Annotated in this window: 38 protein-coding genes and 1 tRNA gene; 22 read left to right on the top strand and 17 right to left on the bottom strand. The window is 59.0% G+C overall.

Features of this window, described 5'->3' with window-relative positions:
• Nucleotides 1-78: 78 nt before the first annotated feature.
• The 3 genes from J3353_RS11425 to J3353_RS11435 all read left to right on the top strand — a co-directional run bounded on the left by J3353_RS11425 (nucleotide 79) and on the right by J3353_RS11435 (nucleotide 1,273).
• Complete coding sequence (locus J3353_RS11425; protein ID WP_207684880.1) at nucleotides 79-318, top strand: GTP-binding protein; 240 nt, start codon at nucleotides 79-81, stop codon at nucleotides 316-318.
• Between the two features lie 102 nt (nucleotides 319-420).
• The gene (locus J3353_RS11430) at nucleotides 421-1,059 is read left to right on the top strand and encodes a YitT family protein (RefSeq protein WP_097771470.1); all 639 of its coding nucleotides are present in this window, start codon (nucleotides 421-423) and stop codon (nucleotides 1,057-1,059) included.
• A gap of 64 nt (nucleotides 1,060-1,123) precedes the next feature.
• Nucleotides 1,124-1,273 carry a hypothetical protein gene (locus tag J3353_RS11435; RefSeq protein ID WP_156073391.1) on the top strand — a complete coding sequence of 50 codons (150 nt, stop codon included), beginning with the start codon at nucleotides 1,124-1,126 and terminating at the stop codon, nucleotides 1,271-1,273.
• Nucleotides 1,274-1,419: 146 nt separating this feature from the next.
• On the opposite strand, the gene treC is transcribed toward J3353_RS11435, so the two are convergent.
• On the bottom strand, nucleotides 1,420-3,045 hold the full coding sequence (treC, locus tag J3353_RS11440) for an alpha,alpha-phosphotrehalase (protein ID WP_207684881.1): 1,626 nt from the start codon (nucleotides 3,043-3,045) through the stop codon (nucleotides 1,420-1,422).
• Between the two features lie 18 nt (nucleotides 3,046-3,063).
• Nucleotides 3,064-4,479 (bottom strand): PTS system trehalose-specific EIIBC component, encoded by a 1,416-nt coding sequence (gene treP / locus J3353_RS11445; RefSeq protein WP_207684882.1) that lies wholly within the window; start codon nucleotides 4,477-4,479, stop codon nucleotides 3,064-3,066.
• 224 nt (nucleotides 4,480-4,703) lie between these two features.
• Here treP and treR point away from each other — a divergent pair, with 224 nt between their 5' ends.
• The 6 genes from treR (at nucleotide 4,704) to J3353_RS11470 (ending at nucleotide 10,251) form a co-directional block, all read left to right on the top strand.
• Nucleotides 4,704-5,426, top strand: a complete 723-nt coding sequence (gene treR / locus J3353_RS11450; protein WP_207684883.1) for a trehalose operon repressor — start codon at nucleotides 4,704-4,706, stop codon at nucleotides 5,424-5,426.
• A gap of 353 nt (nucleotides 5,427-5,779) precedes the next feature.
• Entirely contained in the window at nucleotides 5,780-5,911 is a 132-nt protein-coding gene (locus J3353_RS16480) for a hypothetical protein (protein WP_255536604.1), read from the top strand.
• A gap of 205 nt (nucleotides 5,912-6,116) precedes the next feature.
• A complete protein-coding gene (metG, locus tag J3353_RS11455) occupies nucleotides 6,117-8,117 on the top strand; it encodes a methionine--tRNA ligase (RefSeq protein ID WP_207684884.1) in 2,001 nt (666 codons plus the stop codon).
• A 3-nt stretch (nucleotides 8,118-8,120) separates the two neighbouring features.
• Nucleotides 8,121-9,080, top strand: a complete 960-nt coding sequence (locus J3353_RS11460; RefSeq protein ID WP_207684885.1) for a DMT family transporter — start codon at nucleotides 8,121-8,123, stop codon at nucleotides 9,078-9,080.
• Between the two features lies 1 nt (nucleotide 9,081).
• Nucleotides 9,082-9,903, top strand: coding sequence for a TatD family hydrolase (locus J3353_RS11465; RefSeq protein ID WP_207684886.1), 822 nt, complete (start codon nucleotides 9,082-9,084; stop codon nucleotides 9,901-9,903).
• A gap of 114 nt (nucleotides 9,904-10,017) precedes the next feature.
• On the top strand, nucleotides 10,018-10,251 hold the full coding sequence (locus J3353_RS11470) for a hypothetical protein (RefSeq protein WP_005933001.1): 234 nt from the start codon (nucleotides 10,018-10,020) through the stop codon (nucleotides 10,249-10,251).
• A gap of 77 nt (nucleotides 10,252-10,328) precedes the next feature.
• Here J3353_RS11470 and J3353_RS11475 read toward each other — a convergent pair whose 3' ends face one another.
• From J3353_RS11475 to J3353_RS11500, 6 genes are all read right to left on the bottom strand, one after another.
• Nucleotides 10,329-10,625 carry a type II toxin-antitoxin system RelE/ParE family toxin gene (locus J3353_RS11475; RefSeq protein ID WP_097770883.1) on the bottom strand — a complete coding sequence of 99 codons (297 nt, stop codon included), beginning with the start codon at nucleotides 10,623-10,625 and terminating at the stop codon, nucleotides 10,329-10,331.
• A complete protein-coding gene (locus J3353_RS11480) occupies nucleotides 10,615-10,896 on the bottom strand; it encodes a type II toxin-antitoxin system prevent-host-death family antitoxin (RefSeq protein WP_097770882.1) in 282 nt (93 codons plus the stop codon). The genes J3353_RS11475 and J3353_RS11480 overlap by 11 nt, the downstream gene beginning before the upstream one ends.
• A 69-nt stretch (nucleotides 10,897-10,965) precedes the next feature.
• The gene (locus J3353_RS11485) at nucleotides 10,966-11,427 is read right to left on the bottom strand and encodes a GNAT family N-acetyltransferase (RefSeq protein ID WP_207684887.1); all 462 of its coding nucleotides are present in this window, start codon (nucleotides 11,425-11,427) and stop codon (nucleotides 10,966-10,968) included.
• A 78-nt stretch (nucleotides 11,428-11,505) separates the two neighbouring features.
• Nucleotides 11,506-12,324 (bottom strand): ABC transporter ATP-binding protein, encoded by an 819-nt coding sequence (locus J3353_RS11490; protein WP_035394259.1) that lies wholly within the window; start codon nucleotides 12,322-12,324, stop codon nucleotides 11,506-11,508.
• A gap of 7 nt (nucleotides 12,325-12,331) precedes the next feature.
• Nucleotides 12,332-13,255, bottom strand: a complete 924-nt coding sequence (locus J3353_RS11495) for an ABC transporter permease (protein WP_005932996.1) — start codon at nucleotides 13,253-13,255, stop codon at nucleotides 12,332-12,334.
• Nucleotides 13,256-13,272: 17 nt separating this feature from the next.
• A complete protein-coding gene (locus J3353_RS11500; RefSeq protein WP_207684888.1) occupies nucleotides 13,273-14,370 on the bottom strand; it encodes an ABC transporter substrate-binding protein in 1,098 nt (365 codons plus the stop codon).
• Between the two features lie 755 nt (nucleotides 14,371-15,125).
• Between J3353_RS11500 and J3353_RS11505 the strand changes: the two genes are divergently transcribed.
• A complete protein-coding gene (locus tag J3353_RS11505; protein ID WP_207684889.1) occupies nucleotides 15,126-17,897 on the top strand; it encodes a Helicase associated domain protein in 2,772 nt (923 codons plus the stop codon).
• Between the two features lie 45 nt (nucleotides 17,898-17,942).
• Here the strand turns inward: J3353_RS11505 and J3353_RS11510 are convergent, their stop codons facing one another.
• Nucleotides 17,943-19,094 carry an aldo/keto reductase gene (locus J3353_RS11510; RefSeq protein ID WP_207684890.1) on the bottom strand — a complete coding sequence of 384 codons (1,152 nt, stop codon included), beginning with the start codon at nucleotides 19,092-19,094 and terminating at the stop codon, nucleotides 17,943-17,945.
• Between the two features lie 181 nt (nucleotides 19,095-19,275).
• Between J3353_RS11510 and dusB the strand changes: the two genes are divergently transcribed.
• The 3 genes from dusB to J3353_RS11525 all read left to right on the top strand — a co-directional run bounded on the left by dusB (nucleotide 19,276) and on the right by J3353_RS11525 (nucleotide 22,957).
• Nucleotides 19,276-20,307 (top strand): tRNA dihydrouridine synthase DusB, encoded by a 1,032-nt coding sequence (dusB, locus tag J3353_RS11515; protein ID WP_097770875.1) that lies wholly within the window; start codon nucleotides 19,276-19,278, stop codon nucleotides 20,305-20,307.
• Between the two features lie 36 nt (nucleotides 20,308-20,343).
• A complete protein-coding gene (locus J3353_RS11520) occupies nucleotides 20,344-22,722 on the top strand; it encodes a YfhO family protein (RefSeq protein ID WP_242700939.1) in 2,379 nt (792 codons plus the stop codon).
• Between the two features lie 61 nt (nucleotides 22,723-22,783).
• On the top strand, nucleotides 22,784-22,957 hold the full coding sequence (locus tag J3353_RS11525) for a chorismate--pyruvate lyase (protein ID WP_097770869.1): 174 nt from the start codon (nucleotides 22,784-22,786) through the stop codon (nucleotides 22,955-22,957).
• A gap of 61 nt (nucleotides 22,958-23,018) precedes the next feature.
• On the opposite strand, the gene J3353_RS11530 is transcribed toward J3353_RS11525, so the two are convergent.
• Entirely contained in the window at nucleotides 23,019-24,338 is a 1,320-nt protein-coding gene (locus J3353_RS11530) for an MATE family efflux transporter (protein ID WP_207684891.1), read from the bottom strand.
• 76 nt (nucleotides 24,339-24,414) lie between these two features.
• Nucleotides 24,415-24,485 (bottom strand) — tRNA-Gln (locus J3353_RS11535).
• A 598-nt stretch (nucleotides 24,486-25,083) separates the two neighbouring features.
• Here J3353_RS11535 and J3353_RS11540 point away from each other — a divergent pair.
• The 5 genes from J3353_RS11540 to J3353_RS11560 are packed head-to-tail and all read left to right on the top strand — an operon-like array spanning nucleotide 25,084 to nucleotide 30,819.
• On the top strand, nucleotides 25,084-26,550 hold the full coding sequence (locus tag J3353_RS11540; protein WP_207684892.1) for an aminotransferase class I/II-fold pyridoxal phosphate-dependent enzyme: 1,467 nt from the start codon (nucleotides 25,084-25,086) through the stop codon (nucleotides 26,548-26,550).
• A 13-nt stretch (nucleotides 26,551-26,563) separates the two neighbouring features.
• Nucleotides 26,564-27,421, top strand: a complete 858-nt coding sequence (speE, locus tag J3353_RS11545; protein WP_117476268.1) for a polyamine aminopropyltransferase — start codon at nucleotides 26,564-26,566, stop codon at nucleotides 27,419-27,421.
• Nucleotides 27,421-28,299, top strand: a complete 879-nt coding sequence (gene speB, locus J3353_RS11550) for an agmatinase (RefSeq protein WP_207684893.1) — start codon at nucleotides 27,421-27,423, stop codon at nucleotides 28,297-28,299. The genes speE and speB overlap by 1 nt, the downstream gene beginning before the upstream one ends.
• A gap of 46 nt (nucleotides 28,300-28,345) precedes the next feature.
• The gene (locus J3353_RS11555; RefSeq protein WP_097772566.1) at nucleotides 28,346-29,605 is read left to right on the top strand and encodes a saccharopine dehydrogenase family protein; all 1,260 of its coding nucleotides are present in this window, start codon (nucleotides 28,346-28,348) and stop codon (nucleotides 29,603-29,605) included.
• Nucleotides 29,605-30,819 (top strand): carboxynorspermidine decarboxylase, encoded by a 1,215-nt coding sequence (locus tag J3353_RS11560; protein ID WP_207684894.1) that lies wholly within the window; start codon nucleotides 29,605-29,607, stop codon nucleotides 30,817-30,819. Before J3353_RS11555 ends, J3353_RS11560 begins: the two co-directional genes overlap by 1 nt.
• Before the next feature lie 75 nt (nucleotides 30,820-30,894).
• On the opposite strand, the gene gnpA is transcribed toward J3353_RS11560, so the two are convergent.
• From gnpA to J3353_RS11590, 6 genes are all read right to left on the bottom strand, one after another.
• Nucleotides 30,895-33,054: a 1,3-beta-galactosyl-N-acetylhexosamine phosphorylase gene (gene gnpA, locus J3353_RS11565; protein WP_207684895.1), complete on the bottom strand. Its 2,160-nt coding sequence runs from the start codon at nucleotides 33,052-33,054 to the stop codon at nucleotides 30,895-30,897.
• Nucleotides 33,055-33,081: 27 nt separating this feature from the next.
• A complete protein-coding gene (locus J3353_RS11570) occupies nucleotides 33,082-33,273 on the bottom strand; it encodes a hypothetical protein (protein ID WP_005932965.1) in 192 nt (63 codons plus the stop codon).
• Between the two features lie 11 nt (nucleotides 33,274-33,284).
• Entirely contained in the window at nucleotides 33,285-34,181 is an 897-nt protein-coding gene (locus J3353_RS11575; RefSeq protein ID WP_005932964.1) for a carbohydrate ABC transporter permease, read from the bottom strand.
• Nucleotides 34,182-34,193: 12 nt separating this feature from the next.
• Nucleotides 34,194-35,078 (bottom strand): carbohydrate ABC transporter permease, encoded by an 885-nt coding sequence (locus tag J3353_RS11580; RefSeq protein ID WP_005932963.1) that lies wholly within the window; start codon nucleotides 35,076-35,078, stop codon nucleotides 34,194-34,196.
• Between the two features lie 83 nt (nucleotides 35,079-35,161).
• Nucleotides 35,162-36,532: a carbohydrate ABC transporter substrate-binding protein gene (locus J3353_RS11585; RefSeq protein ID WP_156059684.1), complete on the bottom strand. Its 1,371-nt coding sequence runs from the start codon at nucleotides 36,530-36,532 to the stop codon at nucleotides 35,162-35,164.
• 27 nt (nucleotides 36,533-36,559) lie between these two features.
• Nucleotides 36,560-36,763 (bottom strand): hypothetical protein, encoded by a 204-nt coding sequence (locus tag J3353_RS11590; RefSeq protein ID WP_207684896.1) that lies wholly within the window; start codon nucleotides 36,761-36,763, stop codon nucleotides 36,560-36,562.
• Between the two features lie 182 nt (nucleotides 36,764-36,945).
• On the opposite strand from J3353_RS11590, the gene J3353_RS11595 reads away from it, so the two are divergent.
• The 4 genes from J3353_RS11595 to J3353_RS11610 all read left to right on the top strand — a co-directional run bounded on the left by J3353_RS11595 (nucleotide 36,946) and on the right by J3353_RS11610 (nucleotide 41,143).
• A complete protein-coding gene (locus J3353_RS11595; protein WP_097770858.1) occupies nucleotides 36,946-37,812 on the top strand; it encodes an AraC family transcriptional regulator in 867 nt (288 codons plus the stop codon).
• Between the two features lie 17 nt (nucleotides 37,813-37,829).
• Nucleotides 37,830-38,927: a phosphotransferase enzyme family protein gene (locus J3353_RS11600; RefSeq protein WP_207684897.1), complete on the top strand. Its 1,098-nt coding sequence runs from the start codon at nucleotides 37,830-37,832 to the stop codon at nucleotides 38,925-38,927.
• A 558-nt stretch (nucleotides 38,928-39,485) separates the two neighbouring features.
• Nucleotides 39,486-40,355 (top strand): DUF6017 domain-containing protein, encoded by an 870-nt coding sequence (locus tag J3353_RS11605; RefSeq protein ID WP_207684898.1) that lies wholly within the window; start codon nucleotides 39,486-39,488, stop codon nucleotides 40,353-40,355.
• Nucleotides 40,355-41,143 carry a ParA family protein gene (locus tag J3353_RS11610; RefSeq protein ID WP_207684900.1) on the top strand — a complete coding sequence of 263 codons (789 nt, stop codon included), beginning with the start codon at nucleotides 40,355-40,357 and terminating at the stop codon, nucleotides 41,141-41,143. Before J3353_RS11605 ends, J3353_RS11610 begins: the two co-directional genes overlap by 1 nt.
• The last annotated feature ends 31 nt before the right edge of the window (nucleotides 41,144-41,174 follow it).

Genomic DNA, 41,174 nt, shown 5'->3' on the forward strand with positions numbered 1-41,174 from the left:
GTAGAAAAAGAACCTCCTTTTGCTATAATTAGAAGCGGGTAACGCCAACCGCATAGGGCCTTTGGTTCGGCCTACTTTTTGGAGCTGGACCTCTCGTGCCAGCAGCTCGAACAGAATATCCCGGCCCTCTTCACCGAGCCCGCGTGCGGCCATGTGCTGCGGGCGAAAGGCTTCGTACAGTACGAGAACGGCTGGGTGGAGCTGAACGCCACCGCCGACGGCCTGACGGCAAACGCTATCCCCAAGGGGCAGGAAGTGCTCATCGTGATCGGGGAGGGGCTGGAGAAAGAACGGATTGAGGTGAGATTAAAGGGGTAAGGCGGATCCCCCGTATATCGTTGTATCTTTCCATAAATAGTTTGTCTCCCGCCCAAAGTAGGCGTATAATAGGGGAAAAGAAACGCTAAAGGAGAATCTCCTATGAACGGCACCGCATTGCGCAAACCGACTGCCCGGCGGGTGGTGGGCATGGTGGCGGGCATCGTCATCATCGCCCTTGGCATTGCGCTTTTCAAGCAGTCCCACCTCGGCAACGACTCCATCAGCGCCCTGAACATGCGGCTGGCGGAGCTGCTCGGCATCTCGCTGGGCACCCAGAACCTGTGCACGAACATCCTGTTTTTCCTGCTGGAATTCTGGTTCGGGCGCAAGTACATCGGCCTTGGCACCTTCGTCAACGGCATCTGCATCGGGTACATCGTCACGGCGTTCTATGACCCCATTCACGCCCACTTCGGCGATGCGCCGTCGCTGGCGGTGCAGTTGGCGTGGGTCATCGCGGCGGTGCTGGTCACGGCGCTGGGCGCTTCGCTCTACCAGACCGCCGACCTCGGCATCGCGCCCTACGATTACCTTTCCCTCGGTCTGCGGGACTACACACCCTGCCCGTACTTCGGGTGCCGCATCTTCACCGATGCGCTCAGCGCCCTGCTGTGCTGGCTGCTGGGTGGCCTTGTGGGCCTTGGCACCTTGATCTGTGCGTTCTGCCTTGGGCCCTTCATCCAGTTCTTCGATCGGACGTTCTCCCAGAAGGTGCTGCAATACAAACCGAACAATTGAGAAACCCCGCGGCGTCAAATCATACGCTGCGGGGGTCTTTTTTATTGCTGCCGTTAAGCAGAAAATGAAGGAGATTTATCTTTCAAAACCGCCTGTGGACAGCTGCAAGCCCCTGCACACAGCTCCAAGCTCCGCACCCTTCTGCGGTGAGATCGTCTGTGCCGACATCGGCATCCGGGACGAATGGCACCCGGCAGGTCTTGCACAGCTTTAAACGCGGAATTTTGCCCTTACAAAAAAGCACTTTCCCTTATATTTGCATTGCAAATAAGGGAAAGTGCTTTTGTCTTGCTCACTATGAGGTTACTATCGCAAAGGATACGGTCAACTCCCAATAGCGAAAAGATAATACGGCAGCCTTCACTTTTTCAGCACTACGCACTCATAGGGGCGCAGCGTGTCGGCGGTGTCGGGGTAGTTACCCAGCAGTTTCTCGGCATCGGTCCAGCCTACGGGCAGGGGCTTGGCAATTTCCCGCTCCCGCAGGTTGCAGAGAACCAGCAGCTCCGTCTCGCCGTCGTACCGGTGATAGGCTAACAAATCCGCGTTGTCGGGGTACAAGAACTCGATTTTTCCCGCACTGATGACCGGCATTTTCTTGCGCAGGGCCACCAGCGTTTTGTAAAAGCTGCGGATGGAATCCGGGGCGTCCATTTGGGCAGCGGCGTTGATGGCCTTGTAGTTGTCGGCAATGCCGATCCACGGCGTACCGGTGGTAAACCCGGCGTTCTCGCTCGCGTCCCACTGCATCGGGGTGCGGCTGTCGTCGCGGCTGCGCTGGGCGATAATGTCCAGCGTCTCGGCCTCGGACTTGTCCTGCTGGCGCAGAATCTTATAGTAGTTGAGGCTCTCGACGTCGCGGTATTGCTCGATTTTCGTGAAGTGCGGGTTCGTCATGCCCAGCTCCTCACCCTGATAAATGTACGGTGTGCCGCGCATAAAGTGGATGGCCACCGCCAGCATCTCGGCGCTTTCCTTCCAGTAGGTCGTGTCGCTGCCAAAGCGGCTGACCGCACGGGGCTGGTCGTGGTTGCACCAGAACAGCGCATTCCAGCCGCCGTGGGCCTGCATCCCCTCCTGCCATGTCTGGAACAGTTTCTTCATGGCGAGGTAATCAGGCTCCCTCAATTCCCACTTTTGCCCGTCCTTGTAGTCGACCTTCAGGTGGTGGAAATTAAAGCACATCGTCAGCTCGTGGTTACCCTCAGCGGTGTAGCCGATGCAGTTTTCCAGCGTGGTGGAGGACATCTCCCCCACCGTGATCATGCCATCGATGCCGCCCGCGGCGACCAGCTCCTTCAGGTACTTGTGGACGTTGCGGCCATCGGTGTAGAAGCGGCGGCCGTCGCCCTCAAAATCGTCCTCATAGACCTCCGGCTTGGAAATGACGTTGATGACGTCGAAACGGAACCCCTTGATGCCCTTCGCCTTCCAGAATCGCAGGATGTCGGCCATTTCCTCCCGCACGGCGGGGTTCTCCCAGTTCAGGTCGGCTTGCATCACATCGTACAGGTGCAGATACCACTTGCCGAGCCGTGGTACATATTCCCACGCAGGGCCGCCGAATTTCGACACCCAGTTCGTCGGGCAGCAGTCGGGCGTGCCGTCCTTGAAGATGTAATAGTCCTGGTACTTTTTGTCGCCCGCCAGTGCTTTTTTGAACCACTCATGCTCGGTGGAGGTGTGGTTGAACACCATGTCCAGCATCAGGCCGATGCCGCGCCTGTCCGCCTCGCGGATAAGCTCCTCCAGATCCTCCATCGTGCCGTAGCGCGGGTCAACGGCACGGTAGTCGGCCACATCATAGCCGTTGTCGCGCTGGGGCGAGGGGAAGAACGGCGTCAGCCAGAGATAGTCAACGCCCAGGTCGGCGAGGTAGTCCAGTTTCGCGGTGACGCCCTTCAAATCGCCGAAGCCGTCACCGTTCGAGTCCATGAAGGATTTCGGGTAAATTTGGTAGACAACTTTATCTTTAAAATCATTCATGGTACACACCTCACAAAATCAGGCAACGCCTTTTTTCTTGCCGACGATGACGGTCAGCACAAAGGGGACGACGATGGCAATGGCCATGCACAGCGCAAAGCTGAGCATATAGGCGGGCTGGATTGACAAAATACCAGGGATGCCGCCGACACCGATGGCGTTGGCCGTGGTGGAAGTTGCCACACAGACGACCGCTGCGATGGCAGATCCAATCATGCCGCAGATAAACGGGAAGTGGAATTTCAGGTTGACGCCGAACATAGCGGGCTCGGTAACGCCCAGATAGCAGGAGATGCAGGAGGGAACGTTGACTTCCTGTTCGGCAGCATTCTTGCGCTGCAGGTAGATCATGCCCAGCACAGCGGAGCCCTGTGCAATATTGGAAAGGGCGATCATCGGCCACAGCATGGTGCCGCCAAAATCGGCGATCAGCTGCATATCAATGGCATTGGACATGTGATGCAGGCCGGTGATGACCAGCGGGGCATAAACAAAACCGAAGATTGCGCCAAAGACCACGCGGAAGGAGCCGGAAATGCCGGCGTAGACGATGTCAGAAATGAAGGTGCCGATCTTCCAGCCGATGGGGCCAAGGACAGTGTGGGCGATGATGACGGACAGCACCAGCGAGCAGAAGGGCACAACGATCATCGAGATGACCGGCGGGCAGATCTTGCGGAAGAATTTTTCTAGATAGACCAGCGTGAACGCGGCCAGCATGGCGGGAATGACCTGCGCCTGATAGCCGATCATGTTGATGGTGAAGAAGCCAAAATCCCATTTCGGGATGTCCGCCGCCGCAGTAGAAGCCACGGCGTAAGCGTTGAGCAGCTGCCCGGAAACCAGCGTCAGGCCGAGGACGATGCCCAGGCTTTGGGTCGTGCCCATTTTCTTTGTGACAGACCAGCAGATGCAGACCGGCAGCATATGGAAGATGGCTTCGCCAATCAGCCACAGGAAGCTGTCAACGCCGGACCAGAACTGGCTGATGTTGCACAGCGTCTGGGTGCCGTTATTAAAAAAGTAGATGCTGTCAATGCAGTTGCGGAAGCCGAGAATCAAACCGCCGGTGATGATGGCGGGAATCAATGGGGCAAAAATCTCCGCAAGCACGCTCATGACCTTCTGCAATGCGTTCTGGTTCTGCTTGGCTGCGCTCTTGACGGCCTCCTTCGAGACACCGTCGATGCCGGAGACGGCAATAAAGTCATTGTAGAAATCGCTGACCGTATTGCCGATGATGACCTGGAACTGGCCCGCCTGGGTGAAAGTGCCCTTGGCGGATTTCAGTGCCTCGATCTTGGCAACGTCCGCCTTGGCGGGATCATTCAGCACAAAACGCATCCTGGATACACAGTGCGAAACTGCCGCGATGTTCTCTTTGCCGCCAACGTACTCAAGCAGCAGCCTTGCGTCTTCTTGGTATTTTCCCATGACTCATTTCTCCTTTATCTTTTTGATGATTCGTCCAACTTGTTCATACAAGTTTTTGTTTGTGGTTTCAGTATAGTTCACTTGTTCAGACAAGTCAAGCGGATTTACAAAAAATCATGTTCTGTTTAAAAATTTTCAGCATTTCGGACAAGAGAATGCCTTGAAATTCAGGCGCAATCACGGTATACTAAAACAAATGTTTGAACAAGTTGAGGTAAACAGCCATGCCAAAAGCAAAATATGAAGGAATTTACCGCAGTATCAAAAAACGGATCGAAGCGCAGGACTATCCTTACCAGTCCCTGCTTCCCAGTGAAAATACGCTGATTGCAGAATACGCCTGCTCCCGCAACACAGTTCGACGCGCATTGGCGGAGCTGGTAGCCGACGGCTATGTGCAGACCATGCAGGGGCGCGGCGTGCGGGTCATCTACCAGCCGGTGGGAAAGACGACCTTTACCATCGGCGGCATCGAGACGTTTCAAGAAACCGCCCGCCGCAACCACCTTCGCGCCGTGACGAAGGTCACGAAGTTTGGGACTGTCATCGCAACGGAACAGTTTGCCGCGGAAAGCGGATTTTCTGAGGACGATGAATTGTGGGCGGTACAGCGTGTGCGTTATCTGGACGGAAAAGCACTGATTCTGGACATCAACTACTTTTTAAAGGAGTTTGTCCCCGGCCTGACACCGGAAATTGCCGCAAACTCTATCTACGATTATATTGAGAACACACTGGGAATGCAGATCATCACCAGCAAGCGCCGCATCACGGTGGAGCACGCCACCGCCCGCGACGAAAAGCTGCTGGACATGGGCACCTATGGCTGCGTGGTCGTCGTCGCAAACCAGACTTTCAACGCCGCCGGTCTGCTGTTTGAGTACACCCAGTCCCGCCACCAACCGGACTATTTCTCCTTTCAGGACATTGCCACGCGGAAAAAGTGAGCGGCAGACACCCGGCGCAGGGGGATCCACCTGGGATTTTGCGCTGGGCCGGGGCTCCGGCAAAATGGGTTTTAGGGTGTCCCTGAATCAGAATCTGTTTTATAGATGCAATGCTTGCTAACCATCGCTTACGCTCTGGCTACCCCCTTCGGGGGCTTTGTACTGCTGACAGGGTGCGGCTGCGCTTGGCAATGTACAGGGGATAGGATAGCAATTCCTGACCGTATCTTTTTGTTAATGACTATTTCGTTTATATACACAAACCGAGTCAAAAGCCGTTTTGCAGAACACTTTACCGGGAGAGTTGACAAACCCGCCGTTTTTGCGTATTATAATAGGAACAAGGGGGTTGTGTGCCCCTTTGGCAAAAAGCGAACAGCCTTGACGAGGAGAGTACGCCCCGCCTGCGCCTGACAGAAAGCCCGAAGGATGGAACCGGGCAGGTGAGCACGGAGTGGAAGATGGCCTCTGAGCTGTGGGGGTGAAGCGGCACGCCGCCAAGCCCCCGCCGGGTGCGCCCGTTACCGCGCGGAGGCCGGTTTTACCCCGGCACGCAAGGCCATGCCCGCAAGGGCGTGGCGAAGCAAGGTGGTACCACGGAAGTTCAGCTCCCGTCCTTGTCCGGTGCATTCCGGCAGGACGGGAGCTTTTTTGTGACACAGCCACAACAGAAAGGAAGAATCATCCCCCATGAGCGAACACAACACATTCTACATCACGACCCCCATCTACTACCCCAGCGACAAGCTGCACATCGGCCACAGTTACACCACCGTGGCCTGCGACGCGCTGGCCCGCTTCAAGCGGATGCAGGGAAAGGAAGTCATGTTCCTGACCGGCACCGATGAGCACGGCCAGAAGATCCAGGACAAGGCCGCCGATGCAGGCGTGACCCCCAAGGAGTACGTTGACCGGATCGTTGCCACCGTCAAGGATCTGTGGAAGCTGCTGGATGTCAGCTATGACCGCTTCATCCGCACCACCGATGACTACCATGTGGAGACCTGCCAGAAGATCTTCACCCAGCTGTATGAGCAGGGCGATATCTACAAGGGCGAGTACATCGGCCACTACTGCAAGCCCTGCGAGAGCTTCTGGACCGACAGCCAGCTGGTGGACGGCAAGTGCCCCGACTGCGGCCGCGAGGTCTATGATGCCCACGAGGAGGCTTACTTCTTCAAGACCGGCAAGTATGCCGACCGCCTGCTGAAGTACTACGAGGAGAACCCCCAGTTCATCCAGCCCGAGAGCCGGAAGAACGAGATGATCGCCTTTATCAAGCAGGGCCTGCAGGACACCTGTGTTTCCCGCACCTCTGTCAAGTGGGGCATCCCCGTACCCTTTGACCCCAAGCACACCATGTATGTCTGGGTCGATGCGCTGAGCAACTATATCTCCGCGCTGGGCTACGGCAACGAGACCTACCACGATTACAACAAGTTCTGGCCTGCTGACCTGCACATGGTGGGCAAAGAGATCCTGCGCTTCCACACCATCCTGTGGCCCGCCATGCTGATGGCTCTGGATCTGCCGCTGCCCAAGCGCGTGTTTGGCCACGGCTGGCTGCTGATGAACGGCGGCAAGATGTCCAAGTCCGTGGGCAACGTTGTTGACCCCGTGGTCCTGTGCGACCGCTACGGCGTGGACTCCATCCGCTACTTCCTGCTGCGTGAGATCCCCTTTGGCAACGACGGCATGTTCACCAACGAGGCCCTGATCAACCGCATCAACAGCGACCTGGCCAACGACCTGGGCAATCTGCTCAGCCGCACCGTTGCCATGTGCGAAAAGTACTTCGGCGGCACGGTCCACAAGGCCGCTGGCACCGAGGCCATCGACACGGAGCTGGAGACCATGGTCAATGAGCTGCTGGGCAAGGTCACTGCCGATATGGACAACCTGACCATCCCCCAGGCCCTGATGGATATCTTTGCCGTGATCCAGCGCGCCAACAAGTATATCGACGAGACCGCTCCCTGGGCTCTGGCCAAGGATGAGGCCAACAAGGCCCGTCTGGAGAGCGTGCTCTACCACCTGTGCGAGGCACTGCGTGTGGCAGGCATCCTGCTGAACGCTTACCTGCCCTCCACCGCTCCCAAGATGATGGATCAGCTGGGCCTGTCCACTGCCGACATCGACCTGAGCAAGGCTGCTTACGGCGTGCAGGAGACCTACACCGTCCACAAGGGCGATGCCCTGTTCCCCCGCATTGACGTGGCCAAGGAGATTGCCCACCTGAAGGAAGAGGACGAGAAGCGCAAGGCCGCTGCCGAAGCTGCCAACAAGGCCAAGGCCGAAGCCGAAAAGGCTGCTGCCGCCCCCGCTGCTGAGGAGAGCACCGTTGATTTCACCCATGAGGAAGAGATCGACTTTGACACCTTCTGCAAGGTGGAGCTGCGCGTGGCCGAGGTGCGCGCCTGCGAGAACCTGAAGGAGAGCAAGAAGCTGCTCCACCTGACCGTGTTTGACGGCGAGCGTGAGCGCTGCATCCTGTCCGGCATTGCCAAGTGGTTCAAGCCGGAGGATCTGATCGGCAAGAAGATCGGCATCGTCTGCAATCTGGCCCCCCGCCCCATGCTGAAGGGCAAGTATGTCAGCGAGGGCATGATCTTTGCTGCCGACACCGCTGACGGCGGCTGCTCCATCGCCTTCTACGGCGACAACACCCCCGTTGGCAGCCGCATCCACTGAGCCATGGAGACACAGCTGAGCCGCGCCGAAAAGCTGGACCGGCTTTTCGGCACACCGGCTTTTGCCGTTATCATCGCCATCCTTTGCAACGCCATGTGGGGTTCGGCTTTCCCTTTCATCAAGCTGGGTTACCGGCTCTTTGCCATCGACACCGCTGACACGGCCTCCATTCTCTGCTTTGCAGGGGTACGGTTCATGCTGGGCAGTGTGCTGGTACTGGGCGGCAGCCTGCTGCTGGAGGGCAGGCTCCCCGCCATGCCCAAGGGGAAGATCCTGGCCGAATGCTGTGCATTGGGCCTGTGGCAAACCACAGCGCAGTATGCCTTTTTCTACAGCGCTGTTGCCCTGCTCACCGGTGCCTTTGGGGGCATCCTGAACAGCACCCAGAGCTTTCTGGGGGTCATCTTCGCCCATTTCCTTTACGGCAGGGCTGACCGCATGACCCCGGCCAAGGCGCTGGGCTGCGGCATCGGCTTTGCGGGCGTTCTCATCGCCACGTTGGGCAACCACGGCGGCGGCAGCGCCCGGGGCGTAGCCTATATGCTCATTGCCACCGTCCTTTTCACGCTGGCAGGCCCCTGGAACAAATCCGTCACCCGCCGGGCAGACAGCTTTGCCGTCTGCTTTGTGAACCTGTTCGTGGGCGGTGCAGCCCTGTTCCTGCTGGGCGCTGTTCTGGGCGGACGGCTGGAACACTGGTCTGTGCTCAGCGTGCTGGACCTGCTGGCGCTGGCTTTCATCTGCGGCGCGGGCTACATCGTCTGGGCCCTGCTGATGAAGAACAACCCCGTCAGCCGGATTGCCATCTTCGGGTTCGTGAACCCGGTGGTGAATGTCCTGCTCAGCGCCCTCATCAATGGGGAGCCGCTGTTCCGGTGGCAGTATCTGGGGGCGCTGGTGCTGGTCTGCATCGGCATCTGGCTGGTAAACAAGGCCCCCGCCAAAAAGGAGCGTGCCCTGTAATATGGAATACCCCATTTTTGATACCCACGCCCATTACAGCGCCCGTGCCTTTGACGCGGACCGCTTTGCCCTGCTGGACAGCCTGCCCGGCAAAGGGGTGGTGGGCGTGTGCGAGCAGGCCACCCATTCGGGCGATGCGCCCAAGGTGCTGGAGCTGGCCCACAAATATCCCTGGGTGTACGCCGCCGTCGGCATCCACCCGGAGAGCCTGCTGGCCCCGGAGGATTGCGGTGAGGAAGGCCCCGCCCCTACTGTCTCGGTATACAGCGGCGACTGGGCCGCAGAGATGCGTGCCCTTGCCCCCTATTACGAGGACCCCAAGGTGGTGGCTGTGGGGGAGTGCGGACTGGATTACCACTGGCCCGTGCCCAAGGATGCCCAGCTGGCGCTGTTTGAGGCCGAGATCCGGCTGGCACTGGAACTGGACAAGCCCATCATCGTACACGACCGCAGCGCCCACGCCGATGTCTACGCCTTGCTGAAAAAGTACCGGCCCAAGGGCATCGTCCACTGCTATTCCGGCAGCGCCGATGACGCGCTCTGGCTGGCAGAGCAGGGGCTCTACATTGGCTTTGGCGGGGCCTGCACCTTCAAGGGGGCCAAGCGTGCCGCCAAGGCCATTGCCACCCTGCCGCTGGAACGCATCGTCCTGGAAACTGACTGCCCCTATATGGCCCCGGAGCCTGTCCGCGGCACCCGCTGCGACAGCTCCCTCATCCGCTATGTGGGCGAGCATATCGCCAGCACCAAGGGTGAGGAACCGGAGCAGGTGTTCCGGCAGACGGTGGAGAATGCCTGCCAGGTATATAACCTCTCCGTCTGAAACCGACAGCAGCCGTGCATAGAGGGCAGGGCCTATCCGTTATCTACAAAAGCATTAAGCTTCTGTATAAATCAAGCAATAAACTACAAATAGTCAATTAAGGAGATATCACTTATGAAAGCTCGTATTCCGCAGCACCGTGAATTCATCATCAACTTCCCCGACACTGTTGACAACGCCAAGGCCAACGAGGGCTGGGCAAAGCTGCAGCAGATCGTGGAGGACTACAAGAAGGACCACAACGGTGCTTCCGTCTACGCACCCAGCTTCATCGAGGACTGCGAGCCTGCCGTCAAGAAACTGCAGGAAGAGTATGGTTTCGAGTACACCGTTGAATACGTGAAGTAAGTTCTGAGTTTTCAGTATATTGCATTAAAAAGAGCAGAGTGTTCCAGCCAGCTGGCTGGAGCGCTCTGCTCTTTGTTTTATTCCAGGTACTGCGGCAAATTCCATGAGCCGCGCAGTACACGGTGGATCTCCACCACCTTGACGTTCTCATTGACATGGTAAAACACCAGATACTGGTCTGCCACCAGCTTGCGGTAAGTCGGGTCAAGGGCATAGACTTCACACATCCGTGGGGTATCCCCCAGCTTTGTGATCTTTTCCCGCATTTCTTTCAGCACACGGCGGGCCGTTTGGGGGTAGAAGCCGGACAAATACCGGGCAATGTCATTCAAGTCCTGTACAGCAAGGGGCAGGTATTTGATCTTATACGTCATACTGTTCGTGGAGCGTCTCCCATACGCTTTCATGCTCTGTCCACTGCGTGTTGGGGTCTGCCGCCTGCTGTTTTGCCTTGGCAAGCTCCTCGGCAACATACCGCTGGTGCATGAACTCCTCATACTTGGCGTAGTCCTCAATGTTGATGAGGACGGATTCCCCACGACCATGATTTGTGATAATAACATGATTGTGGTCTTTCAACATCTCTGAAATTTCCGCGTAGTGGTTGCGCAGATCACGGGATGGGCGAACAAATGTCTGCATCATAAGTGACACCTCCTGTCAAAAGCATTGTATCACATTATGACTACATATACAAGGATCATTACAATCGTTTTATTTCAGCTCCATATTGATGGACTTTTCCGTAAAGCCATAGTTCCGGTACATCTCATACGCCTTTTTATTTCTGGCGTTCACCTGCAGTTCAATGGTGTCGCATCCCTTTTCTGCTTTGAGTTGCTTCACCTTATCAAAGAACTGGTGCCCGATTCCCTTCCCGCGATACGCCTCATCCACCGCCATGGTGCTGACGAACAAAATATCCTTTGTTACCTGCGCCGGGCCTTCCACATGGCGCTTGAAGACTTCCAGAACACCAACAACGATGCCGTCCGTCTCGGCAATATACCAGCTGTCTCCTTTCAGGAGTTCGCCAAACAGTTCCTTTGTGATCAACGGGCTGGCCGGCTTGTAGACATCCGGCCGCCAATCCACGTGCATCTGCTGCACCTGATCCATAATAGCAGAAAATCGGTCATAATCCTGCATTTGCGGGGTACGAATCGTAATTTTCATATCGTTTTCTCCTTGTTGTATCAAAAATACCCTGTCTGACACGGTTTCGGGTCCAGACAGGGTATTTTGAGTTTCTTTTCAGTTGCCCGCTTCCACCTTGCTCAGCAGGATGCGGTCATTGTCCAGGGCCTTACCGGCGTTCTCGCGGAACTTTTCCAGCAGGTCGTCCACGGTCATCTTACTGCGCTCCTCGCCCTTGACATCGAACACGATGCGGCCGCCGTCCATCATCAGGGTGCGGTTGCCCAGCTCGAGGGCCTGATGCATGTTGTGGGTGACCATCAGGCAGGTGATCTTTTTCTCGGCCACGATGCTCTTGGTCAGCTCCAGCACCTTCTCCGCCGTGGCAGGGTCCAGGGCTGCGGTGTGCTCGTCCAGCAGCAGGAGCTTGGGGGTAACGAGGGTGGCCATGAGCAGGGTCAGCGCCTGCCGCTGGCCACCCGAGAGCAGGCCCACCGGCTGCTTCATCCGGTCCTCAAGGCCCATGTTCAGCAGGGCAAGTTTTTCCCGGAACAGCTCCTTATCCTTGCGGGAGATGCGGGAGAAGATAGCGTGGGGGGCGGTTCCTGCCCGGAGATAGGCCAGCGCAAGGTTTTCCTCAATGGTCATGTTGGGGGCCGTGCCCTTGAGGGGGTCCTGGAACAGGTGGCCGATGACCTTGCTGCGCTCGTACTCGGGCGCAAAGGTAATGTCCTGCCCGCCCAGCACGATGCTGCCCTCGTCGGCAATGAAACCGCCGGTGATGGCGTTGAACATGGTGGATTTGCCCGCGCCGTTGGAGCCCACGATGGTGGCAAAGTCGCCTGCCTCCATGTGCAGGCTCACACCGTTCAGGGCCACCTTTTCGTTGACGGTACCGGGGTTAAAGGTCTTGTGCAGGTTGTTCAGCTCCAGCATTTCCATTTCAGTGCACCTCCTTCCGGGCATTGTGCTTGCGCTGCTCAAAGGCAAACTTTGCCCGGATGGCGGGCATCGAGATGGCCACAGCCACGATGAGGGCACTCACCAGCTTCATGGCGGCGGCGGGCACATTGAAGCGCAGGGCCACGGCCACGATAAAGCGATACAGGCAGCTGCCGAACACCACGCCCAGCACCCGGCGCACCATGGTGCGCTTGCCCACCAGCGTTTCGCCGATGATAAGGGAAGCCAGTGCAATGGTCACCATGCCAGTGCCCACGTTGATGTCGCTGCTCTTCTGATACTGGGCCAGCAGGCCGCCGGAAAGGGCGGTCAGCGCGCCCGAGATGCACAGGCCCACTGTGATGGTGAAGGCCGGGTTGATGCTGGAGGCCCGCACCATGGCGGCATTGTCGCCGGTGGCGCGGATGGAAAGGCCCAGCCGGGTGCCCAGGAAACCCACCATAGCGGCACAGGCGATCACAATGACCGCCGCCGCGATGACCAGCTTATACCAGCCGCCCGTAAAGGCCAGCGCGGATTTTGCCAGCGAGAATACCGTATCGGTCTTGACCAGGGACATCGTGGACGAAAAGCCCATGACCGCCAGATTGATGGTGTACAGGCCGGTGTTCACGATGATGCCTGCCATGATGCTCTCAACGCCCAGACGTGTCTGCAAAAAGGCAGTGACAAAACCCGAACACACACCCGCTGCCATAGCCGCGAACAGGGCCAGGATGGGGTGGCCTGTCAGCGCCACCTGACAGGCCACGGCACAGCCAAGGGTGAAGCAGCCATCGGTGGACAGGTCGGCAATGTTCAGGATCGAATAGCTCAGAAACAGTGCCAGCGCCACCAGACCGTAAATGCAGCCCAGCTCCAGCGCCGTCTGGATCACGTTGAGCGAAAAGATACTCGCCAGCATGGTTGATGTACTCCTTTTTAGAAATTCTCCTGCGTGGTCACTACCACAATTTCGGTGCAATAGGGCTTGAAGGCTTCCTTGACGGTGTCGAGGTCAAGGCCCAGTGCCTCACAGCTCTCGGTGTTGATGGTGACGATGCCGTTGTCGAAGGTCTGGTAGGGCAGGTCTGCGGGGGTCTTGCCGCCGCAGAGCAGCTCCACCACCATATCGGCGGTGGCCTCGCCCAGCTGGACGTAGTCCACGCCGTAGCCCACAAAAGCACCGTTCAAAGCAAAGCTGTCGGCACCAGTGAAGTGCATCACGCCTGCATCGGTAAAGGTCTCATAGATGGACAGCTCGGCGGTCATCACGGTGTTGTCGGTGGGGGTGAACACTGCCTTGACACCGGCAGCCACAAGGGCCTCAGCAGCCATCTGCACCTCGGCGGTGGTGGTACCGTTCTTTTCAATGTACTTGATGCCCTTGCTGTCGCAGAACGCCTTGGCATCGGCGATGGCCTGGGTGGAGGCATCCTGGCTCAGGTCGTACAGCAGACCGATGGTGTCGATGTCGGGGTTGATGGCAGTGATGAGGTTCATAATGGCCTCGGTGTTCAGAGCATCGGAGGTGCCGGTGATGCCCTCCTCCCCATCAAACCCGGCGGAAACAGGGTCGGTGACGGCAGAGTAGACCACAGGGATGTCGGTATCTTCCACAGCGGCCAGCATGGTGGCGGCAGTGGGGGTGGCCACGGCCACAATGACATCTACCTGGTCGGCCACGAGGTCTGCACCGATCTGGTTCAGGTTGGACTGGTCAGCCTGGGCGTTGGCGTAGTAATCGGCATAGTCGAAGGTCACGCCCTTCTCCGCGCCCACCTTATCCAAACGGCTCTCAACAGAGGCCACGATCTGGTTCAGGGATGCATGATCCACATAGTTGACGATGCCCACCTTAAAGGTCTGGCCTGCTTCAGAAGCGGCGGCAGCGGAACCGGCAGCACTGGAAGCGGTGCTGGATGCTGCGGCAGAAGAGCCGGAGGAGCCGCAGCCGGTCAGGCCCAGTGCGGATACGACAGCGGCTGCGGCGGTAGCCTTCAGGAAGCTGCGGCGGGAGATCATGTTCATGGTTTTCATAGCGGTTGCTCCTTTCCCGGAGCGGGCGGCCCAAAAATAAATAAAACCCGCTCCACCTGCGGAACGGGTAAAATAAAAACGGCCCCGTCCCTGTGTGTTCATCCACAAGGACAGAGTCGAGAAATTCGAATCTGCGGTGCCACCTTGCTTGCTCCACTCGTCTTCCCACCATGGAAAACTGCAGGAGCCCCTCAACGGAGAGCCAACACTCCCCTGCCCTGTAACGGAGGCTTCCGTCCCAAGCTACTAAAGGCACTGCCCTGTTCGCCCGGCCCTCGGCGGCCCACGAACTCTGCCCCGCTCTCTGCCCGTTTTCACCATTCGGGCTCACTGTAAGTGCGCTTGCAGGTTCTCTTCCGCCTCATCGGTTTGTTGATTGCATTATACGCTTTATTTTCATAAAGTCAAGAGGGAATTTTTCATTTTTTCGGCCGCAAAGATGAAATGCTTCTTGGATGTTCCGCAGCAGCCCTCCTGCCCGGATCTCCCCGGTGCGGCCCGGGCAGCTCTGCCGGGGCAAAAGAAGCCTTCTTCCTGCCATAGGTCATACTTTCTCTCCGCTCCGGGACGCATTTCCACTTTCAGTATCCCCGTTGCTGCGCACAAAGTTCGCAGTTTCTGCCACAGTTTCCACACTATTTTTATTCTTTTCCCGAGTTTTGCTCTAAATTCTCTTCAAAGGGCTTGACAGAAAAATGTTTTTTGCGATAAACTAATTCTATGAAATATTTTCGTTGTATCCAACGATGTCAAACATGCAACTCGGAGAGGACACTACCACCATGTCGATGACCCTGAATCCCGTCAACGAAGCCGCTTTTCAGAAAGCTGTACAGTCTCTGGAGACCCTGAACCGGGCCGCCGTGTTCCACCCCACCGGCACCGGCAAAAGCTGTATTGCCTGGAAGGTGGTGGAGGCTCACCCCCAGACCACCTTTTTCTGGCTGGTGGCCGGTGCACAGCGTCTGGCCCTGCGGCAGGCAGAGCTGACACGCTACAACGGCGGCACCCTGCCCGGCAATGTCCGCTTCTGTGATTGCGAAAAGCTGGCCGCCGCCACCCCGGAGCAGTGGGTGCGGCTGGGGGAGCAGAAACCCGGCTGCATCGTGCTGGACTGCTACCATGAGTTGAGCGCCGTGTGCTGGGCACAGTCGGTGCAGAAGCTGCTGCGGATGTGCCCCCAGGCAAAGGTGCTGGGGCTGGGTGTGCCCAACGGTGCCCCCGTCTGCGCCGCCGCGCAGGAGCTGTTTGCCGACTGCATCGTCTCCCACATGACTGTGGCCGAGGCCATGGCCGCCGGGACCATGCCAGTACCCTCAGCCTATGCAGCCCTGCTCTGGCCTCAGGAGGAGGAGCTGGCCACCCTGCGCGCCCGGATCAAAAACCTGTGTATGCCCAAGGGCGACACCTCCCTGCGCGTTCAATATGAAGAGCTGAGCTGGTCTCTGCGTCAGGTGGAAAACCTGACCGTTCTGCTGCCCCGCCTGCTCAGCGATACCAGCGGCCATTATCTGGTCCTGTTTGAATCCGCCGCCTATCAGGAAAAGCTGGGCACAGAGCTGGAACAGCTGCTGCGCACTGTGGACCCTGCTGTCCGCTTTTACGCTGCAGATCACGCCTGCTTTGCGGATTCTGCTGCCGTGGAGACCTTTCTCTCCGATACAGCCCCCGGCCCCAAGGTTCTGCTCTGCGTCAACGCGCCGGGAGTCCAGCAGCCGCTGGAGGGGCTGGCCGGGGTCATTCTGGTGCGCCAGTCCAGCCTGATGTCCACCTTCAAGCAGATGCTCTGCCGCGCGCTGGTGGCTGCCGGCAGCCGCAGCGTGCCGGTGTTCGACCTTGTGGCACAGTTCGAGGGGCTGGGCAACGGCCGTACCCTGCAGCGTGACTGCACCGAGGCCATGACCAGGGCCGGCAGCAAAACGCCGGGCTTCCGGCAGGAGCGCCCCATGCAGCAGACCTACCGCCTGTACGGCAAGCTGCGCCGGGAGATGGAAGCCCGCTGGGAGGTTCTGTGTCAGGCTGCCGCCGATGCCGCTGCCAAAGAGGGTACCCTGGAGCTGCCCCGGAGCTATACCATCCACAGCGGCGTGCCCGTGGGCAAGTGGCTCGAGCTCCAGCGGCAGGTACAGGCCGGGCAGCGCCCGGGCCGCCTGACAGCGGAGCAGGCCGCCAAGCTGGAAAAACTGGGCATCCGCTGGAACCACCGGCTGGAAGCTGCCTGGGAAAAAGGCTTTGCCTCCGCGCAGAAATACCGCACCGAGCACGGCGACCTGCTGGTTCCAGTGCGCTACCGCGATAAAAATGATTTTGCACTGGGCGAGTGGATCGTCTACAACCGCCAGCGCTATCTGGGCGGCAACCTGACCCAGAACCGCATCGAGCGGCTGGAAGCCATCGGCATGGTGTGGAGCACCTCCAACGACCTGTGGGAGCAGAACTATGCTGCCGCCACCCAGTATTATCTGGAGCACGGTGATCTGGAAGTGCCCATCAAGTACGAAACGCCCTCCGGCTTCGGTCTGGGGGTCTGGCTGGGGGCCCAGCGCGCCGCTCACAAGGCAGGCGAGCTGCCACAGGAGCAGGTGGAGCGGCTGGACGCTCTGGGCATGGACTGGACCAACCGCAACGACCGCAAGTGGATGTCCCTGTACGATGTTGCCGCCGCCTACTACCATGAGCACGGCAACCTGAACGTCCCCTCGGAGTATGTCACGCCGGACGGAGTACTGCTGGGCAAGTGGGTAGCGCGCCAGCGCTATGCCTACCTGAACCCGGATCGCTCCAGCGCCCGGGTCACCCCTGAGCGCAAGGCCCTGCTGGACAAGCTGGGCATGGTGTGGGAAAAGTATGACCCCTGGCAGGAGCGCTATGATCTGGCTCTGGCCTACAAGACAGAGCACGGCGATCTGGAGATCCCCTCTGTCTACAAGACTGAGGACGGCGTTTGGCTGGGCAGCTGGGTCAGCCGTCAGCGGCAGGCCCTGAACTCCGGCAGCAGCGCCCTGAGCAGTGAGCGCCGCAAGCTGCTGCGCACCCTGTTCAAGGGCGAGCGCCGCCCCAGTGATCCCGCTGCTGACCACGGCACCGTGCGCGAGGCCAACTGGGAGCGGAACTTCCGCAGTGCCGCCCGCTATGCCCGCAAATACAAGCACCTGCTGGTCCCCGCCAGCTATGTGGACAGCGACGGTGTCCGGCTGGGCGTGTGGGTCTCCAACCTGCGTGCAGCCCGCAAGAACCGCCCGGATTCCTATCAGGTCACGCCCGCCCACATCAAAAAGTTGAACAGCATCGGCATGGTGTGGGATGCCCGGGATGCCAAGTGGGGAACTGCCTATCAGCAGGCCAAGGCCTACTACAAGGCCCACGGCAACCTCCACGCCGCCGCCAACTACAAATCCGACGAAACCGGCTTCTGCCTGGGCGACTGGCTCCGCCGGATGCGGGAGTGGGATACCACCCACGACCCCAAGCTCACCCCTGAGCGCCGCGCAATGCTGGATAAGATCGGGATGGAGTGGAGCGAATAAGAGAAAAAAGCCACCGGTTTTTGCCGGTGGCTTTTCTGATGCAGATTACAGCTGATCCAGCTCCTGCTGCAGCTGGGCCAGCGCATTGCGGATGGGCAGATGCTGGGGGCAGGCCGCCTCGCACTTGCCGCAGCGGACGCAGTGGCTGGCCTTTTCGGCATCGGGGAAGTGGGCTTCCCACTGGTGCTTGATGGCCTCGGGCTGGCCGAACATCCCCAGCTTGTTCCAGATGCTGAAGTTGTCCGGGATGTCCACCCCCATGGGGCAGGGCATACAGTACCGGCAGCCGGTGCAGCCGACCTTGATGCGGCTGTGCAGGAAGGCGGCGGTCTGCTCCACCGCGGCGGTCTCTGCAGCGGTCAGCGGCTCAAAGCGGGCAAAGGTGGCCAGGTTATCCGTGAGCTGATCCTCGGCACTCATGCCCGAGAGGATGACATGGACGTTCCGGTGGCTGCCCACCCAGCGCAGGGCCCAGGAGGCATCCGAGGCTTCGGGCCGCAGGGCCTTGAGGGGTGCTTCGGCCTCCGGGGGCAGGTTGGCCAGTGTGCCGCCCTTGATGGGCTCCATAATGATGAGGGGGATGTTCAGCTCCTCGGTCAGCTGATAGCCGCGGTCACCCGAGATCTCCTCGGCACGGTCATCGGTGTCCAGATAGTTATACTGCAGCTGGCAGAAATCCCAGGGCTGATCCCGCAGGATGTGCTCAAGGCCCGCCGCGTTGTCGTGGCAGGAGAAGCCGAAGCTGCGGATGCGGCCCAGCTTTTTCTGCTCCCACAGCCAGTCCACGATGCCCATTTCCTTGGCCCGGTCGTACCGGGCGGCGTGCAGGGAGTGCAGCAGGTAGAAGTCGATGTACTCCACGCCCAGCCGCCGGAGCTGCTCTTCAAAGATGTGCTGGGCCTCCTCCAGGCTCCCGCACTGCCACAGCGGCATCTTGGTGGCCAGATAAAAGCTCTCCCGGGGCCACTTTGCAATGACCCTGCCCACAAAGGGCTCGCTCTGGCCGCCGTGGTAGGGGTAAGCGGTGTCAAAATAGTTCACGCCTGCATCCCGCGCGGCGTTCAGCAGCGCTTCGGCCCGGGGCTCGTCAATGGCTCCCTCCGGTGTGGTGGGAAACCGCATACAGCCATAGCCCAGCAGGGAGGTGCGGATGCTCTCCCCTGCGCCGTTCTGCTTTTTCCATGCTCTGTATTCCATCTCTTTTGTGCAGCTGGCTGCCGTGTTCCAGCCGCTCCTCCTTTTGTCCCCAGTATACCGGAAAAATCCCGCGCTGACAAGAAAGATGTTCCGCTTCTTGTTCTGCCGCCGGAAATATGGTATACTTATAATCCAAATTTTATCATGTTATCAACTAAATCAGATAGCGCTAAGGAGTATCATGGAACCTTTCAACACCCCTTTGAAGATCAGGGAGATCTCCCTGCCCCACCGGGCAGTGTTCGGCCCCATGGCGGGCTTTACCGATGCCCCGGCCCGGCGGCTGATGGCCCAGCACGGAGCCGGTTTTACCGTCAGTGAGATGGTGTCCAGCCGGGCGCTGGTATACGGCGACCACAAAACCGTCAGCCTGCTCAAGGCCGAGCCCAACGGTGCCCCCTACGGCGTGCAGATCTTTGGCGAAGTGCCCGAAATCATGGGGCAGGCCGCTGCCGCCGTGGAGCAGTACGCGTTCGATTTTCTGGACATCAACATGGGCTGCCCGGCCCCCAAGATCGTCTCGGGCGGGGCGGGCAGCAAGCTGATGCTTGACCCCGACCGCTGCGGCCGCATTGTGGAGGAAGTGGTCAAAAACACCTCCCGCCCCGTCACCGTAAAGATGCGCAAGGGCTGGGACGCGGAACACGTCACGGCCGTGGAATGCGCCAAAGCCTGTGAACAGGCGGGCGCGGTGCTCATCGCCGTCCACGCCCGCACCCGGGAGCAGATGTACACCCCGGGCATCGACCCGTCCATCATTGCGGCGGTGAAGGATGCCGTCCACGTTCCCGTGCTGGGAAACGGCGATATCCGCACCGCTGAGGATGCTGTGCGGATGGTGGAGGAGACCGGCTGCGACGGCGTGATGATCGCCCGGGCCGCTCTGGGCGACCCCTGGCTCTTTGAGCGGGTGAACGCCGCGCTGGAGGGCCTGCCCGCCCCCAAGGAGCCGAACCTGCAGGCCCGGATGAACGCCCTGCGCCGGCAGGTAGAGGAGATGGTGGAGCAGAAGGGCGAGTTCGTTGCCATGCCCCAGGCCCGGGCCCAGACCATGCACTACATGAAGGGCCTGAAGGGGGCCGCCAGCCTGCGGCGCTACTGCTGTGAGCTGAGCCGCCTCTCTGACCTCGACACCCTCATCGACGCGGTGTTCGAGCAGCAGCGCAGGGCCGCGCAGGACCCCGATGACACCCGCGAGGTGCCGTTCCCGTAAGCGGGAAATTTCCGATACTGAAAAGAGGACTGACGCATGACTGCATTTCATTCTTCGCCCCGGATGCTGGGGCAGAAGCAGGACAAGTTCTGGCTCACCGTGGGGCTCTGCGCCCTGACAGCCGCCCTCATCTTCCTGCCGTTCTATCTGCTGGACGGCGGCTTTTTCCACTATGCAGGCGATTTCAACAGCCAGCAGATCAGCTTTTACCGCTACATGAACGGCTTTCTCAAGGGGGCAGGCTACCCCGCCGGATACGAAGGCGTGAAGAACACCTTTTCCTGGGCAACTGACCTGGGCAGCGGAACCATGAACGCCTATTCGTTCTACCTGTACGGCTCCCCCTTCTTCTGGTTTTCCCTGCTCTTCCCGCAGAACTGGCTCCCCTACCTCATGGTGCCGCTGCTGGTGCTCAAGTTCGCGGTGGCGGGCGGCGGCGCGTATCTGTACCTGCGCCGCTACGTCAAAGACCCGAACTTTGCGGTGCTGGGTGCGGTCCTCTACGCCTTTTCGGGCTGGGGGCTGTACAACATCTTCTTCAACCACTTCATCGATGTGCTGGCCCTCTTCCCCTGGATGCTCTGGGCACTGGATGAGACCATTTACGAGCACCGCCACGGATGGTTCGCCTTCTGGGTGGCGGTGAACCTGCTCAACAACTACTTCTTCTTTGTGGGGCAGGTGCTCTTCCTTGTTATCTACTTCGTCTGCAAGCTCTCCGCCGGGGAGTTCCGGCTCACGCCCCGCCTCTTCGGTCAGCTGGCCTTTGAGAGCCTGCTGGGCGTGGCACTGGGCTTTGTGGTGCTCTGGCCCACTGTCCTCAGCGTGCTGCAGAACCCGCGCACCATCGACCTTTCCTCCGGCTGGGGCTTTCTGACCTATTCCAAGCCCCAGCAGTATCTGGCCATTCTGCTGAGCTGGGTGCTGCCCCCGGATTCCCCCTATATGACCTCCATCTGGTCCGAGGGCATCATCAAATGGACCAGCATGACAGCCTATCTGCCCCTGTGCAGTCTGGCCGGTGTGGTGGCCTACTGGCGTGCCCGGCAGGGCGACAGCAAAAAGCGGATCATTGCCGTCTGCATGGTATTTGCGCTGGTGCCCATCCTGAACAGCGCGTTCTATGCCCTCAATTCCAGCTACTATGCCCGGTGGTTCTATATGCCGGTGCTCATCCTTGCGGCCATGACGGTGAGCGCGTGGGAGGACCCCAGCCTCGACCTCCCCCGCCCCGCCCGGAGCATTGCCTTTGTGATGATCGCCACGCTGGCCTTTGCACTGGTGCCCGTGCAGGATGCCGCCACCAAGGAGTGGAGCCTGGGCGTGCTGCAGAATCCGGGCCAGTACTGCGCCGTACTTGCCTTTGGTCTGGGCGGGCTGGCCGTCTACCATTGCATCTGCAGGCGCTGGCAGCAGCGCAGGGTCTTTGCCCGCCGCCTGCTGGCCGGTGTGCTGGCGTTCAGCTGCCTGTTCGGCATCGTCCACATCGGCATTGGCAAGTTCGGCCAGTGGAACACCGACAGTGACCTTGTGGAGCAGTACATCAACGCGCTGGCCCTGAAGGAGGATCTGCCCGAGGGCGACTGGCGCATTGACACCTACAAGACCCACGACAATCTGGGCCTGTGGCTGGACAAGAGCTGCCTGCAGTATTTCGGCAGCACCGCCGCTCCCAGCATCCTCAGCTTCTACCCGGCACTGGGGGTCAAGCGGGATGTGCGCAGTCAGCCCGAGCTCTCCAACTACGCCCTGCGCGGCCTGCTCAGCGTCAGATACCTGCTGACCACACTCGCGCATCAGAAGCAGTTCCACGCTGAGGCCGATGAGGGCTGGGCGTATTACGATACCCTGGACGGCTATGTTCTCTACGAGAACCAGAACTACGTTCCCATGGGCTTCACCTACGATTACTACCTCACCGAGACCCAGTACGAGGACACCGTGACCCCCACCCGCTCCAACCTGCTCATGCGGGCACTGGTGCTCACTGAGGAGGATGCGGTGGCCTACGGGCAGTACCTCACGCCCCTGCCCACGGCAGAGCTCAACGATCTGACCTACACCCGCTACACCCAGGATTGCGCCGACCGCCGGGCCTCTGCCTGCACCGCCTTTGAGATGACCAGCGCAGGCTTCCACGCCGAGGCCACGCTGGACAGGGCCAATCTGATGTTCTTCTCCGTGCCCTACGATGACGGCTTCACGGCCTATGTGGACGGGCAGGAGACCGAGATCCTGCGGGTGGACGAGGGCCTGATGGCCGTCCTCTGCCCCGCCGGAACGGTCACCATCGACTTTGTCTATCAGCCGGACGGCATCCGCCTGAGCCGGACTGTCACCCTTGCCGCCCTGCCCGTGTTCCTGCTCTACGCCGGGCACTTTGCCTGGGACGAAAAGAAAAGACGGAAGCATTAAAAAAGCCGCCACTCCAAGAAGCGACAGCTCAAAGAAAAGCTCAACTGAAAGAAGGTATCCTATGGGCCCCTGGTATTACGAGGTCGTCAGCTTTGACGGCGATTATGTCAACCTGCGCCGCACCGACATTGAAAGCGACGAGCTGAATCCCGTTGCGCTGGCCCTGCTGCCGCCCGAGATCGAGGTGGGCAGCAAGGTCAAGTGCGAGTATTTTCAGTATGAGGTGATCGGCTGAACCTCTCCGTCATCCCGGCGGGATGCCACCTCTCCTAATAGGAGAGGCAAGCCCCCCCCTATTAGGGGAGCTGGTGCGAAGCACCTGAGAGGTTCGCCAGCGCCGCTGCCAACAGCATTCCGATGGGCGCGCTGATCCAGCTGGACATCCAGAAGCCTGCAAAACCAATGCGGGGTACAAGGATCACACAGGCCAGCAGGTTCAGGGCAATCTGCCCCAGGTTGGAGGCCAGATACAGCCCCATCTTCTGGGCACCGCGCAGACGGGCCTCGAACAGATGCTTCTGTGCCACAAACAGACAGGTCACCGATTCAAAGGCCAGCATGGTGCATCCATAGCTGGCTGCTGCTGGGTCGGTGGTAAAGAGCCGGAGCAGCGGCCCCCGCAGACCGATGCAGACCGCCACCACCCCAAGCGAATACACCAACAAGATCCGCCGCCCTTCCCGCAGGCCCTCTTTTACACGGCCCGGCTGGAGGGCGGCTGTGTTTTGCGCAATAAAGAACACTGTGGACTGCACAAAGCCGAACACCGGCATCATCAACAGGCTGGACAGCTTGCCTGCGCAGGAGAAACCCGCAATGGCTTCCACACCCAGACCGCCCAGCAGCCCCTGCTTGACCGTGGTGATGATGGTGCCGCTGGCCTGCTGAATACTGTTGGGGGCTGACAGCCGGAAGATATCCCTGGCATAGCGCGCCTTGAGCATCCGGGGCGAGAAGGCCGCATCCATCTGGGTGCGGCGCAGAAACGCCACCATGTAAACTGCGCCCGCCACCTGCGCCGCCGCTGTGGCAGCCGCTGCACCGGCTACCCCGAAGGGCCCCACCAGAACAAGGTCAAGCACAATGTTCATCACGCTGGTCGCCACAATGACCTTGAGCGGCGTTTTGGAATCGCCGCAGCCCATGACACACTCCTTGCTCAGATCATAGGGCATCAGAAATGGCAGCCCCAGCAGATAGATGCGCCCGTAGAGCACAGCGGTATCCAGGATCTCCGCAGGCGTGTTGATCAGCCGCAGCAGGGCCGGCAGGGTCACAAAGCCCACTGCCGTGGTCAACAGGGCGATGACCTCATCCACGAACAGCAGGTTATACAGCAGCTCTGTCATCTCATGCTTTGTGGCAGTGGGCTTGCCCGCCGCCACCAGCAGGCCGCCGCCCAGCTCCATGCCGCCGGAGATGAACAGAAAGATCATCAACACCGTGGAAGCGTTGGACACTGCTGCCAGCGCATCGGCATCCAGCCGCAGGCCGATGATCATGGTATCGGCCACGGCGTAAAACTGTGTTGCCACCATGCTCAGGATAATGGGCAGCGCGTACCGCAGCAGCGCGGGCCGCACTGCCCCGGTCAGCAGAGAATTCTCTTCGTTCACACAAACAACCTCTTTTCACAAAAAATAAAACCCGCAGGGAACCTGTCGCCCAGGCCCCCTGCGGGTTCTTTTTCAGTTGCGCCAGCAGGAGTCGAACCTACGATGGGGGAGTCAAAGTCCCCTGCCTTACCGCTTGGCGATGGCGCACCGGTAAGAATCAGTATAGTAGAATTTCTTTCATTTGTCAAGCAAAAGCGTTTTGCCGTGTCTGTGCAAAGTGTTTTGCCACACTTTTACCATGTCTTTACAGTGTCCTTGTCATAATGCGAACCGCTTGCCCATTTTCCGCTTTATTTTCCCAAAAAGTATTGACACCACCCTCATAGCATGATAAGATATCATCGATTTTGAGAGACAAAGCGTGTCAGAGTCTTTTCAAAGCAAATTACCTGGGACCGCCCATCGGGGCTAAGGCCATACGGACAGCCGGGTCCACTGCCGACCGGCGGCGCAAGCTGCCATTATTGATTGAGTTGAAAGCTCAAATTTTATAAGTTGGTTCCTTTACAGCCATGAAATTGCGCAGAACGTGCGCAGACTTGTGAAACGGTCAATAAGAGTAGTAAAAGTGTAATTGCTATATAGACTCTCGTCATCCCGTCTTTTTGAATCATGCGGAGGTTTTCCCCAGTGTCACCGGGGGCTTTGTCTGCATGTTCAGAACGCTTTTTCAAGCGCAGGTCTGCACCAGTGTGGTGGGCCTGCGCTTTTTTGCTGCGCCGGAACCAGGGACGGAGGAGAAAAGATGAGTGAGAACCGTACACGGTTCCGGCTGGATCAGCGCCGCGCGCCCATTTATGAGGCGCTGGAGCAGTTCCGGCAGATGCGTGTGGTACCTTTTGATGTGCCCGGCCACAAGCGGGGCCGCGGCAACCCGGAGCTGACGGCCTTCCTGGGCCAGCAGTGCGTGGGTGTGGACGTGAACAGCATGAAGCCGCTGGACAATCTCTGCCACCCGGTATCGGTCATCCGGGAGGCTGAGGAGCTGGCCGCCGATGCCTTTGGCGCAGCCCATGCCTTTTTAATGGTGGGCGGCACCACCAGCTCTGTGCAGAGCATGGTGCTGACGGCCTGCAAGCGGGGCGATGAGATCATCCTGCCCCGCAACGTGCACCGCAGTGTGCTGAACGCGCTGGTGCTCTGCGGCGCGGTCCCGGTCTATGTGAATCCCGAGGTGGACAAGCGGCTGGGCATCTCGCTGGGCATGAAGCGGGAGCAGGTGGCCAAGGCCATCAAGGAGCACCCCAACGCCGTGGCCGTTCTGGTGAACAACCCCACCTACTACGGCATCTGTTCCGACCTGCGCGCCATCGTGAAGATGGCCCACGAGGCCGGGATGCTCTGCCTGGCCGACGAGGCCCACGGCACCCACTTCTACTTTGGCAACGGCCTGCCCGTTTCCGCCATGGCTGCGGGGGCCGATATGGCCTCGGTCTCCATGCACAAGAGCGGCGGCAGCCTGACCCAGAGCAGTCTGCTGCTCATCGGGCCCAATGTGCATCAGGGCTATGTGCGGCAGATCATCAACCTGACCCAGACCCCCTCCGGCAGCTATCTGCTCATGTCCAGTCTGGACATCTCCCGCCGCAACCTTGCCCTGCGGGGGCGGCAGGTGTTCCATCAGGTGGCGGATATGGCTGAGTATGCCCGGGAGGAGATCAACGCCGTGGGCGGCTACTACGCCTTTGGCAAGGAGCTGTGCAACGGCAACTCTGTCTTTGACTTTGACACCACCAAGCTCAGCGTCCACACGCTGGACATCGGTCTTGCCGGCATCGAGGTCTACGACATCCTGCGGGACGAGTACGACATCCAGATCGAGTTCGGCGACATCGGCAACATCCTGGCCTACCTCTCCATCGGCGACCGCCCCCAGGAGATCGAGCGGCTGGTCAGCGCTCTGGCCGAGATCAAGCGCCGCTACCACACCGACGGCACCGGCCTGCTGAGCCAGGAATACATCGACCCCGTGGTGGCCGCCAGCCCGCAGGAGGCCTTCTATGCCCCCAAAAAGAGCCTGCCCCTGCGGGAGACCGAGGGCATGGTCTGCAGCGAGTTCGTCATGTGCTACCCGCCGGGCATCCCCATTCTGGCCCCCGGCGAGCGCATCACCAAGGAGATCCTGAACTATATCGAGTACGCAAAGGCCAAGGGCTGCAGCATGACCGGCCCTGAGGACCCTGATATTTTGCACCTGAACGTTCTGGCATAAGGAGGGAAAACAGATGGAGTTTTGGTTTTCGGAATTTCACACCCCCGATGTGAAGCACAGCATCCGGGTGAACAAGCAGCTCTACTCCAAGCAGAGCGATTATCAGCGCATTGATATTTTTGAAACGCCCGAGTTTGGCCGGGTGCTCACGCTGGACGGCAATGTGATGCTGACCGAGCGGGACGAGTTCATCTACGACGAGATGATCGTCCATGTGCCCATGGCCGTGCACCGGGAGGCAAAGGATATCCTTGTCATCGGCGCAGGCGACGGCGGCGTGGTGCGGGAACTGACCCGCTACGACCGGGTGGAGCGCATCGACCTGGTGGAGATGGACCCCCAGGTGGTGGAGGCCTGCCGCGCCTACCTGCCCGGCAACGCCTGCCGGATGGATGACCGCCGGGTGCACATCTATTTTGAGAATGCCCTCAAGTTCATCCGCCAGTGCGAGGAGGAATACGACCTCATCATCGTGGACTCCTCCGACCCCTTCGGCCCCAGCGAGGGCCTGTTCACCCGTGAGTTCTACGGCAGCTGCTTCAACGCCCTGAAAGAGGACGGCATCATGGTCAATCAGCAGGGCAGCCCCTTCTACGCCGAGGATGCCAGCGCCATGCAGCGCAGCCACAAGCGCATTGCTTCCACCTTCCCCATCAGCCGGGTGTATCAGGCCCACATTCCCACCTTTGCGGCGGGCTACTGGCTGTTCGGCTTTGCCAGCAAGAAGTACCACCCCATTGATGATCTGGATGCAACCGCCTGGAAGGCCCTGAACATGCGCACCCGGTACTACACCACCAAACTGCATATCGGAGCATTCTACCTGCCGGCTTTTCTGGAGGAGATGCTGCGGGAAGTGGAGGAACACTGATGCTTTACCCCAACGTTGAGACCTTTATCGGCTGCGACAGCAGCTACCGTGCCGCCAGCATCGTGCTGTACGGTGCCCCCTACGATTCCACCACCAGCTACCGCCCGGGGGCCCGGTTCGGCCCAGCTGCCATCCGGCACGAGAGCTACGGCCTGGAGACTTACAGCCCCTACCAGAACGCCGACCTGACCGATTTTGACATCTTCGACAGCGGCGATCTGGAGCTCTGCTTCGGCTCCAGCGAGAGCGCATTGGCCGACATCCAGAGCCGCGCGGCAGAGATCCTGCACGACGGCAAGTTCCCGCTCCTGCTGGGCGGCGAGCATCTGGTCACGCTGGGTGCCGTGCGGGCCATGGTGGAAAAGTCCCCCGACCTCCACATCGTCCACTTTGATGCCCATGCCGACCTGCGGGACGACTATCTGGGCGCAAAGCTCAGCCACGCCTGTGTCCTGCGCCGCTGCCATGACCTCATCGGCGACGGACGCATCCACCAGTTCTGCATCCGCAGCGGCGACCGCACCGAGTTTGAGTTCGCGGCTGCCCACACTGAGATGCACAAGTTCGATTTCACGGGCCTTGCCCAGCTCACTGAGCAGCTCTGTGCCAGCAAGGTACCCGTTTACCTGACCATCGACCTCGACTGCCTGGACCCCTCCTGCTTCCCCGGCACCGGCACCCCGGAGGCCGGCGGCGTGAGCTTTTTGCAGCTGCTGGAGGCCATCCGCACCGTGACCAAGGCCAACATCGTGGGTGCGGACCTCAACGAGCTGGCCCCCACGCTGGACACCACCGGCGTTTCCACGGCCACAGCCTGCAAGGTCCTGCGGGAGCTGCTGATCGCGCTGGACAAGGGCTGGCCGGGCTTTCAGGTATAAGGACAGACCGTAAGAAGACAACTTTACAGATAAAGGAGTAACCGATATGAGCAAAGTTCTGATCATCGGCTGCGGCGGCGTGGCCTCCGTTGCCATCCACAAGTGCTGCCAGGTCCCCGAAGTGTTCACCGAGATCTGCATCGCCAGCCGCACCAAGGCAAAGTGCGACAAGCTGGCCGCCGAGCTGGCCCCCAAGACCACCACCAAGATCACCACCGCACAGGTGGATGCCGACCACGTGGATGAGGTCATTGCCCTCATCAAGAGCTACCAGCCCGATCTGGTGATGAACATCGCCCTGCCCTATCAGGATCTGACCATCATGGATGCCTGCCTGGCCTGCGGCGTGAACTACATGGACACCGCCAACTACGAGCCTGAGAACACCGACGACCCGGAGTGGCGCGCCATTTACGAGAAGCGCTGCAAGGAGGCCGGTTTCTCCGCCTACTTTGATTACAGCTGGCAGTGGGCCTACGCCAAGAAGTTTGAGGAGGCCGGCCTGACCGCCCTGCTGGGCAGCGGCTTTGACCCGGGCGTGACCCAGGCTTACTGCGCTTACGCCAAGAAGCACGAGTTCGACACCATCGACACCATCGACATTCTGGACTGCAACGGCGGCGACCACGGCTATGCCTTTGCCACCAACTTCAACCCTGAGATCAACCTGCGCGAGGTCTCTGCCCCTGGCAGCTACTGGGAGAACGGCCACTGGGTGGAGATCCCGGCCATGAGCATCAAGCGGGAGTACAACTTTGATCAGGTGGGCCAGAAGGATATGTACCTGCTCCACCACGAGGAGATCGAGTCTCTGGCCAAGAACATCCCCGAGGCAAAGCGCATCCGCTTCTTTATGACCTTCGGCCAGAGCTACCTCGACCACATGCGCTGTCTGGAGGACGTGGGCATGCTGTCCACCACCCCGGTCAACTTCAACGGTCAGGAGATCGTGCCCATCCAGTTCCTCAAGGCCCTGCTGCCCGACCCCGCCAGCCTTGGCCCCCGCACCAAGGGCAAGACCAACATCGGCTGCATCTTCACCGGCAAGAAGGACGGCAAGGAAAAGACCTACTACATCTACAATGTCTGCGACCATCAGGAGTGCTACAAGGAGGTCGGCTCTCAGGCCATCAGCTACACCACCGGTGTGCCTGCCATGTGCGGCGCGCTGATGCTGCTGACCGGCAAGTGGACCACCAAGGGCGTACACACTGTGGAAGAGTTTGATCCGGACCCGTATCTGGATGCTCTGGACAAGTACGGCCTGCCCCGCTCCGAGAGCCACGCCCCGGCTCTGGTGGACTGATGCGGCTGGCCGACACCCGCCCGCCCTTTGCGGGGCTGGCGAACCTCTCTGAGGCTGCACTGGCTGCCCTGCCCACTCCCTGCTACCTGCTGGATGAAGCCCGGCTGCGCCGCAACGGCGAGATCCTGCTGGGCGTGCAGCAGCGGACGGGCTGCAAGATCCTGCTGGCCCAGAAGGCCTTTTCCAACTACGACCTCTACCCGGTGCTGGCTCCCTATCTGGCAGGCACCGAGGCCAGCGGCCTGTACGAGAGCCGCCTGGGCCGGGAGGAGCTGCCGGAGAAGGAGAACCATGTGTTCTGCGCCGCCTACCGGGCCGACCAGTTCGAGGAGCTGCTGCAATACGCTGACCACATCGTGTTCAACTCGCCCCACCAGCTGGCAAAGTTCGGCCCGGCCGCAAAGGCGGCGGGCAAGAGCGTGGGCCTGCGGGTGAACCCCGAGCATTCCACCCAGGAGGGCCACGAGATCTATGACCCCTGCGCCCCGGGCAGCCGTCTGGGCACCACCCGTGCCCAGTGGGATGCCGCTGCGGCGCAGCACCCTGACCTGCCCGACCTGCTGGACGGCCTGCACTTCCACACCCTGTGCGAGCAGGATTCCGACGCGCTGGCGGCCACCCTGCCCGCGCTGGAAGCGAAATTCGGTGACCTGCTGCCCCGGATGAAGTGGCTCAACTTTGGCGGCGGGCACCACATCACCCGCCCGGATTACGACCTTGCCACGCTGGAAAAGTGCATCACCGGGACGCTGGAAAAGTACGGCGTGCAGGTGTATCTGGAACCGGGCGAGGCCTGGGCGCTGAACGCGGGCTACCTCGTCACCACGGTGCTGGACACCCTGCAGAACGGCGAGACACACCTTGCCATTCTGGACATGTCCGCAGCCTGCCACACGCCGGATGTCATCGAGATGCCCTACCGCCCGCCCCTGCTGGACGCGGGCGAGCCGGGGGAAAAGCCCTGCACCTTCCGGCTGGGCGGCCCCACCTGCCTTGCCGGGGACGTGGTGGGTGATTACAGCTTTGCCGCCCCCCTCACCGAGGGTGACCGGCTCATCTTCGGCGACATGGCCATCTATTCCACCTGCAAGAACAACACCTTCAACGGGATGCCCCTGCCGGATATCTGGGTACTGCATGAAAACGGCACCACCCAGCCGCTGGCCCGCTTCGGCTACCACGATTTCAAATACCGTCTGGGCTCGCCCCGCTGAGCCGCCCGGATACACAAACACCCCTCTGCGCTCCTTTCGGAATGCAGAGGGGTGTTTGCTTATAAAACGGAGAACTCAGATCTCATACCACTTGATCTCGTTGGCTTCCAGATGCAGGTCGAAATGGTTTCCATCGGTGGTGTAGACCGTGGTGTCCTGCGGCTCGTAGGTGTTGTTCACCACGCAGTACTTGCCATTTTTCACGTAGGCGTGCACTTCCACGTTGTAGTTGGAGCTGAACCAGGTGTGCAGCTCCTCCTCGCTGTGGGCGCTCCACAGGATGGCACGGTACAGGGTGCGGCTGTTGGCAAAGCTGTAAGGCACACCGCTGATGTAGACTGCACGGCCCTTACCAAAGTCGTGTGCCGCCATCTGCACTTCCCGGTTCCGCTGCACCAGCACCTCCGTCCCCTCGAGGGCGTAGATGTTCTTCTTGCCCTCGCCAAAGTCGATGGGCTGGTCGGCATCCTGCAGGATGAAGTGGTCCGGGTGCTCTTCCCAGTTGTACTTGTCGTAGTTGAGGGTGAAGCCGTTTTCTTCCTCCACGCCCAGCACGCTGGCAAGCTGGAGGATGTGGCCCTGATAGGCATGACCGGAGGGCTCACCCACGCCGATGAGGCCGCCGCCGTTCCAGACGAATTTCCGGATGGCGGAGGAGATCTCCGGGTCCTCCCACCAGATGCCGCCGGTGTGGGCGGTGTCGGCATCGCCCACATTGATGATGACATCGAGGCTGTCCAGCAGGGCGGGGTCCTTCTTGATGTCCTCAAAGCTGATGAACTTCACGTCAAAGGGCGCGCCGGACAGCATTTCGATGACACCGGAGTAGCTGTAGTTCTGCTTGTAGTAGAGGGCGTGGTGCACCATGTGGCAGCCCCAGGCCCGCATCTTGCCCCAGCAGTTCAGCACGGCCACCCGCTTGACGCAGTAGGGCGTGGTGCCCTTGATGTTCTCATACAGCTCACGGAACTCGCTGCAGACGCTCTCCACATAGTCCACGAACTCCGGGAACTGCAGCGCCAGCTTCAGGTAGCCGCCGTAGCCAATGCGGTCAATGGGCTTGCGCAGGATGGCGCGGCGGGCTGTGACCCAGTTCTCCTTGGCCTCCCGCACCGGGTCGCCGCCCTCGTGGAAGGTGTCCGGGAAGAAGTAGGGCAAAAAGCGCCCCTCGGTGTACTTCACGCCCTCAATGTCCGAGATCAGGCGCAGGGTGGAACCGTTGCCCACGCTGCCCACCACAGCATCCAGACCGATGGTCTTGAACTCCGGCATGAACGGCTCGGTGCCGATCCAGTGGTCGCCCAGGAACATCATGGCCTCGCACCCGCACTCGTGGGTGATGTCCACCATCTCCTTGGCAAGCTTTGCCACCTCCCGGCGCTGGAATGCCTGAAAATCGCGGAATTCCTTGCTGGGCACCCGGTACTGGTTGTTGTAGTAGCCCTGATCGATGATGTACTCCGGGCGGAACTTATAGCCCACCTCCTGCTCGAACTGATTCAGGATATAGGGGCTGACCGAGGCGGAATAGCCGTACCAGTCCACAAACTTCTCCCGCTTCAGCTCATCGAAGATGAGGGTGAACTGGTGGAAGAAGGTGGTGTAGCGGATCACGTTGACATAGGGGTGCTCCGCAATGAACTTGCGCAGGCGCTCCATGGAATACTTGTGGGTCTTGGGCTGGCGCACGTCAAAGGTGATCTGGTGCTCGAAGTTGGTCCAGCCGTTGGTGGTGGCATTGTACATGTGCACCGGGTCCCAGATCAGGTAGGCCAGGAAGCTGACCGTATACTCATGGAACGGCACGGCCTGCACCGTCACGCTGCCGTCAGCATAGCTCCACAGCTCCGGGGGCACCGGCTGACCGGTGGTTCGGTCCATGACCTCCCACCAGCGGGTGATATCGTCGTTGGTGTTCACCTGCATCAGCTCCGGGCTGATGCCCTTCATCAGCGGGATGGTCACGGTGTCGCCGGGGGCGGTGTAGAAGCCGGTCATGATGTAGCACTGCTGCACCTCGTCCGGGTTCGCTTTGGCCCACGCGTTGTCCTTGCGGGTGGTATAGTAGGTGGAGTAGATTTTTGCGTCGGCATCCTTCAGCTCCTGCGGAAAGTCGGTGCCGTCGCAGTCGCGGATGGCATCCGCGCCCCACTTTTTCAGGATCTGCAGCGTCTCGGGCACCACGTCCAGATCGGTCGGGATCGTTACGCGCCCGGTCATTCTATTTTCTTCCATGGGAATTCTCCTTTACCTCTCTTCTCCTCAATCCTGATAGGGGGCGTTATAGAGCGCCAGCACAGCCAGCAGCAGCGCCACCCCCAAAAGCATGATGCCAAGACCAGCCAGCTGCCCGGTCATTTTCCAGCCTGCTGTCACCAGCGCGATGGACAGCACAAACAGCACCAGCATCAGCACCATGCGCAGGGCGGGATGATTTTTCCAGAATGCTTTCATCGTTTGTCACCTTACCCTTTCAGACCGCCCACGGTCATGCCCTGTGTCAGCTGCTTCTGCACGCAGATGTACAGGATCAGGGTGGGCAGCATCACCAGCACCAGACCGGCATACATGGTGCCGTACTGGGCCGCGCTCTGCTGGGCCTGCATCAGATTCAAAAGGCCCACCGGCAGGGTGCGGGGCGCGCTGGTGGAGCTCATCAGCGTCATGGAAATGATGTACTCGTTCCAGAAGGACAGGAAGTTGAACAGGATGATGGTGATGATGGAGGGCTTTGCCATGGGGAAGATGATACGGGTCATGGTGGAGAAGTAGCTTGCACCGTCGATGTAGGCAGCCTCCTCAAAATCATGGGGCAGGGTGGCAAAATAGCCCGAAAGCAGATAGATGGTAAAAGGCAGGGCCGTGGCTGCATACACCACCGCCAGCACCACCAGATTGTTCAGCAGGAAGCTGCTGCCAAAGTGGCTCTTCAGCCAGACATCGCCGTCCCGCAGCATCAGGAAAATGGGCACCACGATGTAGTTGACATTGATGAACAGGCCCGCCATGAACAGGGTGTTCAGCAGTTTGCGGCCCTTGAACCGGAAGCGGGACAGGCAGTAGGCGGCAGGCAGCGCAATGACCAGCAGCAGCACCAGCGCCAATGCGGTCACGATGACAGAGTTGAGCATATACTCGCCCATCTTGGCTCCGTTCCACGCATTGACAAAGTTCTGCCAGTAGAACCCGGCAGGCAGCGCCCACGGGTTGCCGTAAAACTCCGCGTTCTGCTTGATGGAGGCCATGAATACCCATGCCACCGGCACGATGATGATCACCGCCAGCAGAACCAGCACAAAATAGATAAAGAACTTGTAGAGACCTTCCGCCGAGCGGGAAGATCTTTCGGTGGTATTCTGCATCTTCTTCCCTCCTTAGAATTCCAGCGGATCGCGGTCGGTGGCCTTGTTGACACAGGCGGACAGTGCAAACGAGAACAGGAAAATGACCACGCCAATGGCCATGCTGTAGCCATACAGGCCCGCGTCCTTCTGGCTGTACATATAGCTCAGCGCCACATCCGAAGCACCGTTGGGCCCGCCGCTGGTCATGGCCTTGACAAAGAGGAAGGCCATGTTGATGGTGGAGATGATGAAGAAGGTCAGGGTGGTGCGGATGTTGGTCCAGATGAGGGGGATGGTGATCTGGAAGAACTGGGTCAGGCGGCCCGCACCGTCCAGATTGGCGCTCTCGTACAGGCTGGCGGGCACCGAGGACATGGAAGCCATATACATGACCATGTAATAACCCACGGCCTGCCAGACCATGGCGAGGATGATGGAGGGGATGACCAGCTTTTCGCCCTTCCAGAGGATGGGGTCTGTCATATCCCGGAACAGGCCGATGATGCTGTTCAGCATACCGTTTTCCGGCTTATAGATGGCCGAGAAGATACCGGAGATGACGACCACCGACAGGATGTTGGGGATGTAGAAGATGACCCGGAAGAAATTCTGTCCCTTGATCTTTTCCCGGGTCAGGATGGCCGCAAACACCAGCGCAAAGGCAAAGGTGACGATGGTCACCACCACCACCAGCAGGATCATATTCTGCATGGAGCGGATGAACTGGGTGTCCTTGAGCAGGTGCTGGAAATTCTTCAGGCCCACAAAGGTCTCGTTGGGCGAGTAGGCACCGCGCTCGTACAGGCTCATGCGGAACACGTTGAGGGTGGGCAGGATCATAAAGAGAAAGAACAGGATCGTGGCCGGTGCCACGCAGAGAAAGACGAACCGTCTGCGGCTTTTGTCAGATCTCATAGACAAACCGCTCCTTTCTATCGGAACCCGAAAACCACAAAAAGCGGAGGCGGTCAAAACCGCCCCCGCTGGGCAGGGTTCAATTACTCAATGATATTGGCACGCATCTGGTCGCTGGCGGACTTGATTCCGTCGATCCACTGCTGCTCGGTCATGCTGCCGGACACCAGAGAGTTGACGGGGTCAAAGAACACGGTGCGGACCTCCACGCCGGGGATGGCGCTGAAGGAGGCAAAGTTGCCCATAGCGGCCTTTGCGCCGTTGTCGTAGATGGAGTAGAACATCTTGTTGTCGCCTTCCAGATCATCGGCGATGCCCAGCACAGGCTGGATGGCACCGCTCTCGGCGAACAGCTTGCAGGCCTCGTCGCTGTACAGGTAAGCCACGAACTGCTTGGCGGCATCCAGATGCTCGGCACCGGCCGGGATCCATGCCTGCTCGAACCAGGTGTAGCTGTACTGGTCGCCGCCGGCCTTGACAGCGGGCAGGGCGGTCATGCCCCACTCAAAGCCATCGGCACGGGGAGCCTCGGCCATCTCACCCACGATCCAGGTGCCGTTGGGCATGAACAGAGCCTTGTTGTCCAGCACCAGCTGCTGGTTCTGGGTAAAGTCCTGATCGTTGGCCTGTGCAGGGGTAATGGGGTTGGTGTAGGAAGCCAGCTTGTTGACGATATCAAAGCAGGTCTTTGCCTCCGGGGTATCCCAGATGCCTTCCTCATAGTGGGTGGCCTTGTTGAAGAACTCCGGGCCGCCGGCGGCATACATCAGTGCGTAGAAGAACGCATCAAAGTAGCCGGTGGTGGGGTAGGTGAACAGGTAGGTACCCTCAGCGGCAGCCTTGTCGCCCAGTTCCCACATCTCGTCCCAGGTGGTGGGCACGTCCCAGCCCTTTTCCTTCAGGAAACCGGCGTTGTAGAACAGGCCGCAGGGGCTGTAGAACATGGGAGCCAGATAGGTCTTGCCGTCGCCGTAGGGGTTGGTCAGGGAGGTGTCAGTAAAGCCGCCTGCGATCTTCTCGCTCACCTTCTTGCTCTCGCCGGGCACGGTCATGCTCAGCACGTCGGTGATGTCCGCGATCAGGTTGCCCTTGATGAACTGCTCGGTCAGGGCAGCCTCACGGCCGGTAGCCAGGTGGACCACGTCGGGATAATCGCCGCCCTGCATGGAAGGTCCGATGACATCCTCCAGCTTCTTATCGGTGGTCAGCTCCACCTTGATGCCGGTCTGGGCGGTAAAGGCCTCGGTGACCTTCTTCCACATATCAGCGCCATAGCCGGTCTCGATGGCGGCGACCTTGATGGTCACGTCCTCAGCGGGAGCGGCAGATGCAGCAGCGGAAGAAGCCGTGCTGGAAGCTGTGGAGCTGGAAGAACCGCCGCAGGCAGCCAGACCCAGTGCAGCGGCACCCACACCGGCCACTTTCAGGAAATTGCGACGAGAAATACGTTTCATAATGTGTCCTCCATCATAAAGTTCCATTCATGCACAGCCGGAGCAAACAGGTTTTGCCCGAGGGGCTGTGTTTTTTTCTGATCCCAATATAGAGGTTTTTACAGTTTCCAACAAGGTCTTTGTTGTTTCATTTTTTAGAAATATTGCTCTTTTATCATTTTCTTTAGCAAAAGCACTAAATTTTGCGGCATTGTTTTGGTACATTTTCCCTGTTTGTAACCAATTTGACATATTTTCGTCTTTCTGTGCAGAGGAAAATATTTACCATGCTAAAAAACAGGGCTTGCTTTTTTTCTTATTTGCCCCTATAATGAGAAAAAATGCACGAAGCAGTGCGGCGTTTTTCGCATTTAATTTTTAGTATCTTGCTTTTATTTTTATATTTTTTGCGTCTGCTTCAAAAGGAGCCTTTTATGAGTACCGAGCGCTTTGATATCCGCCACGCTCCCGCTCCACGGGAATCCTTCCGGCTGCTGTACATCAGCAAGAGCAGATTCGGCGGCGACTGGAACAGCACGGTCCACACCCATTCCTGCACGGAGCTGTTCTACTGCCTCAGCGGCGAGGGGCAGTTTCTGCTCAGCGGGCAGCTGTTCCCGGTCAAACCGGACGATATGGTCATCGTCAACCCGCAGGTGGAGCACACCGAGCTGAGCCTGAACGCCTCACCTTTGGAATACATCGTACTGGGCGTTTCGGGTATCGAGATCCTGTTTGGCAAAGCCGATTCCACCTACGCCATCTTCAACTGCCGGGAGAACCGGGAGCGGATGGTAACGCTGCTGCACATGCTGCTGGCTGAGGCAGACCGCAGTCTGGACGGCTGCGAGACCGTCTGCCAGGACCTGCTGGAAGTCCTGCTCATCTGGCTGGTGCGGTGCACCACCCTCTCTTTGCAGGTGGAGGAATCCCCCCGCTCCGACAACCGGGAATGCGTGGAGATCAAGCGGTATCTGGACAACAACTACCGGGAGGATATCTCCCTTGATACCCTTGCCGAGGTCGCTCACATCAACAAATACTACCTGGCCCACACCTTCCAGAAGGCGTACGGCATTTCTCCCATCACCTACCTGAACCGCCGCCGCATTGAGGAGAGCAAATATATGCTGGGCAACACCGGTTACAGCCTGGCGCAGATCAGCGAGCTGATGGGATTTTCCTCCCCCAGTTACTTTTCGCAGTGCTTCCGCAAGGCGGAAGGCCTGACCCCCAACGAATACCGCCGTCAGGTGCGGCAGGGACAACGCCCTGCACCTGCCAAACGGCATGAAGGATAAGAAATGAGGAACCCAAAATGAAACCTGTTACCGAATCCACTCTCCGCGCCGCCGCAAATGCCTTTGATTTTGGCGGGCCGGTGGTCTGTGATGCCAGTCACTACGGCGAAGGTCACATCAACGATACCTTCGTGGTCTGGCGGGAGGACCATTCCAGGCGCTTTATCTTACAGCGCATCAATACCGACACCTTTACCGACCCGGTTGGCCTGATGGAGAATATCTGCGGCGTGACCCGGCATCTGCGGGAGAAGATCCTTGCCGCAGGCGGCGACCCGGCACGGGAGACCCTGAACGTGATCCCCACCCTGTCCGGTGCGGCCTGCCATCTGGATGCCGAGGGCGGCGCGTGGCGCGCCTACGACTTTGTAGAGGACACCATCTGCCTGCAGCAGGTGGGCAGCGAGGCCGACTTCCGCACTGTTGCCGAGACCCTGGGCAAATTCCAGAACCAGCTGGCAGATTATCCGGCCTCTACCCTCCACGAAACCATTGCACGCTTCCACGACACGCCCAACCGCTATGCAAACTTTGAAAAAGCCCTTGCCGCCGATGCGCTGGGCCGGGCCAAGGACATTGCACCGGAGGTCGCCTTCATCCACGCGCGGGAGAAGGACTGCCACACCCTGCTGGATCTGCTGGCAGCCGGTGAGATCCCGCTGCGTGTTACCCACAACGACACCAAGATCAACAACGTCCTGATCGATGCCGCCACCGGAAAAGGCATCTGTGTCATTGACCTTGACACCGTGATGCCGGGCCTGTCGGCCTACGATTTCGGCGACTCCATCCGCACCGGTGCCAACGACTGCGCCGAGGACGAGCCCGACCAGAGCAAGGTCCACTTTGACCTGCACCTGTACGAGGTGTTCGCCAAGGGTTATCTCTCCACCGCCGGGGCTTCCATGAGCCCTGCGGAGAAAAAGAGCCTTGCCTGGGGTGCCAAGCTGATGACGCTGGAGTGCGGCATCCGCTTTCTGACCGACTATCTGGAGGGCGACCACTATTTCCACACCGCCCGACCCGACCACAATCTTGACCGCGCCCGCACCCAGTTCACGCTGGTGCGGCAGATGGAAGAGGTGTTCGATCAGATGCTGGAGATCGTCAGCTGAACCGGCATCCTCTGACCTGCCGAAGCACCAATGACTCGGGGGCTGCACTGAACCGCCTGCAAAACATCTGAAAACGATGCAGACAAGGCAGTGCAGCCCCCATTTTTTGCGGCTGAGAAAAAGAAAAGCACCATACTTCCTACGAAGTACAGTGCTTTTTTGGTGGAGAATAGCGGGATCGAACCGCTGACCTCTTGCATGCCATGCAAGCGCTCTCCCGAACGGTATCAAAACACACCCCCACACGAAAGTGCGGGGACAGGCTTAATATCGCGTTGATACGTTCTATCCACCAAAAAGGTTCACAGTTGCATCCTGCTTCCAGGAATCATGCTCCGCCTACAAGGCAATTTTACCACCCAATTTTCAAGTGTGTCAATGGGTTTTGCTCAGAGAGAAGGTCATTTACGAGAAAAGTTTTTTCTGACAGCTTACTTAGCGCAATTTTGATTTCACACATCAAAGTTGCGCTTTTTATTTTCCCCAAAAGTATTGACAAGGAGGTTTTCTCAACGATGCCGATATATTATCGCTGTTTTTTATCTGTGAACCAACCGCATGACCCTTGACTACTTCTACGGACAGACTGGAGAGCTTTTCTCCTTCTACCGCATTCCAAAGGCTCTTTTTCAGGAGCAGCGGTTCCAGAGCCTGTCCACGGATGCCAAAACCCTGTATGGTATCCTGCTGGACCGCATGAGCCTGTCGGTGAAAAACGGCTGGCTGGACAAGCAGAACCGGGTGTTCATCCTCTTCACAATCGAGGATGTCAAGAGGGCATTGTGTTGCGCAGACAACAAAGCGACCAAGCTGCTCCGGGAACTTGAAAAGTTTGGTCTGATTGAACGAAAACGCCGAGGGCAAGGAAAGCCAAGTTTGGTGTATGTGAAGAACTTTTCGGCAGAATCTTCAAAAGAGAGTGTCAAGAATCGTGATAATGACGATTCTTGTGGCTTCAAAATCGCGTGTCAAGACCCTGCAAAATCACGATGTAATAAGACTAAAGAGAATGATACTGAAATGAGTGAGACTGATCCTTTCTATTCCGAAGAATCGGATGGGATGGGCAAACGCACCCAACTGGAAGAATATTTTTCGCAGTCTTTGGAGGTAGACCTTCTGCTCCGGCTCTGCCCGGATGATGAGGACACCATCTATCAGATCGTAGATTTGCTGGTGGACACCTGTGCTACCAACCGCAAGCTGCTGCACATCGCCGGGGACGATAAGCCCGCCGAGGTGGTACGTAGCCGATTTATGAAGCTGAACGCCGACCACATCAAATTTGTGTTGAAGTGCCTTGCAGAGAACAGCAGCCCAATCAGGAACATGAAGCAATACCTGCTCGCTTCTCTGTACAACGCACCGACCACCATGCAGCTTTACTATCAGAATCAGACCAACCACGATTTAGCGAAACGGGGGTGATAAAAATTTCCAAAAAAGCAACCACGATTGCCATTGTCAACCAAAAGGGAGGCACTGGCAAAACAACAACCTGTGAAAATCTGGGTGTTGGCCTTGCCGCCGAGGGTAAGAAGGTCCTACTTGTAGACGCTGACCCGCAGGGTTCACTCACCATTAGTATGGGCTGGCAGAAGCCGGACGAACTGCCCGTTACTCTTTCTACCCTGATGCAGAAAGCCATGAACGACCAGTGCATTCCGCCCGGTGAAGGTGTGCTGCACCATGCAGAGGGTGTAGACCTCATCCCGGCCAGCATTGAGCTGGCAGGGCTGGAAGTTGCCCTTGTCAATACCATGAGCCGGGAAAAAATGCTGAAGCAAGTCTTGGACAGTGCAAAGCAGGACTATGACTATATTTTGTTGGACTGCACTCCCTCCCTTGGGATGCTGACCATTAACGCGCTGGCGGCGGCAGACACTGCTCTGATACCCGTACAGGCACAGTACCTTTCCGCGAAAGGTCTGGAACAGCTTTTGCAGACCATCAACAAGGTGCATCGGCAGATCAACCCAAAGCTGAAAATCGAAGGTATCCTGCTGACGATGACAGATAACCGCACCAACTATGGCCGACAAATCGACACGCTGATCCGGCAGGCATACGGAAAGCACATCAAAGTGTTCGGTCAGACGATTCCCCACTCCGTCCGTGCAGCGGAAATCAGCGCGGCGGGTAAGAGCATCTTTGTCCATGACCCGAAAGGCAAAGTGGCAGAAGCCTATAAATCTCTGACGAAGACTAACTATTAAAAGTCAAGCCCTAAAATGAAAAAATCCGCCA

The organism is Faecalibacterium sp. Marseille-Q4137 (assembly GCF_017377535.1).
GTDB classification, from domain to species: Bacteria; Bacillota; Clostridia; order Oscillospirales; family Ruminococcaceae; genus Faecalibacterium; species Faecalibacterium duncaniae.

What these genes read in the sequence shown, in the direction of transcription:
- J3353_RS11540 (WP_207684892.1), top strand. Translation starts at nt 25,084, where the DNA reads ATGAGTGAGAACCGTACACGGTTCCGGCTGGATCAGCGCCGCGCGCCC.
- treR (WP_207684883.1), top strand. Translation starts at nt 4,704, where the DNA reads ATGCCAAAAGCAAAATATGAAGGAATTTACCGCAGTATCAAAAAACGG.
- gnpA (WP_207684895.1), bottom strand. Translation starts at nt 33,054, where the DNA reads ATGGAAGAAAATAGAATGACCGGGCGCGTAACGATCCCGACCGATCTG.
- metG (WP_207684884.1), top strand. Translation starts at nt 6,117, where the DNA reads ATGAGCGAACACAACACATTCTACATCACGACCCCCATCTACTACCCC.
- J3353_RS11505 (WP_207684889.1), top strand. Translation starts at nt 15,126, where the DNA reads ATGCAACTCGGAGAGGACACTACCACCATGTCGATGACCCTGAATCCC.
- J3353_RS11465 (WP_207684886.1), top strand. Translation starts at nt 9,082, where the DNA reads ATGGAATACCCCATTTTTGATACCCACGCCCATTACAGCGCCCGTGCC.
- J3353_RS11555 (WP_097772566.1), top strand. Translation starts at nt 28,346, where the DNA reads ATGAGCAAAGTTCTGATCATCGGCTGCGGCGGCGTGGCCTCCGTTGCC.
- J3353_RS11490 (WP_035394259.1), bottom strand. Translation starts at nt 12,324, where the DNA reads ATGCTGGAGCTGAACAACCTGCACAAGACCTTTAACCCCGGTACCGTC.
- J3353_RS11435 (WP_156073391.1), top strand. Translation starts at nt 1,124, where the DNA reads ATGAAGGAGATTTATCTTTCAAAACCGCCTGTGGACAGCTGCAAGCCC.
- dusB (WP_097770875.1), top strand. Translation starts at nt 19,276, where the DNA reads ATGGAACCTTTCAACACCCCTTTGAAGATCAGGGAGATCTCCCTGCCC.
- J3353_RS11510 (WP_207684890.1), bottom strand. Translation starts at nt 19,094, where the DNA reads ATGGAATACAGAGCATGGAAAAAGCAGAACGGCGCAGGGGAGAGCATC.
- J3353_RS11500 (WP_207684888.1), bottom strand. Translation starts at nt 14,370, where the DNA reads ATGAAAACCATGAACATGATCTCCCGCCGCAGCTTCCTGAAGGCTACC.
- J3353_RS11600 (WP_207684897.1), top strand. Translation starts at nt 37,830, where the DNA reads ATGAAACCTGTTACCGAATCCACTCTCCGCGCCGCCGCAAATGCCTTT.
- J3353_RS11520 (WP_242700939.1), top strand. Translation starts at nt 20,344, where the DNA reads ATGACTGCATTTCATTCTTCGCCCCGGATGCTGGGGCAGAAGCAGGAC.
- J3353_RS11430 (WP_097771470.1), top strand. Translation starts at nt 421, where the DNA reads ATGAACGGCACCGCATTGCGCAAACCGACTGCCCGGCGGGTGGTGGGC.
- J3353_RS11560 (WP_207684894.1), top strand. Translation starts at nt 29,605, where the DNA reads ATGCGGCTGGCCGACACCCGCCCGCCCTTTGCGGGGCTGGCGAACCTC.
- J3353_RS11575 (WP_005932964.1), bottom strand. Translation starts at nt 34,181, where the DNA reads ATGCAGAATACCACCGAAAGATCTTCCCGCTCGGCGGAAGGTCTCTAC.
- treC (WP_207684881.1), bottom strand. Translation starts at nt 3,045, where the DNA reads ATGAATGATTTTAAAGATAAAGTTGTCTACCAAATTTACCCGAAATCC.
- J3353_RS11460 (WP_207684885.1), top strand. Translation starts at nt 8,121, where the DNA reads ATGGAGACACAGCTGAGCCGCGCCGAAAAGCTGGACCGGCTTTTCGGC.
- J3353_RS11605 (WP_207684898.1), top strand. Translation starts at nt 39,486, where the DNA reads ATGACCCTTGACTACTTCTACGGACAGACTGGAGAGCTTTTCTCCTTC.
- J3353_RS11580 (WP_005932963.1), bottom strand. Translation starts at nt 35,078, where the DNA reads ATGAGATCTGACAAAAGCCGCAGACGGTTCGTCTTTCTCTGCGTGGCA.
- speE (WP_117476268.1), top strand. Translation starts at nt 26,564, where the DNA reads ATGGAGTTTTGGTTTTCGGAATTTCACACCCCCGATGTGAAGCACAGC.
- J3353_RS11590 (WP_207684896.1), bottom strand. Translation starts at nt 36,763, where the DNA reads ATGTCAAATTGGTTACAAACAGGGAAAATGTACCAAAACAATGCCGCA.
- J3353_RS11595 (WP_097770858.1), top strand. Translation starts at nt 36,946, where the DNA reads ATGAGTACCGAGCGCTTTGATATCCGCCACGCTCCCGCTCCACGGGAA.
- J3353_RS11475 (WP_097770883.1), bottom strand. Translation starts at nt 10,625, where the DNA reads ATGACGTATAAGATCAAATACCTGCCCCTTGCTGTACAGGACTTGAAT.
- J3353_RS11485 (WP_207684887.1), bottom strand. Translation starts at nt 11,427, where the DNA reads ATGAAAATTACGATTCGTACCCCGCAAATGCAGGATTATGACCGATTT.
- speB (WP_207684893.1), top strand. Translation starts at nt 27,421, where the DNA reads ATGCTTTACCCCAACGTTGAGACCTTTATCGGCTGCGACAGCAGCTAC.
- J3353_RS11585 (WP_156059684.1), bottom strand. Translation starts at nt 36,532, where the DNA reads ATGAAACGTATTTCTCGTCGCAATTTCCTGAAAGTGGCCGGTGTGGGT.
- J3353_RS11480 (WP_097770882.1), bottom strand. Translation starts at nt 10,896, where the DNA reads ATGATGCAGACATTTGTTCGCCCATCCCGTGATCTGCGCAACCACTAC.
- J3353_RS11525 (WP_097770869.1), top strand. Translation starts at nt 22,784, where the DNA reads ATGGGCCCCTGGTATTACGAGGTCGTCAGCTTTGACGGCGATTATGTC.
- treP (WP_207684882.1), bottom strand. Translation starts at nt 4,479, where the DNA reads ATGGGAAAATACCAAGAAGACGCAAGGCTGCTGCTTGAGTACGTTGGC.
- J3353_RS11570 (WP_005932965.1), bottom strand. Translation starts at nt 33,273, where the DNA reads ATGAAAGCATTCTGGAAAAATCATCCCGCCCTGCGCATGGTGCTGATG.
- J3353_RS11470 (WP_005933001.1), top strand. Translation starts at nt 10,018, where the DNA reads ATGAAAGCTCGTATTCCGCAGCACCGTGAATTCATCATCAACTTCCCC.
- J3353_RS11495 (WP_005932996.1), bottom strand. Translation starts at nt 13,255, where the DNA reads ATGCTGGCGAGTATCTTTTCGCTCAACGTGATCCAGACGGCGCTGGAG.